The following is a 57,035-nucleotide window of genomic DNA, read 5'->3' on the forward strand; positions in this document are numbered from 1 at the left end:
ACTTCGTCGGGCCGCTCCTGCTGGATCCAGTGACCGGCACCCTCGATAATGAGCTTCTGCTTCAGGTTCGGCAGCACGCGCTCCATGTCGGCGACGCGTTTGGCGCCGATCAGTCCGGTGATCACGGAATCGTTCGAGCCGGCGATGAACAGCGACGGCTGGCGGATCTGCGCGTCCTGCCAGGGCGCGGTCAGCTCCCAGTTGCGGTCGAGATTGCGATACCAGTTCAGCCCGCCACGAAAGCCGGACACGGCGTAGCCCGCCGCGAACTCCGCGATGTCGGCCTCGGTGAGCCAATTCGGCAGCGGCTTCCCGGACGGCAGGTTGCCTAGGAATCCTTTGACCTCGTCGACGAACATCGAATTGGGGTCGGACACGCCGCGCCCGAGGATCTGGCGCATGGTGTCGGCGATATCGCGCTCGAATTCGGCCTCCGCCACGCCGGGCGGCTGGAAATACTGCCAATAGAAGTTGGTGATGCCACTCTGGCGCAGGGTCTCAAGCGGGCGCCCCCGTCCCCGGAACGGGGGCGGAACGCTGAGGCCGGCGACCTTGCTGAAGATGTCCGGCCGAAACAACGCCGCATGCCAGGCCACCGGTGCACCCCAGTCGTGGCCGACGATCATGGCCTGCTTCTCGCCCAGGGCGGCGACCAGCGCGACCATGTCGCCGACGGTATCGAAGATCGTATAGGCATCGATATCGGCCGGCGCGCTGGTCCGGCCGAAGCCGCGCATGTCAGGGGCGGCGACGCGAAAGCCGGCAGCAGCCAGAGCCTCGATCTGGTGCCGCCAGGAGTAGGACAGTTCCGGCCAGCCGTGGCAGAGCACGACGAGCGGACCTTGTCCCGCCTCGCGCACAAACATGTCGATACCGTTGGCGGAAATGGTGTGGGAGGACTGCATCGCGTTTCCGCCTCGTTTGCCGGTTGTGGGTGAGGTGAGCCGGTTCCAACGATAAGCAGGTTCACCGCGAGCGGCAATCCGGCCGACGTGCACAGGCGCGAAAACCTCAGTTGTTTGCGGTACTTCCAATTGTTAGAACGCAGTCTTTCAGGATATCGCCGATGGCAACCGAGACCGCAGTTCCCCGCACCTTCGCCGCTCGAGGCTGGCGCGCCCTGGTGGCCGCGCTCCTCGCGCTCGGCATCGGCTGCGGCGGCGTGGTCTATGCCGCCAACAACAGCGTGCAGGGCGCCAAGAAGGAGGAAGGCGGTTTCGATGGCGATGCGCCGACCGCGATCCTGATCGAGGCCTCCAGCGGCAGCGTCCTGTTTGAAAAGAACGCCGACGAACTGCGCGCGCCGTCCAGCATGATGAAGCTGATGACCGCCGAGGTCGTGTTCAACGCCCTCGAGAAGGGGGATATCAAGCTCACCGATGAGTACCGGATCAGCGAATATGCCTGGCGGCATGGTGGAGCGCCGTCGGGCACCTCCACGATGTTCGCCGCGATCAACAGCAAGGTCTCCGTCGACGACCTCCTGCACGGGGCGATCATCCAGAGCGGCAACGACGCCTGTATCGCGCTGGCCGAAGGCATTGCCGGCAACGAGCACATCTTCGCCGCCGACTTCATGACCAAGCGGGCCCGCGAGCTCGGCCTGACCAAGTCGACCTTCGCCAATTCCAACGGGCTGCCCGATCCCGGCAACAAGATGACGGTGCGCGAGCTCGCGATGCTGGCGCGTCACATCATCCTGACCTATCCCGACAGGTACAAGCTGTTCGGCGAGAAGGAATTCACCTGGAACAAGATTCGCCAGCAGAACCGCAATCCGCTGCTCAACGCGTTGCCCGGTGCCGACGGCCTGAAGACCGGCTACACCAAGGAGGGCGGCTACGGCATGGTCGGATCGGCGGTGCAGAACGACACCCGGCTGATCGTGGTGGTGAACGGTCTTGAGGATTCGGAAGACCGCGCCACCGAGGCCAAGAAGATGCTCGAATGGGGTTTCCGTAACTTCGAGACGCGGACATTGATCGCGGCCAACCAGACCGTCGGCTACGCGCGGGTGTTCGGCGGCGCCACCCGATCGGTCAAGCTCACCAGCCCCGACCCGATCAAGGTGATGGTCTCGAAGAACGGCAATGACAAGCTGATGGCCCGCATCATCTATAGCGGTCCGGTCAAGGCGCCGATCGAAGCCGGCCAAAAGATCGGCGTCGTCAGAGTGTGGCGTGGCAGCAATGTCGCGATGGAAGCACCGCTCTTTGCCGCGGATGCGGTTGGTACGGGATCGACCATGCGCCGTGCGTTCGATGGCGCCCAGGAGCTCGTCATCGGCATGTTCCGCGCCGGCGTCGAGAAGCTTTGACATGGCTGAAGTCGCGCTCGAACGGCCCAGCTTGCGCGGTCGCTTCATCACCTTTGAGGGTGGTGAAGGGTCCGGAAAATCGACCCAGATCCGCAGGCTCGCCGAACGACTCGATGCCGCCAAGCTGCGCGCCATCGTCACCCGCGAACCCGGTGGCTCGCCGGGGGCGGAGATCATCCGCCACCTCGTGCTGTCGGGCATGGGCAAGCTGCTTGGGCCGGATGCCGAGACGCTGCTGTTCGCGGCAGCTCGCGACGACCATGTCCGCACCGTGATCCTGCCGGCGCTGAACCAGGGCGTCTGGGTGCTGTGCGACCGCTTCTTCGATTCAACGCGCGTCTATCAGGGCCAGCTCGGACAGGTGCTGCCCGGCCTCGTCAATGCCATGCAGCGCGTCACCATCGGCGATCTCAAGCCCGATCTGACCTTCATCCTCGACGTGCCGGTCGAGATCGGCCTGCAACGCGCCGCCGTCCGCCGCGGCAACGCCGTGGCCGACCGTTTCGAAGCTGAGGATGTTCAGTTCCACCAAAATCTGCGTGAGGCGTATCGGCAGATCGCGGCGGAGGATCCGCAGCGCTGCGTCTTGATCGATGCCACGGGCGATCCTGATACGGTCGCGGCAAAGATATGGACCGCACTGCGCGAGCGTTTGTTCGCGTCGGCAACGGCAGCCGGTCCAGCATGAGCGCGCGCAAGACCGAGCAGGAGATCGCGGTCCGGCATCCGCGCGAGACGTCCGACTTGTTCGGGCATCGCGAGGCCGAGGCCGCATTGCTCGCCGCCTATCGCAGCGGACGGATTCCGCACGCCTGGATGATCGGCGGCGCGCAGGGCATCGGCAAGGCGACGCTGGCCTACCGCATGGCACGGTTCGTCCTGGCGTTCCGCAATCCGACGGCCTCCCAGGTACAGCAGGCGCCGTCGCTGCGCCTCGATCCGGCGGACCCGGTGGCTCGCCAGGTCGCCGCCGGCGCGCATGGTGGACTCCTGGTGCTGGAGCGGGGCCTCAACGACCGCGGCGTGATGCGGACGGTGATCACGGTCGACGAGACGCGCGAGACGATTTCGTTCTTCGGGTCGACCGCCGCGGTCGATGGCTGGCGTGTCTGCATCGTCGACACTGTCGACGAGCTCAACCCCAACGCCGCGAACGCGCTGCTCAAGGTCCTCGAGGAGCCGCCGCAGCAATCGCTGTTCTTATTGGTCAGCCACGCGCCGTCACGGGTGCTGCCAACCATCCTGTCCCGGTGCCGCAAATTGCTGCTGCGGCCGCTCGATGCGGGTGACGTTGTGCGTGCCGCGGCGGCGGCAACGGATATTGCCGCTGACGATCCCGCCCTGGTCGAGGCTGCCGCGGCCTCGGAGGGGAGTGTGGGGAGGGCGCTGTCGCTGCTTGGCGGCGACGCGCTCAAGCTACAGCAGCGCACGGCAGCGCTGCTGGCGACGCTTCCTAGGGTTGATCCGCGCGAATTGCATGCGCTTGGAGAGGCACTCGGCACCAGCGACCGCGTGGCGCTCGCCGCCTTCATCGACGGGATTGATCGTTGGATGAGCGATCGCATGCGCACCGGCGATGCCAACGCCAACCTGCCGCGCCTTGCACGGCTCGCGGAGGTATGGGAAAAGGTCGTCCGCGCCGCGCGCGACACCGAGGCCTATAATTTGGAGCGCAAGCCGCTGGTTTTCTCGGTGTTTTCGATGCTTGCGGACGCAACCCGATAGACGCTTCGTCTGACAACACTCCCAACAATTTGCTTCGACTGACAAAGGATTCCGTGGTGGCGACCGCAAAGAAGAAATCGTCCAAAAAGAAAGCCAAGAAGGCGACGTCGGCTTCGCCCGCCCGTTCGACCAGGAAGCAGGGCGCTGCAAAGTCGCGCGTCGCCAAGACGAGCGCGCGCGTCGGGAAGAAAGCGAAGAAAGCGACCAAGAAAGTCGTCAAGAAGTCGGGCGCGAAGAAGGGGGTCAAAAAGACAGCCAGGAAGCCTGCCAAGAAAGTCGCCAAAAGAGCGGCCAAGGAAGCCGTGAGGAAAACCGCGAAGGCGTTGCCGAAGCGGCAGGCTGCAAAGGCCGCCGCGCCGGCGCCTGCAAAGCCAGCCACGTCGAAGGCTCCGGCGCCCAGGCAGACACCGAAGGCGGCGCCGGCACAGAAGCAACCCAAGCGGCCGGCGGCTGCTCCCGTGTCCGCTCCCGCGTCGGCGCCGGCCACGGATCGCGGCAATATCTACTACATCACGACGGCGATCGCGTATCCGAACGGCCAGCCGCATATCGGCCACGCCTATGAGGCGATCGCGACCGACGCGCTTGCGCGCTTCCAGCGGCTCGACGGCAAGGATGTGTTCTTCCTTACCGGCACCGATGAGCACGGCCTGAAGATGATCCAGACCGCGCAGAACGAGGGGATGACGCCATTCGATCTCGCGACCCGTAACGCTGAGCGCTTCAAGCAAATGGACGAGCGGCTCAACGTCTCGTTCGATCGCTTCATCCGCACCTCCGAACCCGCGCACCACAAGTCGGTGCAGGCGATCTGGCGCCGCATGCAGGAGAATGGCGACATCTATATCGACACCTATGCCGGCTGGTATTCGGTGCGTGATGAGGCCTATTACGCCGAGGAGGAGACTGTGGTCGGCGAGGACGATGTCCGCCGCGGTCCGCAGGGCACGCCGGTCGAATGGGTCGAGGAGAAGAGCTATTTCTTCCGCCTTTCCGCCTATCAGGACAAGCTGTTGCAGCTCTATGAGAGCCAGCCCGATTTCATCGGCCCGGACTCGCGGCGCAACGAGGTGATGAGCTTCGTGCGGGGCGGGCTGAAGGATCTCTCGATCTCACGCACCACCTTCGACTGGGGTGTCAAGGTCCCCGATGATCCCGAGCACGTGATGTATGTCTGGGTCGATGCGCTGACCAACTACATCACCGGCGTCGGCTATCCCGATGAAGCGGATGCGCACTGGCGCTATTGGCCGGCCGACGTGCACGTCATCGGCAAGGACATCATCCGCTTCCATGCCGTCTACTGGCCGGCCTTCCTGATGTCGGCGGGCATACCCCTGCAGAAGCGCGTGTATGCGCACGGCTTCCTGTTCAGCAGAGGCGAGAAGATGTCGAAGTCGGTCGGCAACGTGGTCGACCCCTTCAATCTTGCCGAGCAATATGGCGTCGACCAGGTGCGTTATTTCTTCCTGCGCGAAGTGCCGTTCGGCCAGGACGGCAATTACAACCACGAGGCCATCGTGGCGCGTATCAATGCCGACCTTGCCAACGACTTCGGCAACCTGGCCCAGCGCTCACTGTCGATGATCGCCAAGCAGCTCGGTGGCGTGCTGCCGGAGCCCGGCGCGTTCAGCGAGAATGACAAGGCGATCCTGGCGCAGGCCGACGCCATGTTGGAGGCGTCGCGGACCGCCATGGCAACGCAGCAGATCCATCAATGGCTCAACACGGTCTGGGCGGTGGTTGCCGAAGCCAACCGCTATTTTGCCGGTGAGGCCCCATGGGCGCTGGCAAAGACCGATCCTGCCAGGCAGAAGACGGTGCTCTACGTCACCGCCGAAGTCGTGCGTCAGATCGCGATCATGGCGCAGGCGGTGATGCCGGCGTCGTGTGCGAAGATGCTCGACAGTCTCGGCATCGCTGCGGATGCCCGCAGCTTTGCGGCGCTGGCCGAGCGGATCAAGCCGGGTACGATCCTGCCGGCGCCAGTCGGCGTGTTTCCGCGCTACGTGGAACCGAAGACCGAGTGAGCGGTTCGCAACGTCATGCTGGTCGACAGTCACTGCCACCTGGACTTTCCTGATTTCGCCGATGACCTCGACGGAATCGTCGGTCGCGCCGAGGCGGCCGGCATCGGCCGCCTGGTCACGATCTCGACCCGGGTGAGGCGGCTCGGCGGGCTGCTGGCGATCGCCGAGCGCTTTCCCAATGTCTACTGCTCCGTCGGCACCCATCCGCATCATGCCGATGAGGAGGACGGCATTTCTGCAAGCGGGCTCGTCGAGCTCACCAAGCATCCGAAGGTCGTAGCGCTCGGCGAGGCCGGGCTCGATTACTTCTACGAGCACGGTTCGCGTGAGGCGCAGGAGCGCGGATTCCGCGCTCATATCGCCGCGGCGCGCGCGACGGGTCTGCCGCTCGTCATCCACACCCGCGAGGCCGACGAAGATTGCGGTCGCATCCTTGAGGATGAAGTAGCGAAGGGGCCGTTCAAGGCCGTCCTGCACTGCTATACCGGCGGGCGCGAGCTGGCGATGAAGGCGATCGCACTTGGGCTGTCGATTTCGTTCACGGGCATCCTGACCTTCAAGAAGTCGGACGCGCTGCGCGCCTTGGCCGCTGAACTGCCGGCCGACCGCATCATGGTGGAGACCGACGCGCCCTATCTCGCGCCGGGCAAATTTCGCGGCAAGCGCAATGAACCGTCCTACGTTGTCGAGGTCGCGAAGGTGTTGGCGGACACCCGCGGCGTCTCGCTGGAGCAGATCTCGCAGCAGACCACCGAAAATTTCTTCCGGCTGTTTTCCAAGGTGCCGGCGCCGAAGGAGGCCGCATGACCGTGACGTTGACGATCCTCGGCTGCGGCTCTTCGGCCGGCGTGCCGCGACCCGCGTTGGGTTGGGGCGCCTGCGATCCCAACAATCCGAGAAACCGCCGTCGCCGCTGCTCACTGCTGGTCGAACGCGAGGGGGCGCACGGCGTCACGCGGATCGTGGTCGACACGTCGCCCGACCTGCGCGAGCAGTTGATCGACGCCAATGTCGACCATATCGACGCGGTGTTCCTGACGCACGAGCACGCCGACCAGACGCACGGGATCGACGATCTCCGTTCCGTCGTGCTGCACCAGCGCCGGCGCATTCCGGTCTATTTCAACCAGTCGACCGCCAAGGATATGATGGCGCGGTTCTCGTACTGCTTCATCTCCCCGGAAGGCAGCGATTATCCGCCGATCCTGACGCGCCATGCGATCGAGGCCGGCGAAAGCCATACCACCGAAGGGAAGGGCGGCCCGGTGAAGCTCGATGCCTTCCTGGTGCATCATGGCAAGATTCCCGCGCTCGGGTTTCGTGTCGCCAATGCCGCCTACACGCCCGATCTCCACGACATTCCCGAGGAGAGCTGGCCGGCGCTGCAAAACCTCGACCTCTGGATCGTCGATGGCCTGCGCTATGCACCCCATCCCAGCCATTTCAGTGTCAGTGACGCGCTGTCGTGGATCGAGCGCTTCAAGCCGAAACGCGCCGTCATCACCAACATGCATTCCGACCTCGACTACGAGGTGCTGCGGCAGTCGCTGCCGTCCAACGTGATCCCGGCCTATGACGGCATGCGGTTGGAGCTGCAAAGGGCAGGCTGATCGCTCAGGCGCCATTGCGAGGAGCTTGCGACCAAATTGCAGAGGCAATTTTGCGCTGGAGCGACGAAGCGATCCATCGATCCGTGAGCGCGGAGGCAATGGGTTGCTTTGGAGATGCGCGCGACCCGTCGGCGCACAATGACACTTAGGCCGAGATCGCCTTGGCGGACCCGACCTCGTTGCGCAGCAGGAATTTCTGGATCTTGCCGGTCGAGGTCTTCGGGATCACGCCGAACACCACTGACTTGGGTGTCTTGAAGCCGGACATATGCTCGCGGCAATAGGCGATGATCTCGGCCTCGGTCGCCTTCGCGCCCGTCTTCAGCTCGATGAAAGCGCACGGCACTTCGCCCCACTTTGCGTCGGGCTTGGCTACGACGGCCGCGAACAGCACGGCCGGATGCTTGTAGAGGATGTCCTCGACCTCGACGGAGGAGACGTTCTCGCCGCCGGAGATGATGATGTCCTTGGAGCGGTCCTTGATGATCACGTAGCCGTGCTCGTCTAGCACACCGAGATCGCCGGTGTGAAACCATCCGCCGGCAAAGGCTTCCTGGGTCGCCTTCTCATTCTTCAGATAACCCTTCATCACGATGTTGCCGCGAAACATGACCTCGCCAATGGTCTGGCCGTCGCGCGGCACCTCGCGCATCGTTTCGGGATCGAGCACCGTGACGCCTTCCTGCAGCGGATACGACACGCCCTGGCGCCGCTTCAGTTGCGCACGTTGGTCGGCTGAAAGCCCATCCCAGCCCGGCTGCTCGGCGCAGACGGAGGCGGGGCCATAGACCTCGGTTAGACCGTAGACATGGGTCAGCCTGATGCCGATGCGCTCGGCGCCTTCGAGCACGGCAACCGGCGGCGCCGCGCCTGCGATCAGTCCGATGACCGGCCTTGCCTTGCCGTCCGCAGGCGCGTTCGGCGCGTTGATCAGCGTGTTGTAGACGATCGGCGCGCCGCACATGTGGGTAACGCCGTGCTCGGCGATCAATTCGAATATCTTTGCCGGATCGACCTTGCGCAGGCAGACATTGACGCCAGCCGTGGCCGCGACCGTCCAGGGGAAGCACCAGCCGTTGCAGTGAAACATCGGCAACGTCCAGAGATAGACCGGATGCTGGCCCAGATTGCCGGCCAGGATATTGCTGACGGCGTTCAGATAGGCGCCGCGGTGATGGGTGACCACGCCCTTGGGATTGCCCGTGGTGCCTGAGGTGTAGCTCAGCGCGATCGCGTCCCATTCATCGGCCGGCAGCCGCTCCCCAAAAGCGGGGTCGCCTGCCGCGACCGCTGCCTCGTACTCGATCTCGCCGATCTGCTTGCCACCAACGAAGGCCGCGTCGTCGACGTCGATCACGAACGGCTTGGGGCCCTTCATCTGCGACAGGGCTTCGGCGATCACATCGGAGAATTCGGGATCGACGAGAATGATCCTGGCGCCGCCATGGTCGAGCTGGAACGCGATCGACGGCGCGTCCAGGCGGATGTTCAGCGCGTTCAGCACCGCGCCGGTCATCGGCACGGCAAAATGCAGCTCGTTCATCGCCGGGATGTTCGGCAGCATGGCCGCGACGGTGTCGCCATATCCGATGCCCTGTCCGGCCAGATAGGACGCGAACCGCCTGCAGCGCTCGTGGGTCTGCTTCCAGGTGAAGCTGCGACCTTCATAGACCGTGCTGACATGGTCGGGATAGACAGCGGCCGAGCGTGCCAGGAAGCTCAGCGGCGTCAGCGGCACGTAATTGGCCGGCGTCTTGTCCAATCCGATTGAGTATTGGTTTTGAGCTCCATTCATGGCTCTATCCAATCGCAAGGTACTTACAGGAAGCCGATCGAAATCCATGGGAAGATGGCGACGATGATCAGACCGATCAACAGCGCCAGCATATAACCCCAGATCGGCCGGATGCCCTCGGCCGGATCGACGCGCCCGATGGCGCAGGCGGCATAATAGCCGACGCCGAACGGTGGCGCGAACAATCCGATACCCATCGCCAGGATGATGATCATGGCGTAGTGCACCTCGTGGACGCCGACGGCGTGGGCGATCGGGAACAATAGTGGCCCAAACAGCACGATCGCCGGAATGCCCTCGAGCACGCTGCCGAGGATCACGAAAGCCAGGATCGAAACCGCGATGAAGGTCGCCGAGCCCCCGGGCAAGCCGGTCATCGATGCTGCCAGCGCCCGCGAAAAGCCGGACTGCGTCAGGCCCCAGGCCATGCCGGTGGCGGCGCCGATGATGAACAGGATCGCCCCCGACAGGCACGCCGTCTCGACCAGCATCGGCAACAGCCGGCGCCAGTTGAACTGACGGTAGATCAGAAGGCCGATCACGAAGGCATAGACGATGCCGATGGTCGACACTTCGGTCGCAGTCGCGATCCCTTCAACCACCGCGTAGCGGATCACGAAGGGCAGGGCCAATGCGGGCAGGGCGAACACGAAGGCGCGCCCGATTTCGCTCGGCTTGGCGCGCTGCACGTGGCTGAGGTCCTCGCCGCGGTAGCGCCACCACACCAGCGCCGAGAGCGTGATCGCGAGCACGACGCCCGGCAGCAGGCCGCCGGTGAACAGCGCCGATATTGAGACACCGGTCACCGAGCCGATGGTGATCAGCACGAGGCTCGGCGGAATGGTTTCGGTCTGCGCGCCGGTAGCGGCGAGCAGGGCGACGAGATCGCCGGGCTTGGCGCCGCGTTGCTTCATTTCCGGAAACAACACCGGCGCCACCGCCGCCATGTCGGCGGCCTTCGATCCGGAAATGCCCGAAACCAGGTACATGGCGCCGACCAGCACATAGTGCAGGCCGCCGCGCACGTGCCCGAGCAGGCTCGCCAGGAACGCGACCATGGCCCGCGCCATGCCGGTCATCTCGATCAGGAGGCCTAGGAAGACGAACAGCGGCACGGCGAGCAGGATCAGATGGCTCATGCCCTCGTCCATCCGGCCGACCAGCACCATCAGCGGGGTCCGCGTCGTCAGCGCCAGATAGCCTAAGACCGCCATGCCGAAGGCAAAGCCGATCGGCACACCGGCAAAGACGCAGAAGCCGACCACGCCGACGAAGAAGATGATGAGGTTGAGATTGCCCAGTGGCCGCAACACGGGCTGTGCGAGCCAGAACACGGCAATCAGCGCGGCAACCGTGACCACGGCCAGCAGCAGGGCTTTGACGTCACCGACGCGCGCCAGCCGCAGCAGCGCGAACAGTGCCATCAGGCCGGTGCCGATCGGCAGCGCCGCCGCGCGCCAGGTGTTGGAAATCTGCAGCGCGGGTGTGGTGATGAAGCTTTCCTCATAGGCATACTCGTACGCCGGCCGCACGATCAGGATCAGGAAAGCCAGCGCCGCGCAGGTCGCAACGACGTCGAGATAGGCGCGCATGGCCGGCTTGGCATTGGCCACCATCACGGTCATGCGCATATGCTCGCCGCGGCGCAGTGCCACCGCCGAGCCGAGCATCGCAAGCCACAGGAACAGGATTGACGCCAGCTCATCCGACCAGATCAGCGGCGCGTGCAGCACGTAGCGCGCGATCACGCCCGCGAACAGGATGATGACCTCGGCGACGACCAGGATCGCCGCCGGGATCTCCACCAGAAGGCCGAGAGCAGTATCGATGGAACCGAGGACGGAGCGGCGGCGAGGGGACTGCGACGCCGCCTCGCCGGCCACGGCCGGCGTCATCTCGACATGAGCCATGGCGAGCCTCCCGTTCTATTGATCAGGACAGTTTGCCGACCGACTTCTCGAGCAGCTCCCAGGCCTTCTCGCCATACTTGCCCTTCCATTCGGCGTAGAAGCCGGCGGCGCGCAGCTTGTCGCGGAATGGCGCCACGGTGGGCTGATTGAAGACGAGTCCCTTGCCGGCGAGCTCCTTCTGGACCGACGCATTGAGCTTCTCGGTGTCTTCGCGCTCCTTGACCGCCGCGGCATTGACATGCTTGGCGACGACGGTGCGGATATCGTCCGGCAGCGCCTGCCAGGCGCGGCGGTTCATCAGGAACCAGAAGCCGTCCCACATATGGTTGGTCAGCGAGCAGTATTTCTGCACCTCGTACAGTTTCGCTGCCGAGATCAGCGCCAGCGGATTTTCCTGGCCCTCGACGATCTTGGTCTGCAGCGCCGAATAGACCTCGCTGAAATTGATTGAGGCGGGCGATGCATCGAACGCCTTGAACATTGACGTCCACAGCGGCGACACCGGTACGCGGATCTTGAAGCCCTTCAGATCATCCGGGCCGTTGATCGGCTTGGTCGACGACGTGGTCTGGCGGAAGCCGTTGTCCCAGATCTTCTCCATGACCTCGAGCCCGGCCTTGTTGATCTCGCCGCGCACATAGGCGCCGAGATCGCCGTCCATGGCCTTCCAGACCGTCGGATAATCAGGGAATGCGAAGCCGATGCCGTTGATCGAGGCCGCCGGCACCAGGGTTGCCAGGATCAGGCCGGACAGCGTGAAGAACTCGACGCCGCCGGACCGCACCTGGCTCAGCATGTCAGTATCGGAACCGAGCTGGCTGTTCGGAAACACCTGCAGGTCGAACCGGCCGTTGGTCTCGGTCTTGATCGCCGCGGCCATCTCCCGGGCGCGTGCTACGAACGGATGCGATTCCGGCAGGTTATTGGCGAACTTGTAGCTGAACTCGGCCGCCTGGGCGCGCGCAACGTACGGGGCGCCAATTCCGCCCAGAACGGCGGAAGCGGCGGAGACCTTCAGCAGCGTGCGTCGTGAAAAGCTCATCGGTTTCTCCCTCGGAGAGGCTTGTTGTTGTTCTGAGATGCCATCCTATACGGACCTGATGCCGCGGGGTCACCAGCGATCTCGGCTCAGGCCGCGCTTATTGCAGCGTCCGTACGCCGCGGCAATATCGGCTTTCAGACGAGAGGATCATCACGGCGACTCGACCTGCGGCCCGCGATGGATGCGATGAGCTTGGCACTCGGCACGGCGTGATCACCGTCACGGTTCGGCGGAGGTGCGATCCAGTGCGAGGAAATCCCGCTAAATATCTGATCTAATTGTAGATATAAATATTCCATAATATACCTTATGCGAATTGCAGGTGGGCATGCATCCCGGTCGCACGTAGCCAATACTCCGGTCGGTTCGACCTTGCCTGCTCTGCCGCGCAAGCCCGATCCAACAGGCCCTTACGGCAATCGCCTCCGCGCTCAAATCGGGATCGATCGAAACGGAACCGCGCCATTGTCCCGGCGTTGTGCGCAGGCCATGCGAGGGCTTTCGCCATGAGGTTTGAGCTCGGTCAAATCGCAACGTCTGGCGGCCTCGGCCGAGGTTCCAACTTCCTGTTCAAACTTCTCGCCCATGCGGCCATAGCAGCTATGGTGGCACCGGCCGCAGTCGCATCTGACGCTGCTCATCATTCACCGGTGGTCCAGGAGCAGCCCTCCGCCGGAAATGACCGATCGGATCCAGGTCAGCAACCGCAACTGGATCGCGGGCCGGCCCCGACCTCTCCAGCCGAGCCGCCAACCCTTTGTCAGGCACTCGCCGCGGCGGCGAGGACCAGTGATCTGCCGGTCGATTTCTTCACCCGCCTCATCTGGCAGGAAAGTCGCTTCAAGCCGGACGCGATAAGTCCGAAAGGTGCACAGGGCATAGCTCAATTCATGCCGACAACGGCAAGATTGAGTGGGCTTGAAAATCCCTTCGATCCGCTGGAAGCAATAACGAAATCCGGTGACCTGTTGCGCAACCTGCGCAATGAATTTGGCAATCTTGGCCTTGCCGCAGCCGCCTACAACGCGGGACCTGCCCGGGTCCACGAATGGCTCGGCCACCACCGGCCGCTTCCGCTGGAGACGCGCTCCTACGTGCGAATTATTACCGGACATGATGTCGACGAATGGGCCGAAGGACACTCCGGTCCAGCCAATATGCCGTCCATCGTGGGGCTGCCGTGCGATACAGCCGGGGTGATATTGCTTGAACCCAAGCCGGACCCCAAACCATGGGGTGTGGAGGTTGTCGGGGCGCCGACACCAGCGAAGGCCCTTGACCGTTACCGCGAATGGCAGCCGAAATACGCCGCGATCATCGGCGACCGCGAGCCTCAGGTGGTCATACGCGGAATCTTGGGCCAGATGGGCGCAGCGCGCGTACGGGTTGGTGAGGACACTCAGTCCGGGGCCAAGCGGTTGTGTGAGGCGCTGCGAGCGGCCGGGGCCTACTGTGACGCGCTGCGCAACTGAGTTGGGCCGCATCCCGAGCGCATGATCCGGCACGATGCATCCGGATACGCGCTTGGAAGCATGGTCGCCTCAGGCAAGCGCAGGTTTGACCATGTCCGCCGCCAGGCGAACTGCCGCCTGGCTCGCGCTGACTGACGCGATCCCTCGCCCCGCAATGTCGTAGGCCGTGCCGTGCGCGGGAGTGCAGATTGGAAACGGAAAACCGCCGAGCAAGGTCACGCCGCGGTCGAAGCCCATCAGCTTCATCGCGATCTGGCCCTGGTCGTGATACATCGTCAGCACCGCATCGAAGGCGCCGCCCTTGGCGCGCAGAAACACCGTGTCGGCGGGAAATGGCCCCTCGGCAGCAATGCCCTCCTCGCGGCCGGCCGCGATGGCGGGCGCGATGACGTCGATCTCCTCGCGGCCAAAATTGCCGCCGTCGCCGGCGTGCGGATTGAGTCCCGCGACCGCAATGCGCGGCCTGGCGAACCCGGCGTTGCGCATGCAGATATCGGTCAGCCTGAGCGCGCGATGGATGCGTTCGGCGGAGAGCCGCCCGGCCACGTCCTTGAGCGGGATATGCGAGGTGACCCGCGCGTTCCAGAGCTCGCCGAGCACGTTGAACTCGCTTGCCGGCGTCTTGAGCCCGGCCACCTCGGCGGAGAACGCGATCTCGTCGTCGTAGTCGGCGCGGGCTAGGCGCATCGCCTGCTTGTTGAATGGCGTGAAGCAGACGGCGTCGACACGCCCGTCCCGGCCGAACTCCAGCGCATGCCGGTAGTTCGTCAGCGCGAATTTGCCGCTGGCAAGGCTTGCAGTCCCTTGCTCGATTTCGGCCGGATCAAGATGGCGGAGGTCGACGAAGAGCACCTCGCCCCTCGCCGCACGAAAGTCGGCGCCCTGCTCCACCGTCGTCAGCTCCGGCGTAACGCCGGCGACGCGCGCGCCCTCATCGAAGATGCGGCGGTCACCGATGATAACCAGCCGAGTGCGGGCACGGAGGTCATCCAGCGCCACGAGCTTCGCCGTCAGCTCCGGGCTGATGCCGGCGGGATCTCCCATTGCCAACGCAACGAGGGGCTTTGCAGTCATATGATCACCTTCTCCTGGCTGGTCGTCTCGGCGATGGGCTTGCGCCAGACGCGGGCGAGCTGAAGCGCGAGCGGAAGCAGCAGCAGCGCGATGCCGGCGACGATCAGGCACGTCACCAGCCGGTTTGCAAAGAAGATCCCGAGCGATCCCTTGGACATCAGCATCGATTGCCGGAATGCATCCTCGGCCTTGTCGCCGATGACGATCGCGAGCACGAGCGGTGCCAGCGGATAGAACAGCTTCTTGAAGAGATAGCCGAGGATGCCGAAGCCGAGCATCATGACCACGTCGAGATAGGAGTTCGACACCGAATACGCACCGACGACGCAGATGATCACGATTAGCGGCGCGATCACGACGAAGGGAATCCGCATCAGCGCGGCAAAGACCGGAACGGTCAGCAGCACCAGCGCGACCGCCACGATATTGCCGACATACATCGAGGCAATCAGGCCCCAGACGAAATCCTTCTGATCGACGAACAGCATCGGCCCGGGATTGAGGCCCCAGATCATCAGGCCGCCCATCATGACGGCCGCGGTGGCCGAGCCGGGAATGCCGAGCGAGAGCATTGGCAGCAGCGCGCTGGTCCCGGCGGCATGATCGGCCGTCTCCGGCGAGATGATGCCTTCGACCTCGCCGGTGCCGAAATGCCGGCCACGCCGCGAGAAGCGGCGGGCGATGCCGTAGCTCATGAACGACGCCGCGGTCGGACCGCCCGGCGTAATCCCCATCCAGCATCCGATCGCAGCACTGCGCAGCAACGCCACGCCGTGTCGAGGCAGCCGGGCGACCGCGCGAAACACCTCACGCCAATCGATCTTCGACGAAACGGCGCGGGCATGAAACTCCTCCTCGACCGCAACCAGCAGCTCGCCGATGCCGAACAGTCCCATCACCGCGACAACGAAGCTCACGCCCTTGACCAGTTCGTCAATGCCCATGGTGAGGCGCACGCTGCCGGACACGGTGTCAATCCCGATCGCGGCGATCGCAAACCCGATCGCGAGTGCCACGACGGTCTTGATTGGTGCCGCGCCGCCCATGCCGACGAAGCTCGCGAAAGCGAGGAAGTACACCGCGAAATATTCCGGCGGCCCGAAGGCGAGCGCGACCTGCGCCACCCACGAGGCGAGGAAAGTGATCAGAATGACGCCGACCAGCGCGCCGAACGCCGCCGAGCCGAACGCGGTGGCAAGCGCCGTCGTCGGGCGGCCGTCGCGCGCCATCGGGTAGCCATCAAAGGTCGTTGCAACCGACGACGGCTCTCCCGGAATGTTGAACAGGATCGACGTCACGGAGCCGCCGAACAGCGCGCCCCAATACATGCTGGAGAGCAGGATGATCGCCGAAACCGGCTGCATGCCGAACGTCAGCGGCAGGAGCAGCGACACGCCGTTCGGCGCGCCCAGCCCCGGTAGCACGCCGACCAGAATGCCGAGCAGCACACCGGCCGCCATCAGGACCAAATGCGGCACGGTAACTGCGATGGTAAAGCCGTGCAGGAGTTCCTGGAGATTGTCCATCGGTCCTCTCCTTCAGAACCCGAGCGCCGCGGCGAGCGCGCCGTGCGGCAGCGTCACCTGAAACATGCGCTCGAACACGACGTAGAGTGCGAGCGCCGTCGCGATCGCCGTGGCCAGCGCCACAGGTACGGATTGATGCCGAGGGACCGCAAGTACCGCGAACACATACAGGGCCGAGGCGAGATACATCCCGAGCAATGGGATCGCGGCAACGAAAATCGCGGCCGGCACGAACAGCCCGGCAAGCCGGCGCAGCTCGAGCGGCGTGATGGCGATGGGAACGCTTGCGGGCGTCGCCGCCGGCAGGACACCGCGCACCAGGTTGTAGAGGCTCCCGAGCACGATGATGATGCCGGTCAGGAACGGAAACGTACCGGCGTCCACGCCCGCAGTCGACCAGCCGATGCCGTTGTCGAAGCTGGAGACGACGACTACCACACCGAAACCACCGGTGAGGACGGCAGTCGCAAGCTCAAGAGCGCGGCGCGATATCATCAAGGGCTCCTGGTGGCGCGAGACAACAGGACATCATGGCGCGTGGACGTCCGACTACTTGACGAGCCAGCCCTGCTCGCTCGCGACCTGCTTGACGTGCTCGATGTCCTGCTTGATGAACTTGTCGAGGTCGGGCCCGGTTAGGAAGGTGTCGACCTGGGAGGTTTTCTCGATGTAGTCCTTCCATTCCGGCGTGGCCTGCACCTTCTTCATGAGGTCGATGTAGAACGCAGTCTGATCGGGCGTGACCTTGCCCGGCAGCCACACCGTACGCGGCTGCTCATATTGCTTGATGTCGAGCCCCTGCTCGACACAGGTCGGCACGTCGCTCCAGCCTTCTGTCGCCGTGACCTTGGCACCCTGTGGCAGCCGCTTGGGGCTGAAAGCGCAGAGCGGCCGCTGCGTGCCGCCGCGCCACTGCCCGAGGCTCTCGCTCGGATTGTTGACATGGGAATCGATGTGCCCGCCGGCGAGCTGTACGGCAGCCTCCGCGCCGCTCTTGAAGGGGATGTAGGTCAGCTTGACGTGACCGACCTTCTCGATCATGCGGGTCAGCACTTCGTCGGTATCCTTCGACTGCGCACCGCCCATTTTGAAGTCGCCCGATGCAGCCGCTTTCAGGTAGTCCCCTGCCGTCTTGTAGGGCGCGTCCTGCTTGACCCAGAGCAGGAACTCGTCCTGCGCCATCGCCGCGATCGGGGTGAGATCGGTATAGTTGAAAGCGACCTTGGAGACGAGCGGCTGCTGCCAGGCATTCGACGTGCCGAAGATCACCTTGTAGGGGTCGCCCGCGGATGCCTTGCCGTAGACATAGCCTTCCGCACCGCTGCCGCCGCCCTTGTTGACGACGACGATCGGCTGATCGGTCAGCTTGTACTTGGTGACGATGTTCTGCACCGCGCGGGCGAGATTGTCGGTCCCGCCGCCCGGCCCGGCAGTGGCCACGAATTCAATCGGCTTTTGCGGTTGCCAGGCGGCACGCGCCGGCATCGTGCCGGCGAGCGCGGTTGCAGCCGCGGCAAGCAGAAGTGTTGATGTCCGACGCATGATCTCCTCCGGCTGATCTTTTCTGTTGTTCTGATCGGTCGTATCGATGTCCGCTAGGCGACGCGCTGCTTCCCCTTCCCGGACGCCGAAACGATTGCGCCTTCTTTCTCGAGCGCTTCGATTTGCTCTGTATCGAACCCATGCTCGGCCAGCACCGCGCGCGTGTGCTCGCCATAGATCGGAGCGCCTGACTGCACCTTGCCCGGCGTCTCCGAGAATTTGACAGGAAGACCGATCGTCTTCACAGGTCCAAGCGTGGAATGCTCGACCTCGACGACCATCTCGCGCGCCAGCGTCTGCGGATCGCTCAGAGCTTGCAGCATGTCGTGCACGGGTCCACACGGCACGCCCTTCTCGTCGAGCGCCGCGAGCCAATGCGATCGCGGCCTGGCGCGGAAGCGTTCGCTCAAGACAGCCTCGAGCTCCTTCAGATTCGCCATCCGGTCGGCGCCGGTCACGAAGCGCGGATCGGCGGCGAGCTCGGTGGCGCCGAGCGCTTCCAGCATCAGCAGCCAGTGCTTCTTGTTGGCGCCGCCGACCACGAGCCAGCCGTCGGAGGCCTCAAAGGCCTGATACGGCGCGTTAAGCGGATGCGCCGAGCCCATTGCGCGCGGCGCGGTGCCCGCGGCAAGTGCGATGGTCGATTGCCAGTAGGTCTGCACCAGGGCCGCTTCATAAAGCGACGTCTCGACCCATTGCCCCTCGCCGGTCTTCAGGCGGTGGGTATAGGCGGCCAGAATTCCCATGCTCGCGAGCAGCCCCGCGGTGATGTCGGACAATGGCGGCCCGCATTTCACCGGCGGCCCGTCAGGACGCTCGCCGGTAAAGCTCATGATGCCGCTCATCGCCTGCGCCACCAGATCGAATCCCCTGCGATGCTTGTACGGGCCGGTGCGGCCAAAGCCCGACAGCGAGCAATAGATCAGCGCAGGATATTCCTTGTGCAGCGCTTCATAGCCGAAGCCCAGGCGCTCCATCGCGCCAGGCGCGAAATTCTCGACCAACACGTCGGCGCTCGCGATCAGCCGCCGCAGCACCTGCTTGCCGCCATCGGTCTTCAAGTCGAGCACGATGCCGCGCTTGTTGCGGTTCATCATCAGGAAGGAAGCCGCCTCGTCGCCAATCTTCGGCGGCACCGAGTGGCGTGTGTCATCACCGTTCGGCCATTTCTCGATCTTGATGACATCCGCGCCCATGTCGGCGAGCATCAGCGTGCAGGTCGGGCCCGCCATTACATGGGTGAGATCGATGACCTTGAGGCCGGCAAGCGGTCCCGAACGGCGAGAGGTGGATTGCGATTGATCGCTTGGCATCGGCGCCTGCCCTATTGACCGCGCCACTGCGGCGCGCGCTTGTTGAGGAAAGCATCGAGCCCTTCGCGAAAATCCTGGCTCGTGTAGCACATCAGGATGAGGTCTTCGCCCTCATCCCGCGTCAGCCGCTTTTGCAGGCGGGCCACCGCCTGCTTGGTCGCGTTCAGTGTCAGCGGGGCGTGACCGGCCAGCAGCCGGGCGACTTCTTGCGCACGCTGGTCGAGCGCCGCAACATCGTCGACGACCTCGCCCAGCAGTCCCAGGCTTGCGGCCTCGGTGGCATCGATAAGCCGTGCAGTGAAGATCAGATCCTTGACGCGCGCGGCGCCAATGAGCGCGGTGAGACGGCTGATATTGGACATCGACAAGCAGTTGCCGAGCGTCCGGGCGATGGGAAATCCGATTTTGGTACTTTTCGTGCCGATCCGCAGGTCGCAGGCTGCGGCAATGCCTGCGCCTCCGCCGGTGCAAAACCCGTTGATCGCCGCGATTGTCGGGACCCGGCACTGCTCGAGCGTGGTCAGCACGCGATCAATCCGGTTCTCGTAGTCGAGTGCGTCCTGCGGCGCCTTGAATTCGCGGAACTGCTTGATGTCAGTTCCCGAGGCGAAGGCCTTGTCGCCGGCGCCGCGCAGCACAAGGACCTTTATCGAATGATCGCCATTGGCTTGCTCGCAAATCGCGGCGAGCCGCTCATACATGGCGAAGGTGAAGGCATTGCGCGCCTGCGGTCGGTTGAAAGTAATCCACCCGACACCGCCCTGGTGCTCGAAAACCAGGTCTTCGCTCGCTGCGACCTCTAGGTCCATTTCCTCGCGTCCCGTCGTTTTTTCCTTTTTGAATGCAAAATTCGAAATATTCAAGCTATAATTCCCGACACCTATCCGAAAAGTTCTGATTTGCATGCAAAAGGGCTTGGCCATGCTTCACGAGGAGGTTGTCGGACGCATTCGCGCCATCCTGCTGGACGGCGAAATCCCTCCGGGCGCGCGGATCCCCGAGCGCGAATTGTGCGATCGGCTGGAGATTTCGCGCACGCCGCTGCGCGAAGCGCTCAAGGTGCTCGCCGCCGAAGGCCTCGTGCAGTTGCTGCCCCATCGCGGCTCACGCGCGGCAAAACTGACGGACCGGGACATGCGCGACCTGTTCGAGGTCTGCCAGGGGCTCGAGGCGCTCGCCGGCGAATTGGCCTGCGAACGCATCACGGACGGCGAGATCGACGCGATAGCGGCGACGCATGCGGCCATGGTGCAGCATTACCACGAGGGAGACTTGATCCAGTACTACCGGGGCAATCGCGCGATTCACGAAGCCATCGTCACCGCGGCCGGAAATCCCGTACTCACGGGTCTCTATGCTTCGGTGACGGCGCGCATTCGGCGCGCGCGCTATGTTACGCCGATGACGCCGCAGCGCTGGGCGCGCGCGGTCCAGGAGCACGAAGCAATTCTCAACGCGCTCCAGCGCCGTGACGGCGTTGGCCTCTCCCATGTCCTGCGCGCCCATCTCCGCCACAAGCGCGAGGAGGTCCTGCAAGCAGGATTCGCGGACACGGACGGAATCGATCTCCCCCGCCAAATCGCGTGAGACGCCTTGCAAGACCCTTTGCGCGTGCTCGTGCCCGCCGCGGTCGCCTAACCCTCTCTGGCGTTCCTGGTTCCTAACGGAAGTTTAGTGCTCGGGGTCCGAACAATCTGCCGGTCCGGCGCGTTTTGCCATTGTTCCTTGGATCCTCACGCGGTTGAGCAGATTGTAATGATCCGTTCGGCGATCGTCAGAACAGTTTCTGTCTGCGCCCAATTTCACTGGGCCGTGATCGCCGCCGGAGTGGTGTTGATGGTGGCAGCGGCCATCTTCGACGTGACGCGCTTTTCGATCAACACTGACGTCGAACGATTGATCGCGCAGGACTTGCCTTGGCACGCGCGACAAATCGCCTTCATGCGGGCGTTTCCGCAGAAGGGCATCTCGGCGGTCATAACCGCGTCCACGCCGGAGAATTCCGAGCAAGCGACAAACGCGCTTGCACAGGCTTTGAAACAGAACGCCGGCCTCTTTCCGCGAGTCGCGCAGCCCGACAGTGGAGATTTCTTCGGCCGCAACCAGCTTCTGTTAGGCTCGACGTCTGACGTCAGGCAGACCATCGCTGGCCTGACCCAAGCGGAGCCGCTCCTGAGCCAGCTCTCGCGGGATCCGAGCCTGCGCGGCGTCATGAACGTGCTGTCGTTTGCGGCAGATCAAGTGCGGCACGGACAGCTCACGCTCGAGCAGTTGAAATGGCCCCTCACGCTGGCTGCCGAAACCCTCAATGACGTGTTGTCCGGCAAACCGGCCAGCTTCTCCTGGAAGGAACTGTTGCAGGGGCATCACTCATCCCTGGAGGAGCGGCGGCATTTCCTCGAGATCGAGCCCCATCTTGATTTTACCAAGTTGCAGCCGGGATCGGCTGCCGACCGGGGCATTCACGACGCCGCGGCGCAACTGGACCTCAAGCAGAAGTTTGGCGCCGTCGTCAAACTGACTGGCCAAGTCCCCATGGACGATCAGCAGTTTTCGGTCATACGAGACAGCGCGTTGCGCGACACGCTCACCGCCGCGGTGGGTGTCCTGATCGCCCTGTGGTTGGCGCTGCGATCATGGAAGATCATTGCCGCCGTCTTCTTCAGCCTGCTAGTGGGACTTGCGACAACCGCAGCGCTCGGGCTCGCGATGGTCGGCTCGTTCAACCTGATCTCGATCGCATTCTTCGTGCTCTTTGTGGGGCTTGGCGTCGACTTCGGCATTCAGTTCAGCGTGCGATATCGCGCCGAGCGGCACGAGCTCGGCAAGTTGCAACCGGCGCTGGAGAGCGCGGCGAGGAAGGTCGGCACCCCCCTCGCCCTGGCCGCGGCGGCGACGGCCGTCGGCTTCTTCGCATTCCTGCCCACCAGCTATAGCGGTCTCTCCGAACTCGGATTGATCGCGGGCTGCGGCATGCTGATCGCGTTTGCGTGCAGCATCACGCTGGTGCCGGCGATGCTGGCTCTGCTCAATCCACCGGGCGAAGCCGCGCATGTCGGTTTCACGTCGCTTGGACCGCTGGATGATTTCCTTCAGCGTCACCGCATCGCCGTTGTGGTGGCAACCATCGGCGTGGTCGTCGCGGCTTCTCCGCTGTTGTTGCACCTGCCGTTCGACTTCAATCCCGTCAACCTGCAGAGCCCGAATTCTCCGGCTGTCGTAACCTATCGAGAATTGCAGAGTGATCCGGAAACCAGCGGCAGCGATGCCGAGGTATTGGCGCCGTCGATCGAGCAAGCCACGGCAACAGCGACGCGGCTCAATGCGCTCCCGCAGGTGTCTCGCACCGTCACGGTGAACAATTATGTTCCCAGCGATCAAGATGCCAAGATCGCAGAATTGAGATCGGCGTCGGGTAGACTTCGCCCCGCGCTCGCGCCGAGAAATCACACCGCTCCAACCGACGAGCAGACCGTAGCTTCGGTAAGGAACGCGGCAAAGACACTGTCGGAAGCCGCCGGAAGCCAACAAGGCGCCGCCGCGGATGCTGCCAGGAATGTGACGACCCTGCTGACGCGTCTCGCCGAGACGGACGCCGGCACGCGCCAGAAGGCCGAAGCAGCCGTGGTGTCACCGCTGCTCTTTGATCTCGAGCAATTGCGCCAAAGCATGTCCCCTCAGCCCATAAGCATCAAGACGTTGCCGCCCGACCTGCTCCGCGACTGGGTGCTGCCTGATGGTAGGGCGCGTGTCGAGGCGCTTCCCAAGGGGGACCCAAACGACAGCCACGTTTTGCAGGAATTTGCCGCAGCTGTTCTCAACGCTGCACCGACGGCCGCGGGAGCAGCCATCACCTATTACGAAGGTGGCCGCACCATCACGGCCGCCTTCATCGAAGCGGGGGCATTTGCGCTGGTCGCAATTTCAGTCCTGCTCTTTGTCACTCTGAGACGGTTCACGGACGTCCTGCTGACTATCGTTCCGCTGCTGCTGGCCGGTGCAGTCACGCTCGAGATCTGCGTGCTCGGCGGGCTCGCCTTGAACTTTGCCAACATCATCGCCCTCCCCCTGTTGCTGGGAGTCGGCGTCGCATTCAAGATTTACTACATCATGGCTTGGCGCGCCGGGAAGACCGGCCTGTTGCAGTCGGCCCTGACGCGGGCCGTCGTATTCAGCGCCATGACAAACGCCATCGCATTTGGCAGCATGTGGGCGTCGAACTATCCCGGCATGTCCAGCATGGGAAAATTGATGGGACTGGCGCTGCTCTGCACCATGGCTGCCGCGGTGCTGTTCCAGCCGGTTCTCATGGGCCCGCCGCGGCAGGTCAGCGAATTCGAAGAGACCCGCCAGAACCTCGATCAGGCCGCGGAGTGATCGTGTCTTAGCCGAGCCGCTGGACCACCGGGATCGACAGGAAAGCGCTCACCAGTACGTCGGCGCACGCGTGCGCGAGGACGTGCGCGTGCGCGAGACGAGTCCTTGCACTAGGTTGAAACGTACGAGCTGGCGATCGCAGGCATGCGTTCATGCCATACAGCCGTTCATGCCATGCAGCGAAACGTGCGAGCCGCGTTCCTGCCGGTGCTAGCCGGTGGGCAGCAAGCCCGCCCGTGGTGGCATCGAGCCGGGGAATGGTTTGGCAACCATCAGGGTTCCGCGCTCGTCAACCTCCAACGCGATCTTCTGCGCGAGCATCACGTCGCCCGCCACCAGGGACCCGATGGGCCGGAAGCACCACCCGACTACGACATGGCCCTTGTCGTCCAGCTCGTAGACGTTGGTCGCGGTTCCATAGCAAATGCGATAGCGCTTGCCGGACTCATTGCCGATGACGTCGAAGCGCTTGTATTTCTCGAACTCGGACCGTTGCTCCGGCGAGAGCCAGCGGGACAACAAGGTCATCCCGCGAGCCTCGATCTTCTCATAGGCGCGCCACCGCTCCCGTATCGCGACCGCCGTCGCATAGAGCGCTCCCGCCGCGCGCCGGAACGCCAATAACGCCTCGTGCGGATGAAGCCGCATTATCCGCCCACCAGCCGCGGATAGAACAAGGTCTCTTCCGCCGTCGGATCCAGTGAGCGCGCCAGCACTGAGTTCCCGCTCGGCCTCCGCGTCGCCGCCGTATAGCCGTCCGAAATCAGTTGCTTGAAGCGGGCCTCTGCCTCGGCCAGTTGCTCGCGGTCCCCGGGATCGAAGTAGTGACGGGTGTCGCCGGTGTGATCCATGACTAAAAGCGTTGCCATCGCGGTCTCCTTCTGCTGCCGTGACAATCGCAACCTGAACCTAAGGTTCCTGCCCGCCCGTGACCTTATGGGGGCATTCGCCCCCAACCGGCTGGATGGTCCTGCCGCACCAACGTTGATGTCCGTCAAGGCCGCCGAGGCCAGGGCCTGGGGTGCCGGGTCTCGCGCTGAGCGGGCTCAGGATACGAAGCCTGTCTTGCGCGCGCGAGCGATCCGTCATCGTCGGCTTAGAATACGCGCCGTCCACGACCAGAATTGGAGCTGACGCTTCCGGAAGGGCCGTCGTTTTCAGCGATCCTCTCCAATGATTGACCATCGCGCAGGAACCAGCGCTTGCCGCTGCCGTTGGAGACCCTGAACGAGAAGGCTGCAATGATGATCATTGCACGTCCCCTCTTGCATGAACGACCCGGAAGCTGAGTCTCGCCCACCTTTCATTCACTGCATTGTCCTTGGCTTCGCAAAACTTGAAGAAGGTCATCTGTGCGAAATGTGAGGTGGCTGCTGGCGATAGCGCAAGGGCCGGCACGTCAGCCGCTTGAGGTCACGACATGAGTTTCAATTTTCCGAGCCGAAGAAGCGTTTTGACAGGCACGGCCGCAATGGGTGCAGGTACGGTGATGCATATGGCGAGTGCGGAGGAGCCCGTGATTGGGCAAAAGGGAGCGACGATCATCGGTCCACGTAATCCGGAACGTGAGCATCAGAATCCCGATATCCTCCGTCCGCCAGCGACTGACCATGGGACCGTGCCGAACCTGCGGTTCTCATTCTCTGACGCGCACATGAAGATCCGCGACGGCGGCTGGTCTCGGGAGGTCACTCAGCGCGAGCTTCCGATCTCCACGACCATGGCTGGCGTCAATATGCGCCTGAAGTCCGGGGCGGTTCGTGAACTGCACTGGCACAAGCAGGCCGAATGGGCCTTCATGCTTGCCGGCCGTGCGAGGATTACCGCGGTCGACAACGACGGTCACAACTTCATTGCCGACGTTGGTGAGGGCGATCTGTGGTACTTCCCAGCGGGGATACCGCACTCGATTCAGGGACTGCGGAACGACGGATGCGAGTTTCTCCTGGCGTTCCCGGACGGAGAATTCTCGGAGGACAGCACCTTCGCGATCACCGATCTGTTCGCACACACCGACCGAGAGGCGTTGTCCAAGAACCTTGGATTCACGGAGCGAGATCTCGACCGAATTCCCGAGAAGGAATTGTTCATCTTTCAAAGCGAGGTCCCTCCTCCGCTCGAGCACAACGCCGTAGCAGACGAGCGTGGCCCCGTCCCCGAGACCATGGTGTTCAGATTGATGGAGCAGCCCCCAGACAATTCACCGGGCGGCCGTGTGCGGATCGCCGACACGCGTAATTTTCTCATTTCGACCGACGTCGCGGCAGCGCACGTTGAGATCGATCCGGGTCATATGCGCGAAATCCACTGGCATCCGAACGCCGACGAGTGGCAGTACTACATCTCCGGTGCCGCGCGCATGACTGTCTTCGCCGCCGAAGGCAACGCCCGAACTTTCGACTATCGGGCGGGCGACGTTGGCTACGTGCCGATGTCGATGAGCCACTTCATCGAGAATATCGGCAGCGAGCCTGTACGGTTCCTGGAGCTGTTCAAGGCTTCGCGATTCACGGACGTGTCGCTCGCGCAATGGATGGCTTTGACCCCTCCGGATCTGATTGCGGCTCATCTGAAGATTGAGCGCGATGTGCTCGACAAGCTGCGCAAGGAGAAGCAGCCGGTGGTTTGAGCCAGGGCGTGCCTCCCTTGAAAATCGCATCCCTGCTTCAGCGCGCGCGCCGATCGCGATGCGGCGCCGCTGCATGTTTCACTGAGGGAGCTTGCAATGACTGACGGGACCGGAATTCATCGACGTGACTTTGTGACCGCCGCAACGGGTGGTCTGGTTCTTGCCGGCATGGGGTCCGGTCCCGCCCATGCTGCACCGGCGGAAACGACGTCATCGATCGCGCCGCAGCCGGCTCCTTCCTTTGGCGCGGATCAGACAACCGCCGATGTCCTGATCGAGACCCTCGTCGGATGGGGCGCAACGCATGTCTTCGGAGTGGTGGGCGACGGCATCAACTCAATCGTCGAGGCGGTCCGAAAACGTTCCAATCGCATACGCTACATTGGCGTTCGACACGAAGAAGCCGCCGCTTTCATGGCCTCTGGATTTGCAAAGCACTCCGGTCGGCTCGGCGTCTGCATCGGCACCACGGGCCCCGGCGCCATTCATCTGCTGAACGGCCTCTATGATGCGGCCTTCGATGGCGCCCCCGTCGTCGCTCTGACTGGTCTCACTTTCCACGATTTGACCGGCCTGTGTTATCAGCAAGGAGTGGACACGGTCAGGCTCATGCAGAACGTAGCGATCTACAACGAACAGGTCACCGGTCCCGAGCACGCCATCCTGGTCGGCAATCGCGCCTGTCGAGCGGCGCTTGGCGAACGAGGGGTCGCGCATCTGACGATCTCCAAGGACGTCCAGATGATGAAGCTCTCCGCGGACAAGCGATCGATGCGGAACCCCGGCGCACGGACGTCATCATCGTGGACCACCGCCCTCGCGACGGCACCCGATGATCAGTTGCGGGCCGCAGCAGACATCCTGAATTCCGGCCGGCGCGTAGCGGTCCTGGCTGGACAAGGAGCGTTGGATGCCCGGGTCGAAGTGACGGCGCTTGCGGACAAGCTCGGAGCTCCCGTCGCCAAGTCGCTCCTCGGCAGAGCCGTCCTGCCCGACGACTCGCCCTTCACCACCGGCGGCATCGGCGACCTTGGCACCGCGCCATCGTCCTGGGCGATGAAGAATTGTGACACCGTCCTGATCCTCGGCTCGACAATGCCCTGGGAGGAATACTATCCGACGCCCGGCCAGGCACGCGGCGTCCAGGTCGACCTGAAGGCCGATCGGATTGGCTTGCGATACCCAGTGGAGGTCGGTCTCGTCGCCGACGTCAAGTCGACGTTGAGCGCTCTGCTGCCGCTCGTCGAGACCAAGACGGATCGCTCGTTTCTCACAGAAGCACAACGTCGAATGCGCGACTGGAACGCGCTGCTGGATCAGGTGGTGAACACACCGCGTTCACCGCTTCGCCCGCAAATGGTCGTGGGCGCAGTCAGCGACCTAGTTGCGGATGATGCGGTGATCTCCCTCGATTGCGGCGCCAACACGCACTTTGCCGCGCGCTGTCTGCGACTGCGACCAAACCAGCATCTGACCGGCACCGGGATGCTCGCCAGTATGGCCCCCGGATTGCCATTCGCGATAGCGGCCCAGCTCGCTTTCCCAAGGAGACAATCGGTTGCTGTCGTCGGCGACGGTGGATTTGCCATGCTGATGGCGGAGCTTTCCACCGCCGTCGCCCATGACCTGCCTGTCAAGATCGTTCTGCTGAAAAACAACAGCCTGGCCGAAGTCAAATTCGAGCAACAGGACATCGGCAATCCGAGCTTTGGATGTGAACTGTCGCCGATCGATTTCGTTGCGTTCGCCAAGGGCTGCGGAGCCGACGCGTTCAATTGCGAAAGGCCGGACGAGGTTCGTCCAGCTATTCGGGCCGCACTTGCATCCCCCCGAGCCGCCCTCGTTGAAGCCGTCGTTGATGCCGAAGAACGGCCCACGAAGCCAGAGGGTCTGAGGGCATGACGGGCGGCCGGAACCGTGGTTGAGGATCAAATTCAACATCCCGGCGGATGATTGCACTGTCGCAGCCCGGCGAGCCACCGCCCCCATGGCCGCCCATTGCGATATTCGGAGGAGCATTTTCGTTCCCTGGACGTTGGTATCGACGCCAATCACCTGCGAAACCAGACATGGAGAGCGACCATGCCGGAACGACGAACCATACAGAAGGCGAAGCGGGACCGACGCTCGGGCAAATCAGCAACCACGCAGGCGGGCGAGTTCGTACGTGAAGAAATTCGCGATGTCCGCCGTGGCAAGCATGGAGCGAGATCGACGCAACAGGCGATCGCGATCGGTTTGTCAAAAGCGAGGCGTGCGGGAGTTCCCCTTCGACCACCCCGGAAAGGCAAGGCGAAAGCGAAAACGCGCAGAAGCGCCGAGTACGCGTATGAGGCAGGTCAAGGCAAACGAAAAACGACCCGCCGGCCGCGCGTGTCGCGTGCCGTATCCCGGACCCTCAAGGGAGAACCCCGAGGCACGGCCTCACGCTCGGCACTGTCGAAACAAGCTCGACGGTCCGCGTCGCGCCGTTCAGCGTCGGCTCGCTCGGCGGCAGCTCGCAAGGCGGCCAAGACCAAGGGATCGACGCGGCGCTCCGCAGCCGCAAAAAAGGCGGCCCGAACCAGGGCACGTCGCAAATAGTCCCGGCCGTTACCGATGCCCAGAAGACGATCATGGAAAGGCAAAGCCTATCCATCCGAACCGAGACAGTCGCCGGATGCGAAGAGAACCTATGAACGCTATCTCGATCTAGCTCGTAGCAAGGCATTAAGCGGCGACCTTGTCGCGGCTGAGAATTACCTTCAGCATGCCGAGCACTATCTGCGGCTGATGCGCGAGCGGCGGCCCGTCGAAAACTCGGGCAAGCATTAGGCGCAGCCGCGGCCAAGGCGCCGCTTGCTGCAGATGCCACTCATCTGGTGTCACCATCAGGGCTGGCTGGTTCCCCAAAAGTTCGCCTCGCCCCGAGCACGAGGAACAGTGCCAACATTGAGGCGTTTTCTCAGTGGGGCGTGGATTAAACGGAGACGAGATATGAGAAACCTGACATTGGCGATGCTCGCCGGCGCCGGCGCCCTCATAGCCTCCGGCACCTACGCGGCAGCGGACGAGTTCCTGATCAGGGACAACGCTCCTCTGCTCCAGCAGGCTCGGCTGGTCTGTAACGACGCCGGGCGATGCTGGCACACCCGGGGTGATCGCGTGATACGCGGTGAGGGCTACTACTATGGGCCGCGGCGTTATTATGACGACGATTACGGCTACTATCACCGGCCTGGCATCGGTGTTCAGGGGCCAGGATTTAGCTTCGGCATTGGCCCGGGCTACTAAGATCCACTGAACGCCTCGCTTTGCGCAAAGTCCGCCGCAACCCGCCGTTGTTTGGCGGGCTTTGCGTTTTGGCTGCAGGCCTAGCTCGCAGATTCCAGGGATGTGCTCGGCCTGAGCATATCGAAGGCCTCGCTTTCCTCGTCCGATCTCATCCCACTCGCCCCGCGCGTGACGAAATGCCGCCAAATAGCGATGGTTTAGTCGGCAGCGTCGCTCCGCATCGGGTTCGCAATGAGATCGTTCGCGTCATTTCGACGGCCCTTTTTATGCCTTGTGTCGCTGGCGATGCTTGCGTTCGGATGCGGCCGGCTTCACGCCCAGGGCGCCGCGCCTCCTGACAAGGAGTTGGTCGTGGCGACCAAGGAGGCGCCACCGTTCGCGATGAAGCAGTCGGACGGGAGCTGGAGCGGTATCAGCATCGCGCTCTGGAAAAGGATCGCCGATCAGGCTCATTTGCGTTTTCGGCTGGTCGAGACCCAGAGCGTGCCGGACCTGCTGGATGGCGTTGCCAACGGCAGCTTCGACGTCGGTGTCGCGGCGATTACAGTGACCGCCGCGCGTGCTCACAGGGTCGATTTCACCCAGCCCTTTTACAGTACCGGTCTCGGCATTGCGGTGCCGGTCAGCGAGAACCCCTGGGTCTCGATCGGACGAGCGCTTCTTTCTTTCGGCTTCTTCCAGGCCGTCGCGGTGCTGCTTGGTTTCGCCATGGCAGTCGGCTTCCTGATATGGGTGTTCGAGCGCCGCAAGACCGAACACTTCGGCGGTGGCGTCAAGGGACTCGGCTCCAGCTTCTGGTGGTCGACCATCGCCATGACGCAGGCCGGGGCCGCGCAGAATGCTCCGACGACCCTCCCCGGACGGATCGTCGCGATGGGGTGGATGATCGCATCCGTGATCGCGATCGCAGTGTTCACTGCCGGTATCACCTCCACCCTGACGCGCAGAGGGCTCGAAGGCTCCGTTCACGGCTTCAACGACCTGCGGTCCGTGCGCGTCGGAGCGGTCGCGAATTCCGCGACGACTGATTACTTCGCCCGTCAGCGGCTTTCCTTTCGAACGTTTCCGGACATCCAAAGCGGCCTGTCCGCGTTGGGGCACGGCACGATCGATGCCTTCGTCCATGACAAGCCGCTGCTGACCTGGATGGTTCGGAACGACTTCTCGGCCTCGGTTCGTGTCGTCGACACCAGCTTCAGCAGCGAGAGCTATGCGATCGCGCTGCCGAAAGGCAGCCCCCTGCGGCCGATGCTCGATCTCGCCGTGCTCGATCAGATCGAGAGCGACTGGTGGCAGCAAACGCTGTTCGAGACCCTTGGAAATGCTCGGTCCCGCTGACGTTTCCTTGCAACGCACGGCGTCAGCTCGATGGATCGGCGCCAACTGTCCCTCCGCCTGATTTATACTTCGGTAAACATATCGTGGGAGGGTCGGTCAGCAAGTTGCGTTGGAGTTCACCCGTGATCGATTTTGACGAGCTGCGTAGTCTCGCGGCAGACGTTCGCATCTTCATCGAAGCCTCCGATGACAAGGCCGGCGCGCTCAAGGCCGTGGTCAATGCCTACGACGTGGTGCTGGGTATCTTTCCTTCGGCCGCTGGAATGGATCTCCACGTGGTCAAGGGAACTGAGGTCCTGGACCATATCGCCCAGACGCAAGTCTCCGGCGATTTCACGCACACCGCCATTGCATTCCAGAATCGGGAACAGGCGATCGCTCTGCAGCAGGCGATGGCGGCTTAGCCACGATCTGCATTCTTCCTCGAAGCTGCATGCTGCGCTGTTGGCTGCCGCAGCGCCCCCGGCACGCGCCGCCGCGATCCGGCCATCGGGCCCGAGGCCCTTCTCGATCGTCACAGGCACGCGCCAATACCTCCCTGCTCGCGGCGTTTTGTGAAATGCCGGCCAATCGTTCGCCTCGACATCGCATAGCCTCTTCGCCTATCCTGCCGGCATGAGCGATCATGAGCACCATCACCACGATCACGACCACTCCGAGCTGTCAGAGACCGAGCTGCGCGTGCGCGCGCTGGAATCGATCCTGAGCGAGAAGGGTTATCTCGAGCCGGCCGCGCTCGATGCCATTGTGCAGGCTTACGAGACGAAGATCGGCCCGCATAACGGAGCCCGGGTCGTCGCCAAGGCCTGGACCGATCCCGCCTTCAAGAAGGCGCTGCTCGAAGACGCCACCAAGGCTGTCGGCACCCTCGGCCATGTCAGCCGGGTCGGCGACCATCTCGTCGCGGTCGAGAACACACCGGGTCGCCACAACATGGTCGTTTGCACGCTCTGCTCCTGCTATCCATGGGAGATGCTTGGCCTGCCGCCGGTCTGGTACAAGGCCGCGCCCTATCGCTCCCGCGCGGTCAAGGATCCGCGCGGCGTCCTCGCCGACTTCGGCGTCAGCCTGCCGAAGGAGACCGAGATCCGTGTCTGGGATTCGACTGCAGAAACTCGCTTCCTGGTGCTGCCGATGCGGCCCGAGGGCACCGAAGGCTGGAGCGAAGAGCAACTCGCCGAGCTCGTGACGCGCGATTCCATGATCGGCACCGGATTTCCGAAGCAGCCGGGTGCCCCGTCATGAACGGCGTCCACGACATGGGCGGCATGGACGGGTTCGGCAAGGTCGAACCCGAGCCGAACGAGCCGATGTTCCATCATGAATGGGAATCGCGGGTGCTGGCGATGGTCCGCGCGATGGGCGCGGCCGGAGCGTTCAACATCGACGCATCCCGTTTCTACCGCGAGACCTTGCCGCCCCACGTTTATCTGTCGAGCTCCTATTACAAGAAATGGCTGCTCGGGCTTGAGGCCCTGCTGCTCGACAAGGGCTTTATCGGCAAGAACGACATCGCGGCCGGCCATGCCGTGACGCCGGCGAGCCCCCTCAAGCGCGGCAAGTTCTCGGTGGCCGACGTCGAGCGCGTGATGGTGCGCGGCAAGTTCGGCCGCGATGCGCCTGCGCCTTCGAAATTCAAGGCCGGCGATCGGGTGCGGGCGAAGAACATCCACCCTGCTACGCACACCCGGTTGCCACGTTACGTGCGCGGTCATGTCGGCGTCGTCGAGCGCGATCACGGCTGTCACGTGTTCCCCGACACCGCTGCAAATGACGCCGGCGAGAACCCGCAATGGCTATATACGGTCGTGTTCGACGGACGTGAGCTCTGGGGACCGGACTCCGACCCGACCATCAAGGTCTCGATCGATGCGTTCGAGCCATATCTGGAGCCGGTGTGATGGATGCGTCCGCGGCGGCTCGCGCGACCGGCGCCATTTCCAGCATTCCCCGCGACGACGCCGGCCCGGTGTTCCGCGCGCCCTGGGAGGCCCAGGCCTTCGCCATGGCGCTGATGCTGCACGACCGGGGCGTGTTCACCTGGACCGAATGGGCGGCCGCCCTCGCCGACCAGATCAAGCGCGCGCAGGCCGCGGGTGATCCCGACACCGGCGAGACCTACTACCTGCATTGGCTGGCCACGCTTGAGCACCTGGTGGCCGCGAAAGGCGTGACGACGTCGGAAACGCTGCATCGCTACCGCAACGCCTGGGATCGCGCCGCGGACCGCACCCCGCACGGCAAGCCGATCGAGCTCGCCCCGGCGGATTTCGCGTAGCGCGGAGGCGGTTGGCGCGACGTTTTGCCCGACACGCGGCCGTCTGTCGTCCCGGCGAAGGGCAGCCGATATTGCGCGGCCGGCGTCGTGACCGGGACTCGTCGTTCGTCGTCCTGCGAAAGCCAGGACCCACTGCCACCGCATTTGGTGATGAACGGGATCGTGGCCCCAGCGCCGCGCAGCGACTGACATTTGGGGTAATGGGTCCTGGCTTTCGCCAGGACGACGCTGATGATAGTTCTCGTTCGATCTCTCTCGCCGTCATTGCGAGGAGCCAACGGGTCGCGCGAACGCGCGCCCGATGACAGGCTCCGCGACGCAAGCCATCTCTCCGCTGTCGTCTCCGCGCATGCGGGGGATCTGGTACGCTGCGGCCTCTCGGATCAATCACTGCGGCCTCTGGGATACTGGATCGCCCGCCTTCTGTTTAGTCTGGACAGATCACTGACAGGTGTTCGGAGACATAGCTGACACATCAAGAATGGCTGGATTGGTCCGATTCGGGAGGCCGTCCATGCCGTGGAGCGAGGTGTCAGTCATGGATCAGCGACGCGAGTTCGTGCGTCTTGCGATGCAGGAAGGAGCGAACCGGCGGGAGCTATGCCGCCGGTTCGGGATCAGCCCTGACGTCGGCTACAAATGGCTGAGGCGCTGGCAGGCCGGAGATCGGGAGTTGGCGGATCAGTCGCGCCGTCCGAAGAGGATGCCCAAGCGCAGCGCCGCTGTGGTGGAAGCGGAAGTTGTCGCCGTCCGCGACAAGCATCCGGCTTGGGGAGCACGCAAGATCGCCCATTGCCTCAAGCGTGGCGGGCAGGCTGTGCCTGTCCCGTCCACCGTGCATCGGATCCTGTGTCGGAACGACAGAATCAAGCCGAGCGAGAATGCGCCGCCCAACCCTGGACATCGGTTCGAGAAGGAAGCTCCCAATCAATTGTGGCAGATGGACTTCAAAGGCCACATACCGCTCGCCAACGGGATGCGTTGCCATCCGCTGACGGTGGTCGACGATCACTCGCGCTATGTCCCGTGCCTGAAGGCATGTGCGAACGAGCAGCGACCCATGGTGCAGGAGCATCTGACGGCCACGTTCCGCCGCTATGGGCTGCCCGACGCCTTCTATATCGATAATGGCTCACCTTGGGGCGACACATCCGGCGTGCGCTGGACCGGATTGAAGGTGTGGCTGCTCAAGCTCGGCATCCGGGTGGTGCATGCCAGACCGTGTCACCCGCAGGGCCGCGGCAAGAACGAGCGCTTCCATCGCACCCTCAACGCGGAAGTGTTTGCCATGCATCTCTTCCGCACCTTGCCGGAGGTCCAACGCGCGCTCGACGCCTGGCGCATGATCTACAATCTGGAGCGGCCTCACGAGGGGCTCGCTATGCAGGTGCCCGCCGATCGCTTTCGGCCGAGTTCACGCGCGATGCCGGCGCGTCTTCCGCAGGTGCAATACGACGTCGGCGAGACGGTTCGGACCGTCTCGTCGACCCGAAGCTACATCTCCTTCAAGGGACGGTTCTGGAAAGTTCCGCAGGCCTTCTTCGGCGAGCGTCTTGCTATCCGGCCGCTCGATCGCGACGGCCACTACGGAATCTTCTTCGCCAGTTGGCAAATCGCATCAATCGACTTGACCGATGGCCAACCTGTCAGTGATGTGTCCGAACAGGTGTCAGCCATGTCTTCGGGCTAAACACTTCGCGGGCGATGACAGTCATTGAGGTATGGCATCGCGTTCTCGCGACATGAGGCTACGATCTGCGCACTGCGTATTCCCGCCATCCCTTCGCCCGCAGCTTGCAGGCCGGGCATTCGCCGCAGCCGTAACCCCAATCGTGCTGCGCGCCGCGTTCGCCGAGATAGCAGGTGTGGGAGTGCTCGCGGATCAGGTTGACCAGCCCTGCCCCGCCGAGCTCGTCTGCAAGCTGCCAGGTCGCCGCCTTGTCGAGCCACATCAGCGGCGTGTGCAGGTCGAAGTTCTTTGCCATGCCGAGGTTGAGCGCTGATTGCACCGCCTTGATGGTCTCATCGCGGCAATCCGGATAGCCGGAGTAATCGGTCTCGCACATGCCGCCGACGATGTGGCGGATGCCGCGCCGATAGGCGAGCGCTGCCGCGAAGGTGAGGAACACCAGGTTGCGGCCCGGCACGAAGGTGTTGGGCAGCCCGTCGGCGCCCATTGCGATGGCGACGTCGCGGGTCAGCGCGGTGTCGGATATGTCCGATAGCGTCGGGATCGCGAGCGTGTGGCTGTCGCCGAGCTTGGCGGCCCAGTCGGGACGCAGCGTCCGGATGCCATCCAGCAGGCGGTCGCGGCAGTCGAGTTCGATGGCGTGACGCTGGCCGTAGGTGAAGCCGAGCATCTCGACGCGGGCGAAGCGCGACAGGGCCCAGGCCAGGCAGGTCGTGGAATCCTGGCCGCCCGAAAACAGCACCAGTGCGGTATCTGAATTGATCTGATCGCTCATGGAACGGGCTCTACCACTCCTCGGCCGCCCGGCCAATCCGTGGACAGTTCCGTGATTTCGCCGCGTTTTGCTGGGATCGGCAGCGTCGATTTGGCATAAAGCCTGACCCCCCTCCATTCCGGTGCCGCATGACCCCTTCCCGCGACATTTCCCGCCTGATCGAAATCATGGCCGCGCTGCGCACGCCAGTGACCGGCTGCCCGTGGGATCTCGAGCAGAATTTCGCGACCATTGCGCCCTACACGATCGAGGAAGCCTATGAGGTGGCCGACGCGATCACGCGTGGCGATTTCGATGACCTTCGCGACGAGCTCGGCGATCTCCTGTTGCAGGTCGTTTATCACGCCCGCATGGCTGAGGAGCAGAATGCCTTTGCCTTCGGCGACGTGGTCGAGGCGATCACGAAAAAAATGATCCGCCGTCACCCGCATGTGTTTGCCGACAAGGACGGCAACATTCAGCCCGCCGGGGTCAAGAGCGCGTGGGAGCGGATCAAGGCCGAAGAGAAGGCCGAGCGCGCCGCGCGCCGGCAGTCCGAGGAAACCGCGCATAGCTCGCTGCTTGCAAGCGTCAAGGCTGGCCTCCCTGCGCTGACGCGCGCGATGGAGCTGCAGTGCAAGGCCTCGACCGTCGGCTTCGACTGGAACGATCCGCGCGCCGTGCTCGCCAAGATCCGCGAGGAAGCCGACGAGATCGAGGCCGCGCTCGATCGCGACGACAAGCAAGAACTTGCGGAAGAGACCGGCGACCTGATGTTTGCGGTCGTCAACCTCGCCCGCCACGTCGGCGCCGACCCGGAAACCGCGTTGCGCGGCACGAACGCCAAGTTCGAGCGGCGGTTCGCCTATATCGAGAAGGCGCTTGCTGCGAAGGGCCGCTCGCTCGAGGACGCCACTCTTGAGGAGATGGATGGGCTGTGGAACGAGGCCAAGCGCGAGCAGCAAGTGATCCCATCGTCCCGCTCGAGCAAGCCTGGAGAGCGCTGAGCCGGCAGCCCGCCCCGCTTGGTACTGTGAGCTCGAAATGAAGCAACCAGATTCACGGCCGAGCCAATTAGGCCCGACTTGCCTCAGTCTTTCCGGTGTCATCGGTTACTTTCGGTTGTTATCTCGCGGCCCGATATAAATCTTCATCAAAGCGACGCCCTGCTGTCATTTACGGATCGCTAAATCCTTCTCCTCGATCCAAAACAAGAGGAGGGATGCATGGGGATGCCAAAGCGCGGATGGACGACGGCAATCGGAGTGGCGCTTTCTTGGCAAGCGCTCGTGGCGGCGACGGCTTTCGCTGACGACGATAGCGCGCATCACCATGGCCGCCGCATTGAGCACGTGCTGTTGCTGAGCATCGACGGCTTCCACGGCTTCGACCTCACCAATTGCATCGCCAGCAAATTGTGCCCGAACCTGGCAAAGCTTGCCCAGCACGGCACGACCTACGCCAATGCATCCACCACCAAGCCGTCGGATTCGTTTCCCGGCATGCTGGCGCAAGTGACCGGCGGCACGCCGAAATCAAACGGCGTGTATTACGACGACAGCTACGATCGCACGCTGTTCGCGCCGGCCAGTGCCTCGTCTGCGCCCTGCGCGCAAGGTCCGGGCGCGGAGACCAATAATGCCGAGAATCTCGACAAGAACCAGCATTCGATCGACGGCGGCGTGCCGGCGAGCCTGACCGGGTCCAGCAGCGCGGTCGCGATTGATCCCAACAATTTGCCGGGTCAGCTCGCACAGAAGCGTTGCGCGCCGGTGTGGCCGCACAATTTCGTGCGCACCAACACCATTTTCCAGGTGCTTCATCACCATCACCTAAAGACCGCGTGGTCCGACAAGCATCCGGCCTACGATCTCCTCAACGGCAATGATCCGGATTCCCAGCCGGCTGACGGGCCCGGCACCAATATCGATGAGTTCTTCGCGCCCGAGATCAATTCCGACCTCAGCAATGCCAACGTGCAGTTGATCAACGCGCTGGGGCTGCATTCGACGGCGCCGGCGCCGGTCACCGATCCCAATTGTCCCGGTCCGAACTGCGGCAGCGACTTCACCTCGACGATCGGCGGCGTTGAGTACTACGACGGCATCAAGGTCTCGGCCATCCTCAATGAGCTCAACGGGTTCAATCATATGGGGACGATCGAGGTGGGCACGCCGGCAATCCTCGGCATGAACTTTCAGGCCGTCAGCGTTGGCCAGAAGCTGAAGATCGGCGGCTACACGGACGCGATCGGCACGCCAAGCGACAATCTCGCCAACGCGATCCGCTTCGTCGACAGCTCCATCGGGCAGATGATGAACACGCTGCAGAACCGCGGTCTCGCGGAACGCACCCTCGTCATCGTCAGCGCCAAGCACGGGCAGTCTCCGGTCGACCGCACCAAGCGGGCTGCACTCGACGACGCCGCGGTCATCGCTGCTCCGATCGGATCGAACTTCGCCTTTGACATCGCCGATGACGGCGTCCTGATCTGGCTCAAGGACAACAGCGGCAACAAGACCGTGGAAGCGGTCAACGCGCTGAAAAACTTTGCCGGGGACACCGGCATTGCGAGCTTCCTCTATGGCGATGCGCTGGCCGACATGTTCCAGAACCCGGCCAAGGACTCCCGTGCACCCGACATTATCGGTATCACGCGCGTCGGCGTGATCTATACCGGCGGCTCGAAAATCGCCGAACATGGCGGTTTCAATCCCGACGACGTCCATGTCGCGCTCCTGGTATCGAAGCCCGACCTGCCCCGCTCAGTGGTGAACGAGCCGGTTGCCACCGCGCAGATCGCGCCCACGATTCTGAAAGTGTTGGGGCTCGATCCCGAAGAGCTCGAGGCCGTACGCAAGGAGCACACGAAATCGCTGCCGGGAATTGAGTAGATGATGGCTGGTCCAGGGTCTGGGAACCTGCCCTGCCCTTGGTATCAACCGCCAGTCATTGCGGCATCCGGAGCGCGGTGAGATCAGGAAGGATCCTGGTCGCGCTCCGGGTTCTTGTTTGCATAGGCGCGATGGACCGTGAGGCCTGGCGGCATCTCCGGCATCACGTGCCCGGCGGCACCGCATCAAACCGGCTGACCACGATATCGCGCTTGCTCTCGTCGACCCGCACCGTCATGTCGAAACGTTCGCCGTGCAGCTCCTTGTTGAGCACTTCGGCGTTGCGATGTAGCCAGCTAATGCCGGCGCCGTCGGAGGCGTCGATCGACAGGCTCAGAGTCATCCGCTTGGACGCAAGCCGGCCTTCGATCGCGGACAGCAGCTCATCGATCCCCTCGCCCGAGGTCGCCGAGACCAGGAAGCAAGGCCGCTCCAGCGGCCGGCGCGCCGCGATGTTGCGCAGGTTCTCGCGCTCATCGGGATCAAAACGATCGATCTTGTTCCAGACCTCGATGATGCGTTGGCCGCCGTCGGCGTCCGGGTCGATGCCGAGCTGGCGCAGCACCGCCTCAACGTCCCGTTCCTGGGCTTCGGCATCTTCGTGGGAGATGTCGCGCACATGCAGGATGATATCGGCCTCCAGCACCTCCTCCAGCGTCGCCCGGAATGCGGCCACGAGCTGGGTCGGCAGGTTGGAGATGAAGCCGACGGTGTCTGACAGCATCGCCTTGCCGCCATGCGGCAGGTTGAGCGCGCGCAGCGTCGGATCGAGGGTCGCAAACAGCATATCGGCCGCCTGCACGTCCGATCGCGTCAGGCGATTGAAGAGGGTCGATTTGCCGGCATTGGTGTAGCCGACCAGCGCCACCACGCGGTACGGCACGCGCTGGCGGCCGGCACGATGCAGCCGCCGCGTTGCCTGCACCTTCTTCAATTCGCCCTCGAGCTTGGTGATGCGCTCGCTGATCAGGCGGCGGTCGGCCTCGATCTGGGTTTCGCCGGGGCCCCCCATGAACCCGAAGCCGCCGCGCTGGCGCTCGAGGTGGGTCCAGGACCGCACCAGGCGGCTGCGCTGGTAATTGAGATGGGCGAGCTCGACCTGCAACGCGCCTTCCTTGGTCTTGGCGCGGCGGCCGAAGATTTCCAGGATCAGGCCGGTACGATCGAGCACCTTGGTGCTCCACGCCTTCTCGAGGTTACGCTGCTGGATCGGCGACAGCGCGCAATCCATCACCACGAGTTCGGTCGCATGGCTCGCGACAAGGCCGGAGATCTCCTCGACCTTGCCCTTGCCGAGATAGGTCGCCGGACGGATCTGGCTGATCGGAGCGACCACCTTTTCCACGACGACGAGATCGATGGCGCGCGCCAAGCCGGCCGCTTCCTCGATCCGTGCATCGTAGTTGCGGACAGACGAATCCGCTCGCGCGTCGCCATCGCCGCGGCGCGCACGCAGGTAAGGGCCGATGACGATCACCCGCCCAGTACTGCCGTCCCCCGCCGACCGTGGGCGGTCGGCGCCCCCTTCACGATTGAAGGGTTCCAATCAGTTCACTCTCAAGCCGGTGCGTCCTCACCGCCTTCGAACAACTGGATCGGAGCGCCGGGCATGATGGTCGAGATCGCGTGCTTGTAGACCAGCTGCGAATGACCGTCGCGCCGCAACAGCAGGCAGAAATTGTCGAACCATGTGACAATCCCCTGCAGCTTCACTCCGTTGACCAGAAATATCGTCAGTGGTGTTTTGGTTTTACGAACGTGATTAAGGAAGGTGTCTTGTAGATTTTGTGCGCGGTCTGCCGCCATTGTTTTTATCCCGCAAGCTTGTGCTTCTTTTTATTGAACCGGTTGTTGCTCTCTGACGGAGCCTCCCCGGCCACTCACCTGCCCTGAGATCCCCCTCCGGCAGGCATAGCGGTAGGATTAGAGGCCACGCGCGCTTTTTAGGCAAGTCGGTTCACGCGCCACTCCGTAGGAACACGGTGGCAATTCTAAGAAAGCGCGGGAAAAGAGGCAAATATTCACAAGTAACTGGATAGGTCAAACCGAGAAACTAAGGGGCATACCCTTGAAATCTCCCGGCAACGCCCGGACTTGCCCGCGGAGGTCCGGCGCAACGTGGTCGCCCAGGCAGGACGCTTCTTCGCCTGGCCCGGCCGTGCTGGGGATCAGCCGACCCCCAGAGCCTTCAGCTTGCGGTGCAGCGCGGACCGCTCCATGCCGACAAACTCCGCGGTGCGCGAGATGTTCCCGGAGAAGCGGCTGATCTGGGCGATCAGATAGTCTCGCTCGAACACTTCTCGGGCCTCCCGCAGCGGCAGGCCCATAATGTGCTCGCCATTGTTGGAGGTCGGCATCGCCGGCACCATCGAGCCGACATCCTGCGGCAGCATGTCGGCGGTGATGATCGCCTCCGGTCCGCCGCCGGCGAGAATCATCACGCGCTCGACGTTGTTGCGAAGCTGCCGGACGTTACCCGGCCAGACATGCGATTGCAGCACCGCCATTGCGTCCTGCCCGATCTGCCGCTTCGGCAGGCCGGTGGCAGCCGAGATCTGGTCCATGAAGTAATCGATCAATTCAGGGATGTCCTCGCGCCGCTCGGACAGCGGGGGGACGCGGATCGGCACCACGGACAGCCGGTGGTAAAGGTCTTCGCGGAAGCGACCGGCCGCGATCTCTTCCTCCAGATTGCGCGCCGTGGACGAGATGATTCGGACGTCGACGTGGACCTTGCCGGTGCCGCCCTGGCGCTGAAAGGTCTGGTCGACGAGCACGCGCAGGATCTTGTTCTGGGTCTCGCGCGGCATATCGGCGATTTCGTCGATGAACAGCGTGCCGCCGTGGGCCTCTTCGAGCGCGCCGGGCTTGCGCTGCTGCTCGCCGTTCGTCGATCCCTCGATGCCGAACAGCTCGACCTCCATCCGTTCCGGCGTGATCGCGGCCGCATTGATGACCACGAACGGCCCCTCCGCGCGCCCCGACGCGTGGTGCAGCGTGCGCGCGGCAAGCTCCTTGCCCGAGCCTGCAGGTCCGACGATCAGGATGCGGCTGTTGGCCTTGGCGGCGCGGTCGATGGTCTGGCGGAGCTGGTTCATGCAAGCCGAGCGGCCAGTCAGGATGCTCGCCGCCGGCGCGAGCTGCTTGAGCTCCTTCACCTCCCGCCGGAGCCGCGAGGTCTCCAATGCCCGCGTCGCGACCAGGATCAGCCGGTCCGATTTGAAGGGCTTTTCGATGAAGTCATAGGCGCCGCGCTTGATCGCCGCGACCGCGGTTTCAATGTTGCCGTGGCCGGAGATCATCACGACAGGCAGATCGGCATTGTCCTTCTTGATCTGCTCGAGCAATTGCAGGCCGTCGAGCTTGGAGCCCTGCAGCCAGATGTCGAGGAAGACCAGATGCGGCCGGCGATTGGCGATCTCGGCGAGCGCCGAATCGCTGTCGCGCGCGGTGCGCGTGGAAAAGCCCTCGTCGTCCAGGATGCCCGCAACGAGGTCGCGAATATCAGCTTCGTCATCGACAATCAGAATGTCGCTAGCCATGAGTTACACCTGCCTTGTCAGTCGCCCGTCGCGGCTTTGATTTTTGGTTCATTGTTGGTCGTTTCTGCCGGGGGGCTGGTCGCCTCTCCCGGCGGTTTTTTTTCAGCGTCCGGCCCGCCCGATCCCGCCCTCACGTCCGGTCCAGGCTCCTTGCTGTCGGGCTTGGCCGCCTGGCCCGACACGGCGAAACGCAGGCGCATCCAGGCACCGCGCTGGCCCTCGCGGAAATCTGAGGCGTCCTTGAGCTCGATGCGGCCGCCATGGTCCTCCAGCACGCGGCCGACGATTGCGAGCCCGAGACCGGTGCCCTTGGCGCGGGTCGTGACATAGGGCTCCAGCAGGCGCGCGCGGGCGACCTTCGGCAGCCCGATGCCGTTGTCGACGACATCGATGATGATGTCGTCGTCCTCGCGCTGGGCGACGACGTCGATCCGGCCCTTGCCGAGCTCCTCGGGCGGCACCTGCTCGATCGCTTCGGTCGCGTTCTTGATGATGTTGGTCAGCGCCTGCGAGATCAGCCGACGGTCGAACTGCGCGGGCAGCGGGTCCTGCTTGATGTCGGCCTCGATGTCCAGATCGGGATGCGCGACCCGCATCAGGAATACCGCCTGACGCACCACGTCGGCGACGTCCTCGCCTTCCATCACCGGCTTGGGCATCCGCGCAAAGCGCGAGAACTCGTCGACCATGCGCCTGATGTCGTCGACCTGGCGGACGATGGTGTCGGTGCACTGATCGAAGATCGACTTGTCCTTCGGCTCGGTGATGGTCTTGCCGAACTTGCGGCGGATGCGCTCGGCGGAGAGCTGGATCGGGGTCAGTGGATTCTTGATCTCATGGGCGATGCGGCGAGCAACGTCGCCCCAGGCCGAGGTGCGCTGCGCCGACACCAGCTCGGTGATGTCGTCGAGCGTAATGATGTAGCTGTCGCGCGCCTGGCTGGTCTTTTCGGCCGAGATCCGCACCGATAGATTCCGCTCGTGACCGTCGCGGTTGATGGTGATCTGGCCCTGCACGAGACGCTGGGTGCCCTCGCGCGCGGTCTTCATCATGTCGTCGAGCTCGGGCAACACATCGGACAGCGGATGGTCCAGCGTTTCGGACTCGGCGTGCCCGATGAGCTTCTCGGCCGAACGGTTGAGGATGCCGATGCTGCCGGATGCATCGACGCCGATGATGCCGGCGCTCGCCGAGGACAGCACCGCCTCGATGAAGCGGCGGCGGCTGTCGATCAGCTCGCTGGCATTGACCAGCTCGTCGCGCTGGGTGCGCAGCTCCTGCGTCATGTTGTTGAAGGTCTGGCCGAGCTGGGCGAGATCGCCCTCGGATTTGACCACCGGCACCTGCACATGCAGATCGCCAGTCGAGACTTGGTTCGCCGCACTCATGATATTGCGGATCGGCTCAACCAGCCAGTTGGCGAAATTAAGTCCGATCAGCACCGAGGCCATCAAAATGGTCAGCGCGATCACCGCGAACATCAGCGCGAACGTGACCTGGATGCCGAGCCGGCGCGATTCGGTCTGGGCATATTCGGCGACGCTGGCCTGGGTCTGCTTCAACTGGCTGATGACACGCGGATCGAGCAGCCGCGCGACGAACAGAAACGTGTCGGTGAAGCCGCGCAGGCGCACCACCGCCGCTACGTAATTCTCCTCGGGAAAGACCGATATTTCCGGCTTGTTCTCGGTGACGCTGTCGAGCAATTCCTTCGGCGGCGTCAGGAAGGATTGCGATATTCCGGTGTCGGCGTTGGCGAGGATGTTACCGTCCTTGTCGAGCAGCATCGCCCCGGTCAGGTTGCGGCCGGCCGCGCCCACGGTCAGGAATTCCTGAAAGGTCCGCCGGTCCTGGTCGTAGAGCGGCCGCGCATTGGACAGATCGTTGGCCATCGACAGGATGTCGCCGTTGATGAGCTGCGCATGCTCGTAGGTGTAGGCGCGGGCGACGCTGAGCGAGTTCTGGATCGCTTCCCGCGTCGGCCCCGAAAACAGCCGATCGAGACCGCGGTCGAGGGTGACGTTGGCGATGATGGCGACCAGGACCGCCGGCAGCACCGCGATCACCGAGAACAGGCTCACGATCTGGACATGCAACCGGGCCGCCGCCCTGCCCCGCCGCCGGGCCTGGAGCACCTTCCAGACCTCGGGGATGATGATCCCGACGAGCAGCAGGATGATGGCCGTGTTGATCAGCAGGAACGAGTAGACGACCCGCTTGGTCGGCTCGATCGGGGTCAGGCCGCTCAGCACCACGAAGGTCAGGAATGCTGACAGCAGGGCCGTGACCGCCGCAAACGGCGCCAGCCAGCGCCGAAGGGGAAAGCCCCTCGGCTCGGTTCGGGACGCGTCTAACGTTGAAGGCGTGGTTTCTTCGCTGGTCATACCGGCAAGTGAGCTGAATGCTCTCGTCCGCTGAAGTTACGGACTGATGCAATCATATCACATTGTTGCCGAATTACGACATTTCCGCGGCGTCGGCTCGAGGGTGTCCACAGACCGGCTGCGGTGGACTCGGGATTGGCGGCGACCGGAGGCCGCCGCCGTCCTATTGCGCCCTTTGCCCAGGGGACCGCGTGATTAGGCCCCGCTCCGATAGACCTGAATATCCAGGTCGCGGATCTTCTTGCGCAGGGTATTGCGGTTCAACCCCAGCAGGTCGGCCGCCCGAATCTGGTTCCCGCGGGTGGCTGCCAGTGCTGCGGTCAGGAGCGGCACCTCGATTTCCTTGAGAATGCGATGATAGAGGCCCGGCGGCGGTACCCCGTTCGGGAAACCTGAGAAGTGCGACGACAGGTAGGCCTCGACGGCGCCGCCGAGATTGTCGACGCCGACGGTGGCGTTGCCCCCCGATGCGACGGCCGGCGGCGCCAGTTCGCCGTCGATGACCGACGAGGTAATGACGTCCTGCGGATAAAGCGCGGCGAGCCGCCGGGCGAGGTTTTCCAGTTCGCGGACGTTGCCCGGCCAACGGTGCTGCTTGAGCCGCTCCAGTGCCTGGGTGTCGAGCTTCTTCGGCGGTAGGCCATCCTTTTCGGCAAGCGCGAAGAAGTGCCTGATCAGATCGGGCAGGTCCTCGATGCGCTCGCGCAGCGGCGGCAGCCGCAGCGGCACGACATTGAGGCGGAAGAACAGATCCTCCCGGAACAGGCCCTGCTGGATCAGGATGCGCAAATCCTTGTTTGAGGCGGCGACGATGCGCACATCGGTCTTGATCGGGGTGCGGCCGCCGACGGTGGTGTATTCGCCCTGCTGCAGGACGCGCAGCAGGCGCGTCTGCGCCTCCATCGGCATGTCGCCGATTTCGTCGAGGAACAGGGTGCCGCCTTCGGCCTGCTCGAAGCGGCCGGAGGCGCGGGTGTTGGCGCCGGTGAACGCCCCGCGCTCGTGGCCGAACAATTCGGACTCGATGAGGTCGCGCGGGATCGCCGCCATGTTGACCGCGACGAACGGGCCGTTGCGGCGCCGGCCATAGTCATGCAGCGCGCGGGCAACGAGCTCCTTGCCGGTGCCGGACTCGCCGGAGATCATCACCGTGAGGTCGGTCTGCATCAGCCGCGCCAGCACGCGGTAGATTTCCTGCATCGCCGGTGAGCGGCCGACCAGCGGGATCGACTCGAACTCGGAATCGTCGGCGGCGCTGGCCACCCGCTCCTTCGGCTCGGCGAGCGCGCGGCCGACGATCGTGATCAGCTCCTTCAGGTCGAACGGCTTCGGCAGATACTCGTAGGCGCCGCGCTCCGAGGCGCGGATCGCCGTCATGAAGGTGTTCTGCGCGCTCATCACGATGACCGGCAGGTTCGGCCGCATCTTCTTGATCCGCGGCAACAGATCGAACGCGTTCTCGTCGGGCATCACCACGTCGGTGATGACGAGATCGCCCTCGCCCTGGCTGACCCATCGCCACAGCGTGGCGGCATTGCCGGTCAGGCGTACCTCGTAGCCGGCGCGCGAGAGCGCCTGGTTCAGGACGGTCCGGATGGCGGTGTCGTCGTCAGCGACAAGTATGCTACCTGCGGGCATTGGTGTTCCTCATCGTGCATCCTGAGAGGCAGGCGACGGCGTACCCGGAACGTCGTCGCGGTTGCTTTGGTCGTGTTGCTTGGCAGCGCTGTACACCGGCATCAGCACGCGGAATGTGGTCTTCCGCGGCTGCGACTCGCATTCGATGATGCCGCCGTGATCGCCGATGATCTTGGCAACCAGTGCGAGCCCGAGCCCGCTCCCGGTCTGCTTGGTGGTGACGAAGGGATCGAACAGGTTCGGCAGCAGATCTTCCGGCACGCCGCTCCCGTTGTCCTTCACGCAGAATTCGAGCGGCAGCGAGACCCGCGATTTCTTGCCGGGCACCGACAACCGCACGCCCGGACGGAACGCCGTGGTGAGTTGGATCTCCGCATCGGCGCCGAGATCGGCGACCGCTTCGGCGGCGTTCTTCACCAGATTGAGGAATACCTGGATCAACTGGTCCTGATTGGCCAGCACCGGCGGCAACGACGGATCGTAGTCCTCGATGAAGCGGACGTTGCGGGCAAAGCCGGACTGCGCCAGCCGCTTCACATGGTCGAGCACCGAATGGATGTTGACCGGGCCGCGCGCCACCGGCCGCTCGTCGCCGAACACTTCCATGCGGTCGACCAGCGTGACGATGCGATCCGCCTCGTCGCAGATCAGCCGCGTCAGCAGCCGATCCTCGGAGGACGCCTGCTGCTCCAGGAGCTGCGCGGCGCCGCGGATTCCCGACAGCGGATTTTTGATCTCGTGAGCCAGCATCGCGGCGAGCGCGATCACCGAGCGCGCAGCGCTGCGATGCGTGAGCTGGCGGTCCATCTTGTCGGCGATGGTGCGCTCCTGCAGCATCACCACGATGTGGCCGGGTCGTTCAGTCAGCGGCGCGACGTGCAGATCGACCTGGCGATCGCCGCCGATGCGCGGTGTCCCCAGATCGACCTTGTATTCATTGACCGGCGAACCGCTCGCCCGCACCTGCTCGATCAGCGCGAGCAGCGGGCTGCCAAACGGCACCAGCTCCTTCAGCGACTGCCGGCGCAGAAATTGCGCCGAGATCTCGAAGAAGGCTTCGGCGGCGATGTTGGCGTCGACGATGCGGCCGTCCGGCGCGACCAGCAGCACCGGATTGGGCAACGCATTGAGGATCGCTTCCCCGTCGGTAGGCACGGGCCGGCGCTGTTCCATGGCCGACGTCATGCGGCGGCACTCCAGGCAAAATCGTCGTAGGCGTCCTCGAGCGACCGATGCACGCTGGACGGCTCGTCCGAGGTGAGTATCTTCTGCCGCCAGGTCTTCAACGTTGCGGCCGGCGCGCGGCTGCAGGCGGCGGCGGTCTCGAGCGCCCAGCCAAGATGCTTGCGGGCGTGCCTGAATCCGATGCGCACGCCGTAGTGGCTGCAAACTTCGTCATAGAGCGCACGGACGTGCTTGAGCTGTTCGCTGAGCGATGGTGCGGCTTCGGCGATGCCGGTCTCCAGCCGGCGGCCGATCTGGCCCGGCAGCCAGGGCTGGCCCTGCGCGCCGCGGCCAATCATGACGGCGTCGGCACCCGACAGTTCGAGCGCGGTGACGGCCTTGTCGAACGAGGTGATGTCGCCGTTGACCACGACCGGGATCGTGACGGCATCCTTGACCGCACGCACCGCACTCCAGTCAGCGTCGCCCTTGTAGAACTGGCAACGGGTTCGGCCATGCACGGTGATCATCCGCACGCCGGCGGCCTCGGCACGGCGCGCCAGTTCCGGCGCGTTGAGCGAGCGCTCGTCCCAGCCGAGCCGCATCTTCAGCGTCACTGGCACCTTGACCGCCGAGATTGTCGCCTCGACCAACGCGACCGCGTGATCGAGATTGCGCATCAGCGCCGAGCCGGATTGGCCACCGGTCACATGCCGGGCCGGGCACCCCATGTTGATATCGATGACGTCGGCGCCAGCGCTCTCGGCGATCCGGGCACCCTCCGCCATCCAATGACTCTCGCAGCCGGCGAGTTGGACAACGTGCGGCCCGATCCCGGCTGCCTCGCAGCGCAGCTTCGACATCGGCTTGCCATTCACCAGGTCGTCGCTGGCGGTCATCTCCGACACCACCAGCCCGGCGCCAAGAGCCGCCGTGAGTCGCCTGAAGGGGGCGTCGGTGACGCCGGACATCGGCGCGAGGAGAACCCGGTTGGCGACAGCAATGTCACCTATCTTCAATGGGTTACGAGAAACACTTTGCACGCCGGTCACGGCCGTCTCGTCGGTTCGTCGACCACGCCATTGCAGCCGATTTCATGTATTGTGCGCACAAATCTTGTGCAGTCAAGCTTCATGCCTACACTTTAGACAATTCTACCATTCGCGCAAGTGCACTGCAACAAAATCTGCTTTTCCCACAGCAAACCGGAAATGCTCTGTCCTTGCGCACTGGTCGTGCTAAGGGCTGTGCGCGGCGATCCCGTCGCCCATCTCCTCATCCCCGATTCGTCTGTCACTGGTTCAAAAATGCCGAAGCGCGCGCGTACCGCAGCCATCCTTGTCGCAGCCGGGCGCGGACTGCGCGCCGGTGCCGGCGGGCCCAAGCAATACCGCACGATCGGCGGACAAACCGTGATCTACCGCGCGATGGAGGCTTTCTCCGGGCATCCGGATGTGCTCGCCGTCCAGCCCGTGGTGAATCCCGACGATGCCGCGCTTTTCCAGGAGGCGGTTGCCGGCTTGCGTCATCGGACAGCCGTCCCCGGTGGGGCGACCCGTCAGGCCTCCGTGCATGCGGGGCTCGAGGCACTCGCCGACCAGAGACTGGATATCGTCCTGATCCACGACGCCGCGCGTCCCTTCGTCACGCCAGCCGTGATCTCGCGCGCGATCGCGGCCGCGGGCCGCACGGGCGCCGCGATCCCCGTGGTTCCCGTTACCGACACAATCAAACTCACCGGCGATACCGGCGACGTCGAAGCGACTCCGGAGCGTGCACGCTTGCGGATCGCGCAGACGCCACAGGCCTTTCGTTTCGACGTGATATTGGAGGCGCATCGTCGCGCGGCGCGCGAGGGCCGCAGCGATTTCACCGACGACGCGGCGCTTGCGGAATGGGCGGGATTGACGGTTGCGACTTTTGAAGGTGATCCTGCCAACATGAAACTCACGACGCCTGAGGACTTCGTCCGCGAGGAAGCGCGGTTGGCGAGCCAGCTTGGCGATATCAGGACCGGCACCGGTTATGATGTGCACGCCTTCGGCGACGGCGACCACGTCATGATCTGCGGCGTGCGCGTCCCGCACAGTAGGGGCTTCCTCGCCCATTCCGATGGCGACGTCGGGCTGCACGCGCTGGTCGACGCTATACTCGGTGCGCTGGCCGACGGCGACATCGGCTCACACTTCCCGCCGAGCGACGCCAAGTGGAAAGGCGCCTCCTCCGACCAGTTCTTGAAATATGCCGTCGAGCGCGTCACCGCGCGCGGCGGACGCATCGCCAATCTCGAGGTGACGTTGATCTGTGAGCGGCCGAAGATCGGCCCGCTGCGCGATACGATGCGCGCGAAGATCGCCGAGATTTCCGGCGTCCATATCTCGCGCGTCGCGGTCAAGGCAACCACGAGTGAGCGGCTCGGCTTCACCGGCCGCGAGGAAGGCATTGCAGCGACCGCGAGTGCCACCATCCGCCTGCCCTGGGACGACAAAGGTTGGAGCGCATAACATGGGCGGCAGCGACGCTCGTGCCCTCTCCCGCTCGCTGCTCGACCTGTGCCGGATGCGCAAGCTGACCATCGCGACCGCCGAATCCTGCACCGGCGGGCTGGTTGCCGGCGCGCTCACCGACATCCCCGGCTCCTCCGACGTGATCGACCGCGGCTTCGTCACCTATTCGAATGAGGCCAAACGCATGATGCTCGGCGTCAAGGCTGCGACGCTCGAAACGTTCGGTGCGGTCAGCAAGGAAACCGCGACCGCGATGGCGATCGGCGCGCTGGAAAAGGCTGGCGTCGATCTCGCAGTCTCCATCACCGGCATCGCGGGCCCGGGCGGCGCGACACCGGGCAAGCCCGTGGGGCTGGTTCATTTCGCCGTCGCCGCGCGCGACGGCCGCATCATCCACCGCGAACAACGATTTGGTGCGATCGGCCGTACGGCGGTGCGCCAGCGTTCGGTGGTCGAAGCCTTGCGCATGTTGATGGAATTGGCGCGGCCCCCGCAGGCCGCCAAGCCCCGCCGCGAGGCCGTGAGCCGGTTGCGGCCACGAGTCGCCCGCTCACCGCGTAGTCACGCCGCCAAGCGCCGCCGGTTACCGCGTGGATAGCTGGGTGTGACGATCCATGCGCGGCGATTCCTTTCGTTTCGTCGTGCCTCAACTGCGACCCAGTGACGCTTGCTCCAGGGGAACGCGGCGCGTTATCGGCTGTTATCGCACGCCCACCTTCGTCCATGATTCCTAGCCCCAACAAGGAGACAATAATGAAGCTGCGAACCATGCTTGTGACCGCGACAACGGCGGCTATGACGCTTTCAGTCGCACCCTCGTCCGCCGCGCCACTCGCGCTCGCGACGTTGCAAGATCAGCCGGCGTCGGTCCAGCAGGTGCAGTATCGTCACTGGCATGGAGGTCCCCGCTACGGCTATCGCGGCGGATATTACGGCTATCGGGGCGGATATTACGGGGACCGCGGAAACGGCGCGGCGATCATCGGCGGCCTTGCAGCCGGCGCGATCATCGGCGGCGCGATAGCCGCGAGCCAGGCGAAAGCCAACAACGACGCCTATTGCTCGCAGCGCTTCCGCTCCTACGATCCGGCGTCGGGCACCTATCTCTCCAACTACGGCACACGGCGCCCCTGTCCGTAGCCAACAGTCGATCTCACGAGACGGCTCCGGAATGCCCGGCCTAGCGCCGGGCATTCACGTTGCGGGGACCGAGAAACGAAGCAGAACGAGACGGCCCTAGGTCGAAAGCTGGGGCTTTCCATAGATCTGGTCCGCCCGCTTCTCGAACGCCGCTGCGAAGCGTGAAAATGCGGCATCGAACATCGAGCCCATCAGCATCGCCAGCATCCGGCTCTTGAACTCGTAGGACAGGAAGAAACCGACATCGCAATCGGTTTCGGACCTTGGCTCGAAGGTCCAACGATTCTCCAGATTGCTGAACGGGCCGCGCAAATATTCGACCAGAATCTTCCGGTTGGGCGGGTCGAGGGTCACTTTGCTCGTGAAGGATTCCCGCACCAGCTTGAACGACACGGTCATGTCGGCGATCACGACCTCGGTGCCATCGTCATTCGGTGTGCGCTGGCGCACCTTCAGCGACTGGCACAGCGGCACGAATTCCGGATAGCGCTCGACGTCGGCAACCAGATCGAACATTTGCTGCGCGGCGTGGTGCACCCGCCGCTTGCTGGAGAATCGCGGCATCAGTGAATACTCGTGCGCTTTCGCTTCAATGCGAGGTCTTGCAGATAGTCATCCGCCTGCTCACGGTCCGTGAAGCACACCAGCGTTTGATCGGGCCGCAACCCCTGAAAATATGCGACAAGCTTCGGCCGTTGCTGCTGCCGATAGGTCCAGACGTAGCGAAAGAATTCAAGGTCGATCTTCTCCGGACAGCCGTCCGCCATCTCGGGGCGTACCTTGCCATAGCTTGCCGCGATCCGCTTGAAGATTCCGAACATGCAGGCCGACCGCGGCAGATCGAACCAGATGACCGTATCCGAAAGTTGCCGCCGCAGTTCGCCTGCGCCGCTCGTCATATAGTTCCCATCCATGATCCAACGCGGTTGCTTCGCGGCCTCGACCATGCGGCTCTGGAATTCCTCCTTTCCGGATTCGACCCAGCCCGGCTTCCAGAACAACGCATCGATCGATACCGTCGGAATGCCGGTGATGTCCGATAGCCGACGCGCGAAAGTCGACTTGCCGGACCCCGACGATCCCATCACCAGAACACGTTGCATTGGTCCAGTCCGAGGCTGGAGCACGATCTGAACCGGTCGGCGCCGGCCCTTCCAATAGATCGTGCTCGATGAAACGATGGAACGCGGCGACGATGTCTCCGCCGTCTATAGCGCGATGGGATCGAATTGAAGCGTCATCGCGCTTTCGCTCTTTGCTTGAGCATGATCCTTTCGGAAAGCCGCTTCGCACCTTTCCCAATCACACTGTCGTATTTCTAGCGGCCACGGGCCAGACGCGCCGCCTGCAGTTTCGCAAAATCCTCGCCGGCGTGATGCGACGAGCGAGTCAGCGGGCTCGCCGACACCATCAGGAATCCCTTGGTGTAGGCGACACGCTCATAGCCTGCGAATTCGTCCGGCGTCACATAGCGCATCACGGCGTGGTGCTTGCGGGTCGGCTGCAGATATTGGCCGATGGTCAGGAAGTCGACGTCGGCGGAACGCAGATCATCCATCACCTGCAACACTTCGTGCCGCTCCTCGCCGAGCCCGACCATGATGCCAGACTTGGTGAAAATGGTCGGATCCATTTCCTTGACCCGTTGCAGCAGCCGGATCGAATGGAAATAGCGTGCGCCCGGACGGACGGTCAGGTAGCGCGACGGCACCGTTTCCAGATTGTGATTGAATACATCGGGCTTTGCCGCGACCACGCGCTCCAGCGCGCCATCCTTGCGCAGGAAGTCGGGCGTCAAAATCTCGATTGTGGTGGTGGGGCAGCGTGCGCGGATCGCACGGATGGTTTGCGCGAAGTGCTCGGCACCGCCATCGGCGAGATCGTCGCGGTCAACCGAGGTCACAACAACATGGGTGAGGCCAAGCTTGGAGGTTGCCTCGGCAACGTAGTCGGGTTCGTGGGCCTCGAGCGCGACGGGCATGCCGGTCTTGACGTTGCAGAATGCGCACGCCCGCGTGCAGGTATCCCCCATGATCATGAAAGTGGCGTGCTTCTTGTCCCAGCACTCGCCGATATTCGGGCAGCCAGCCTCCTCACAGACGGTGACGAGGCCGTTCTCCTTCACGATCCGGCGCGTATCGGCATAGCCACGCGTGTTCGGCGCGCGGACGCGGATCCAGTCCGGCTTCGGAGGCGACGCGGCGTCCGGCCGGTTCACCTTTTCGGGGTGCCGCGGGCGGACCTGCGTGGTTGAAATAGTGTCGACAATGGTGACCATAGGTGCCTGCAAGTCGCGAGGAGGCTTAGCTAATCCGTGTTGGCTCGGCTCGCAACCCGGCCCGTGCGACCCTAGCAGACCGCGCAATATATTGGCAGTCTTTCGGCCCGTTCCGCCCCGATTCCTCCTGAAAATGGCTCAAAAACCCCAATCGACCAAAGCGCCGGCGACGCGCCTCGGCAAGCCGCTGAAACGCTCCTTCTTCGACCGCAGCGTCCATGAGGTCGCACCCGACCTGATCGGCACCACGTTCCTTGTCGACGGCGTCGGCGGCATCATTGTCGAGGTCGAGGCCTATCATCACACCGATCCCGCCGCACACTCCTACCGGGGACCGACCCCACGCAATCAGGTGATGTTCGGTCCACCGGGCTTCTCGTATGTCTACCGCTCCTACGGCATCCACTGGTGCGTGAATTTCGTCTGCGAGGAGGCCGGCTCTGCCAGCGCCGTGCTGATCCGCGCGATCGAGCCGACGCACGGGATCGCGGCGATGCGCCGCCGACGCGGTTTGGATGACGTTCGCACCTTGTGCTCCGGGCCCGGCAAGCTCTGTGAGGCGCTTGGCATCACCATCGCGCACAGTGAATTACCGCTCGACCGGGCTCCGATCGCGCTCCATGCCCGCACCGGCACGCCGGAGATCGTCTCAGGCGTGCGAATCGGGATCACCAAGGCAGTCGACCTGCCCTGGCGCTACGGGGTGAAGGGATCGAAGTTCCTCAGCAAGCGGTTTTGAGCGCCACGGCGTTGCCCGCTACGACGCCTTCTTCAGGCGTTCGAGCGCTTCGAGGATCTTGGCCTTGCGCTCGAGTGCAGCCTCGCGCTTTCCCTTCTCCTCCTCGACGAGTTCTTCCGGCGCGTTGGCGACGAACTTCTCGTTGGAGAGTTTGGCGTCGACACGTTTGATGTCGGCGTCGGCCTTGCCGAGCTCCTTTTGCAGACGCGCCTGCTCGGCGACCAGATCGATGACGCCCTTGAGCGGCAGCGCCACCACGTCGCCGCGGACGAGAAGCTGCACCGCGCCTTCCGGTGGACAATCGGCGAACGAGATATCGGAGAGCCGCGCCAGGCGCTTGATAGTATCGTTCCAGCGCTGCGCGCGATCGCGCGTCTCGTCTGAGGCTCCCGATATCACCAGCGGTGTCAGCGTCGACGGCGGGATGTTCATCTCTGCCTTCACCGAGCGCATCGCGGTGACGAGGTCGACCACCCAGCCGATCTCGGCCTCCGCCGCGGGATCGCTGAAATCGTCGGCGTCGAGTGCCGCAATGACCGGCGGAATGACCTCGCCATTCGGCCCGGTCATTGCCATCACAGCCAGATCTTCGCCGCTCAGCGCCGTCGCCTTGCGCGGCCATGTTTCGAGCACCAGCAGGCCATCACGCTTGGCCGTCACGGCCCACAGCTCCTCGGTGATGAAGGGCATGAACGGATGCAGCAGCTTCAGGATCTCGTCGCGCGTCCAGGCGATCATGGCGCGCGTCTCGGCCTTTGCCGCGCCCTCCTCGCCCATGAGCACCGGCTTGGCCAATTCGAGATACCAATCGCAGAACACATTCCATACGAAGCGGTAGATCGCCCCCGCCGCATCGTTGAAGCGATAGCCCTGGATCGCCTCGGTCACCTCGCGGGTGACGCGCGAGGTCTCGTGCGCGATCCAGCGGTTCAGGGTTTCCCTGGCGCCCTTCGCATCGAAGCCGTCCGGCTTCACGCACTCGTTCATCTCGGCGAAGCGACAGGCGTTCCAGAACTTGGTCGCGAAGTTGCGGTTGGTCTCGACCAGATGCGGCGACAGGCGAATGTCGTGGCCCTGGGCAGCCTCGCGCGTCAGCGCAAAGCGCAGCGCGTCGGCGCCGTATTCGTCGATCACACCGAGCGGATCGATGACGTTGCCCTTCGACTTCGACATCTTGGCGCCCTTCTCGTCGCGGACGAGACGGTGGATGTAAACAGTCGAGAACGGCGCCTCCTTCATGAAGTGAAGCCCCATCATCATCATCCGCGCGACCCAGAAGAAGATGATGTCGAACCCCGTGACCAGCGCGCTGGTCGGGTAGTAGCGCTTCACCTCCGCCGTGTCGTCCGGCCAGCCCAGCGTCGAGAACGGCCATAGTGCCGACGAGAACCAGGTGTCGAGCACGTCTTCGTCGCGGGTGATGAAGCCCTCACGCTTGGCGGGGTCGAGCGCCATTTCGCGGCCCTGCTCCGGCGTAATGACCTCCTGCTCGACATAGTAGCCGAGCGCGTTGCCGACAGCCTCTTCCTCGGTCTCGGCGACGAACGCCTTGCCGTCGGGTCCATACCACGCTGGAATCTGATGGCCCCACCAGAGCTGGCGCGAGATGCACCAGGGCTGAATGTTCTCCATCCACTCGAAATAAGTCTTCTCCCAGTTCTTCGGCACGAAAGTGGTTTCGCCCGAACGCACCGCCGCCATCGCCGGCTGCGCCATCGTCTTGGCATCGACATACCACTGGTCGGTCAGATAAGGCTCGATCACGACGCCGGAGCGGTCGCCGTGCGGCACCATGTGGGTGTTCGGCTCGATCCGCTCCAGGAAGCCAAACTCGTCCAGCCGGGTCACGATCTTCTTGCGCGCGGCGAAGCGCTCGATCTGATGAAACTCCTCCGCGAAATCCGAGGCGCCCTCCGGCAGGCCGCGCAGATAGTCCTCGTTGCCGACCAAGTTGAGGCAGCCCTCCTGATCGAGCACGCTGATCTGCGGCAGGCCGTGGCGCTTGCCGATCTCGAAGTCGTTGAAGTCGTGCGCCGGCGTCACCTTGACAGCGCCCGAGCCTTTCTCCGGATCGGAATAGTCGTCGGCGACGATCGGAATCTTGCGACCGACCAGCGGCAGAATGACGTGCTCGCCGACCAAATCGGTGTAGCGCTCATCGTCCGGATGCACCGCGACCGCGGAGTCGCCGAGCATGGTTTCGGGACGCGTGGTTGCGACCACGATGAACGACTTGGGATCATCAGGGCTAAATGCCCGGCCTTCGATCGGATAGCGCAGGTACCAAAGGCTGCCCTTGACCTCGACCTGCTGCACTTCGAGATCGGAGATCGCGGTCAGCAGCTTGGGGTCCCAATTGACCAAGCGCTTGTCCTTGTAGATCAGCCCCTGGCGGTGCAATTCGACGAACACCTTGACGACGGCACGCGACAGCCCCTCGTCCATCGTGAAGCGCTCGCGCGACCAGTCGCAGGAGGCGCCCAGGCGTTTGAGCTGGTTGACGATGGTGCCGCCGCTCTCGGCTTTCCACTGCCACACCCGTTCGAGGAATTTGGCGCGGCCCATCTCGCGCCGGCCCGGCTCCTGGCGTTCCATCAATTGCCGCTCGACCACCATCTGGGTCGCGATGCCGGCATGGTCGGTTCCGGGCTGCCACAGCACGTCGCGGCCACGCATCCGCTCGAAACGGCACAGGATGTCCTGTAGCGTGTTGTTGAGCGCGTGCCCCATGTGCAGCGAGCCGGTCACGTTCGGCGGCGGGATCACGATGGTGAACGGCGTGGCGTCCTTGCGTTCGGGCCGTCCGGCTTTGAACGCACCGCTCTCCTCCCAAATCCGGGACATCCGGCGCTCGATATCGGCGGGCTGGTAGTTTTTCTCGATCATGACAATGCGATTTCGACCATGGAAACGGCTAGAAAGCCGCCCCAACGCACCAAGTCAACCGGACCTGCGCGCAGAAACGACGATTAGGCCAACTTTGGGTGGCTGAATGAGGTCCGCAAGGCCCGCGGCCCGAGCCTACCGTCCGCGGGATACCCGCTCGATTTCGGC

The 57,035-nt window shown here is 63.8% G+C and carries 52 protein-coding genes (2 of these 52 cut by a window edge); 25 read left to right on the forward strand and 27 right to left on the reverse strand.

Annotated elements, in window-relative coordinates; translation table 11 throughout:
• Nucleotides 1-905: the 5' portion of an alpha/beta fold hydrolase gene (locus P6U30_RS19115; RefSeq protein WP_407164473.1), read on the reverse strand. Its footprint begins 31 nt before the window's first position; the window shows 905 of its 936 coding nt (coding positions 1-905); the start codon lies at nt 903-905; the stop codon falls past the left edge of the window.
• A 161-nt stretch (nt 906-1,066) separates the two neighbouring features.
• On the opposite strand from P6U30_RS19115, the gene P6U30_RS19120 reads away from it, so the two are divergent.
• Genes P6U30_RS19120 through P6U30_RS19145 form a run of 6 tightly spaced genes read left to right on the forward strand, consistent with a single transcriptional unit; the run spans nt 1,067 to nt 7,682 of the window.
• Nucleotides 1,067-2,317 (forward strand): D-alanyl-D-alanine carboxypeptidase family protein, encoded by a 1,251-nt coding sequence (locus P6U30_RS19120; protein WP_407164474.1) that lies wholly within the window; start codon nt 1,067-1,069, stop codon nt 2,315-2,317.
• A 1-nt stretch (nt 2,318) separates the two neighbouring features.
• Nucleotides 2,319-3,005 (forward strand): dTMP kinase, encoded by a 687-nt coding sequence (gene tmk / locus P6U30_RS19125; protein WP_407164476.1) that lies wholly within the window; start codon nt 2,319-2,321, stop codon nt 3,003-3,005.
• Complete coding sequence (locus P6U30_RS19130) at nt 3,002-4,042, forward strand: DNA polymerase III subunit delta' (protein ID WP_407164478.1); 1,041 nt, start codon at nt 3,002-3,004, stop codon at nt 4,040-4,042. The genes tmk and P6U30_RS19130 overlap by 4 nt, the downstream gene beginning before the upstream one ends.
• 56 nt (nt 4,043-4,098) lie before the next feature.
• Nucleotides 4,099-6,072, forward strand: coding sequence for a methionine--tRNA ligase (gene metG, locus P6U30_RS19135; protein ID WP_407164479.1), 1,974 nt, complete (start codon nt 4,099-4,101; stop codon nt 6,070-6,072).
• A 15-nt stretch (nt 6,073-6,087) separates the two neighbouring features.
• On the forward strand, nt 6,088-6,879 hold the full coding sequence (locus P6U30_RS19140; protein ID WP_407164481.1) for a TatD family hydrolase: 792 nt from the start codon (nt 6,088-6,090) through the stop codon (nt 6,877-6,879).
• Nucleotides 6,876-7,682 carry an MBL fold metallo-hydrolase gene (locus tag P6U30_RS19145; RefSeq protein ID WP_407164483.1) on the forward strand — a complete coding sequence of 269 codons (807 nt, stop codon included), beginning with the start codon at nt 6,876-6,878 and terminating at the stop codon, nt 7,680-7,682. The genes P6U30_RS19140 and P6U30_RS19145 overlap by 4 nt, the downstream gene beginning before the upstream one ends.
• Before the next feature lie 145 nt (nt 7,683-7,827).
• On the opposite strand, the gene P6U30_RS19150 is transcribed toward P6U30_RS19145, so the two are convergent.
• From P6U30_RS19150 to P6U30_RS19160, 3 genes are read right to left on the reverse strand one after another with little or no spacing between them, the layout of a single operon-like run.
• Complete coding sequence (locus P6U30_RS19150; protein ID WP_407164485.1) at nt 7,828-9,477, reverse strand: acyl-CoA synthetase; 1,650 nt, start codon at nt 9,475-9,477, stop codon at nt 7,828-7,830.
• 23 nt (nt 9,478-9,500) lie between these two features.
• Entirely contained in the window at nt 9,501-11,387 is a 1,887-nt protein-coding gene (locus P6U30_RS19155; protein ID WP_407164487.1) for a TRAP transporter large permease subunit, read from the reverse strand.
• A 22-nt stretch (nt 11,388-11,409) separates the two neighbouring features.
• Complete coding sequence (locus P6U30_RS19160) at nt 11,410-12,429, reverse strand: TRAP transporter substrate-binding protein (protein ID WP_407164489.1); 1,020 nt, start codon at nt 12,427-12,429, stop codon at nt 11,410-11,412.
• Between the two features lie 506 nt (nt 12,430-12,935).
• On the opposite strand from P6U30_RS19160, the gene P6U30_RS19165 reads away from it, so the two are divergent.
• Nucleotides 12,936-13,901, forward strand: coding sequence for a lytic transglycosylase domain-containing protein (locus P6U30_RS19165; protein WP_407164491.1), 966 nt, complete (start codon nt 12,936-12,938; stop codon nt 13,899-13,901).
• 69 nt (nt 13,902-13,970) lie between these two features.
• On the opposite strand, the gene P6U30_RS19170 is transcribed toward P6U30_RS19165, so the two are convergent.
• The 6 genes from P6U30_RS19170 to P6U30_RS19195 are packed head-to-tail and all read right to left on the reverse strand — an operon-like array spanning nt 13,971 to nt 20,165.
• The gene (locus P6U30_RS19170) at nt 13,971-14,975 is read right to left on the reverse strand and encodes a 4-hydroxythreonine-4-phosphate dehydrogenase PdxA (protein ID WP_407164493.1); all 1,005 of its coding nucleotides are present in this window, start codon (nt 14,973-14,975) and stop codon (nt 13,971-13,973) included.
• Complete coding sequence (locus P6U30_RS19175; protein WP_407164495.1) at nt 14,972-16,501, reverse strand: tripartite tricarboxylate transporter permease; 1,530 nt, start codon at nt 16,499-16,501, stop codon at nt 14,972-14,974. Before P6U30_RS19175 ends, P6U30_RS19170 begins: the two co-directional genes overlap by 4 nt.
• A 12-nt stretch (nt 16,502-16,513) precedes the next feature.
• Complete coding sequence (locus tag P6U30_RS19180) at nt 16,514-16,996, reverse strand: tripartite tricarboxylate transporter TctB family protein (RefSeq protein WP_407164497.1); 483 nt, start codon at nt 16,994-16,996, stop codon at nt 16,514-16,516.
• 54 nt (nt 16,997-17,050) lie between these two features.
• Nucleotides 17,051-18,043, reverse strand: a complete 993-nt coding sequence (locus P6U30_RS19185; RefSeq protein ID WP_407164499.1) for a Bug family tripartite tricarboxylate transporter substrate binding protein — start codon at nt 18,041-18,043, stop codon at nt 17,051-17,053.
• Nucleotides 18,044-18,096: 53 nt separating this feature from the next.
• Nucleotides 18,097-19,356 (reverse strand): CaiB/BaiF CoA transferase family protein, encoded by a 1,260-nt coding sequence (locus P6U30_RS19190; RefSeq protein ID WP_407164500.1) that lies wholly within the window; start codon nt 19,354-19,356, stop codon nt 18,097-18,099.
• An 11-nt stretch (nt 19,357-19,367) separates the two neighbouring features.
• Nucleotides 19,368-20,165, reverse strand: a complete 798-nt coding sequence (locus tag P6U30_RS19195; protein WP_407170487.1) for an enoyl-CoA hydratase/isomerase family protein — start codon at nt 20,163-20,165, stop codon at nt 19,368-19,370.
• 112 nt (nt 20,166-20,277) lie between these two features.
• Here P6U30_RS19195 and P6U30_RS19200 point away from each other — a divergent pair, with 112 nt between their 5' ends.
• Complete coding sequence (locus tag P6U30_RS19200) at nt 20,278-20,943, forward strand: GntR family transcriptional regulator (RefSeq protein ID WP_407170488.1); 666 nt, start codon at nt 20,278-20,280, stop codon at nt 20,941-20,943.
• A gap of 168 nt (nt 20,944-21,111) precedes the next feature.
• Nucleotides 21,112-23,733, forward strand: coding sequence for an MMPL family transporter (locus P6U30_RS19205; RefSeq protein ID WP_407164502.1), 2,622 nt, complete (start codon nt 21,112-21,114; stop codon nt 23,731-23,733).
• A gap of 210 nt (nt 23,734-23,943) precedes the next feature.
• Here P6U30_RS19205 and P6U30_RS19210 read toward each other — a convergent pair whose 3' ends face one another.
• The 3 genes from P6U30_RS19210 to P6U30_RS19220 form a co-directional block, all read right to left on the reverse strand.
• Complete coding sequence (locus P6U30_RS19210; protein ID WP_407164504.1) at nt 23,944-24,381, reverse strand: hypothetical protein; 438 nt, start codon at nt 24,379-24,381, stop codon at nt 23,944-23,946.
• Entirely contained in the window at nt 24,381-24,602 is a 222-nt protein-coding gene (locus P6U30_RS19215) for a hypothetical protein (protein WP_407164505.1), read from the reverse strand. The genes P6U30_RS19210 and P6U30_RS19215 overlap by 1 nt, the downstream gene beginning before the upstream one ends.
• Nucleotides 24,603-24,829: 227 nt before the next feature.
• The gene (locus P6U30_RS19220; RefSeq protein ID WP_407164507.1) at nt 24,830-24,985 is read right to left on the reverse strand and encodes a hypothetical protein; all 156 of its coding nucleotides are present in this window, start codon (nt 24,983-24,985) and stop codon (nt 24,830-24,832) included.
• Nucleotides 24,986-25,153: 168 nt separating this feature from the next.
• Between P6U30_RS19220 and P6U30_RS19225 the strand changes: the two genes are divergently transcribed.
• From P6U30_RS19225 to P6U30_RS19270, 10 genes are all read left to right on the forward strand, one after another.
• Nucleotides 25,154-26,362, forward strand: coding sequence for an oxalate decarboxylase family bicupin (locus P6U30_RS19225; protein WP_407164508.1), 1,209 nt, complete (start codon nt 25,154-25,156; stop codon nt 26,360-26,362).
• A gap of 96 nt (nt 26,363-26,458) precedes the next feature.
• Entirely contained in the window at nt 26,459-28,264 is a 1,806-nt protein-coding gene (locus P6U30_RS19230; protein ID WP_407164510.1) for a thiamine pyrophosphate-dependent enzyme, read from the forward strand.
• 696 nt (nt 28,265-28,960) lie between these two features.
• Entirely contained in the window at nt 28,961-29,176 is a 216-nt protein-coding gene (locus P6U30_RS19235) for a DUF4167 domain-containing protein (protein ID WP_407164511.1), read from the forward strand.
• A gap of 162 nt (nt 29,177-29,338) precedes the next feature.
• A complete protein-coding gene (locus tag P6U30_RS19240; protein ID WP_407164512.1) occupies nt 29,339-29,635 on the forward strand; it encodes a hypothetical protein in 297 nt (98 codons plus the stop codon).
• A gap of 351 nt (nt 29,636-29,986) precedes the next feature.
• A complete protein-coding gene (locus P6U30_RS19245; protein WP_407164514.1) occupies nt 29,987-30,973 on the forward strand; it encodes a transporter substrate-binding domain-containing protein in 987 nt (328 codons plus the stop codon).
• Between the two features lie 122 nt (nt 30,974-31,095).
• Nucleotides 31,096-31,377, forward strand: coding sequence for a hypothetical protein (locus tag P6U30_RS19250; RefSeq protein WP_407164516.1), 282 nt, complete (start codon nt 31,096-31,098; stop codon nt 31,375-31,377).
• Nucleotides 31,378-31,588: 211 nt separating this feature from the next.
• Entirely contained in the window at nt 31,589-32,218 is a 630-nt protein-coding gene (nthA, locus tag P6U30_RS19255) for a nitrile hydratase subunit alpha (RefSeq protein WP_407146189.1), read from the forward strand.
• Nucleotides 32,215-32,874, forward strand: coding sequence for a nitrile hydratase subunit beta (gene nthB / locus P6U30_RS19260; RefSeq protein ID WP_407164517.1), 660 nt, complete (start codon nt 32,215-32,217; stop codon nt 32,872-32,874). The genes nthA and nthB overlap by 4 nt, the downstream gene beginning before the upstream one ends.
• On the forward strand, nt 32,874-33,251 hold the full coding sequence (locus P6U30_RS19265) for a nitrile hydratase accessory protein (protein WP_407164519.1): 378 nt from the start codon (nt 32,874-32,876) through the stop codon (nt 33,249-33,251). Before nthB ends, P6U30_RS19265 begins: the two co-directional genes overlap by 1 nt.
• Before the next feature lie 514 nt (nt 33,252-33,765).
• Nucleotides 33,766-34,941, forward strand: coding sequence for an IS481 family transposase (locus P6U30_RS19270; RefSeq protein ID WP_407164520.1), 1,176 nt, complete (start codon nt 33,766-33,768; stop codon nt 34,939-34,941).
• A 58-nt stretch (nt 34,942-34,999) separates the two neighbouring features.
• Here the strand turns inward: P6U30_RS19270 and queC are convergent, their stop codons facing one another.
• Nucleotides 35,000-35,716 carry a 7-cyano-7-deazaguanine synthase QueC gene (gene queC / locus P6U30_RS19275; RefSeq protein ID WP_407164521.1) on the reverse strand — a complete coding sequence of 239 codons (717 nt, stop codon included), beginning with the start codon at nt 35,714-35,716 and terminating at the stop codon, nt 35,000-35,002.
• 128 nt (nt 35,717-35,844) lie between these two features.
• Here queC and mazG point away from each other — a divergent pair, with 128 nt between their 5' ends.
• Nucleotides 35,845-36,702, forward strand: coding sequence for a nucleoside triphosphate pyrophosphohydrolase (mazG, locus tag P6U30_RS19280; protein WP_407164523.1), 858 nt, complete (start codon nt 35,845-35,847; stop codon nt 36,700-36,702).
• A 165-nt stretch (nt 36,703-36,867) separates the two neighbouring features.
• Here mazG and P6U30_RS19285 read toward each other — a convergent pair whose 3' ends face one another.
• Complete coding sequence (locus P6U30_RS19285; RefSeq protein WP_407170672.1) at nt 36,868-37,077, reverse strand: hypothetical protein; 210 nt, start codon at nt 37,075-37,077, stop codon at nt 36,868-36,870.
• Between P6U30_RS19285 and P6U30_RS19290 the strand changes: the two genes are divergently transcribed.
• The gene (locus P6U30_RS19290) at nt 37,048-38,589 is read left to right on the forward strand and encodes an alkaline phosphatase family protein (protein ID WP_407170489.1); all 1,542 of its coding nucleotides are present in this window, start codon (nt 37,048-37,050) and stop codon (nt 38,587-38,589) included. The genes P6U30_RS19285 and P6U30_RS19290 overlap by 30 nt on opposite strands.
• Before the next feature lie 163 nt (nt 38,590-38,752).
• Here the strand turns inward: P6U30_RS19290 and hflX are convergent, their stop codons facing one another.
• From hflX to dusB, 7 genes are all read right to left on the reverse strand, one after another.
• Nucleotides 38,753-40,135, reverse strand: coding sequence for a GTPase HflX (gene hflX / locus P6U30_RS19295; protein WP_407164524.1), 1,383 nt, complete (start codon nt 40,133-40,135; stop codon nt 38,753-38,755).
• A gap of 11 nt (nt 40,136-40,146) precedes the next feature.
• Nucleotides 40,147-40,395, reverse strand: a complete 249-nt coding sequence (hfq, locus tag P6U30_RS19300; RefSeq protein WP_006020546.1) for an RNA chaperone Hfq — start codon at nt 40,393-40,395, stop codon at nt 40,147-40,149.
• A 362-nt stretch (nt 40,396-40,757) separates the two neighbouring features.
• Nucleotides 40,758-42,131 carry a sigma-54-dependent transcriptional regulator gene (locus P6U30_RS19305; RefSeq protein WP_407146196.1) on the reverse strand — a complete coding sequence of 458 codons (1,374 nt, stop codon included), beginning with the start codon at nt 42,129-42,131 and terminating at the stop codon, nt 40,758-40,760.
• A 17-nt stretch (nt 42,132-42,148) separates the two neighbouring features.
• Complete coding sequence (locus P6U30_RS19310; RefSeq protein WP_407164525.1) at nt 42,149-44,515, reverse strand: ATP-binding protein; 2,367 nt, start codon at nt 44,513-44,515, stop codon at nt 42,149-42,151.
• A gap of 195 nt (nt 44,516-44,710) precedes the next feature.
• Nucleotides 44,711-46,153 (reverse strand): nitrogen regulation protein NR(I), encoded by a 1,443-nt coding sequence (gene ntrC, locus P6U30_RS19315; RefSeq protein ID WP_407164527.1) that lies wholly within the window; start codon nt 46,151-46,153, stop codon nt 44,711-44,713.
• 9 nt (nt 46,154-46,162) lie between these two features.
• Nucleotides 46,163-47,338, reverse strand: a complete 1,176-nt coding sequence (locus P6U30_RS19320; protein WP_407164529.1) for a two-component system sensor histidine kinase NtrB — start codon at nt 47,336-47,338, stop codon at nt 46,163-46,165.
• On the reverse strand, nt 47,335-48,336 hold the full coding sequence (gene dusB / locus P6U30_RS19325) for a tRNA dihydrouridine synthase DusB (protein ID WP_407170490.1): 1,002 nt from the start codon (nt 48,334-48,336) through the stop codon (nt 47,335-47,337). The genes P6U30_RS19320 and dusB overlap by 4 nt, the downstream gene beginning before the upstream one ends.
• Before the next feature lie 288 nt (nt 48,337-48,624).
• On the opposite strand from dusB, the gene P6U30_RS19330 reads away from it, so the two are divergent.
• The 3 genes from P6U30_RS19330 to P6U30_RS19340 all read left to right on the forward strand — a co-directional run bounded on the left by P6U30_RS19330 (nt 48,625) and on the right by P6U30_RS19340 (nt 50,964).
• Nucleotides 48,625-49,821, forward strand: coding sequence for a bifunctional 2-C-methyl-D-erythritol 4-phosphate cytidylyltransferase/2-C-methyl-D-erythritol 2,4-cyclodiphosphate synthase (locus P6U30_RS19330; protein WP_407164531.1), 1,197 nt, complete (start codon nt 48,625-48,627; stop codon nt 49,819-49,821).
• A 1-nt stretch (nt 49,822) separates the two neighbouring features.
• Nucleotides 49,823-50,422 (forward strand): CinA family protein, encoded by a 600-nt coding sequence (locus P6U30_RS19335; protein WP_407164533.1) that lies wholly within the window; start codon nt 49,823-49,825, stop codon nt 50,420-50,422.
• Nucleotides 50,423-50,577: 155 nt separating this feature from the next.
• On the forward strand, nt 50,578-50,964 hold the full coding sequence (locus P6U30_RS19340; RefSeq protein WP_407164535.1) for a BA14K family protein: 387 nt from the start codon (nt 50,578-50,580) through the stop codon (nt 50,962-50,964).
• A 96-nt stretch (nt 50,965-51,060) separates the two neighbouring features.
• On the opposite strand, the gene P6U30_RS19345 is transcribed toward P6U30_RS19340, so the two are convergent.
• The 3 genes from P6U30_RS19345 to lipA all read right to left on the reverse strand — a co-directional run bounded on the left by P6U30_RS19345 (nt 51,061) and on the right by lipA (nt 53,242).
• Nucleotides 51,061-51,528, reverse strand: coding sequence for a type II toxin-antitoxin system RatA family toxin (locus tag P6U30_RS19345; RefSeq protein WP_407146203.1), 468 nt, complete (start codon nt 51,526-51,528; stop codon nt 51,061-51,063).
• Nucleotides 51,528-52,067 (reverse strand): DNA topology modulation protein, encoded by a 540-nt coding sequence (locus P6U30_RS19350; RefSeq protein WP_407164537.1) that lies wholly within the window; start codon nt 52,065-52,067, stop codon nt 51,528-51,530. The genes P6U30_RS19345 and P6U30_RS19350 overlap by 1 nt, the downstream gene beginning before the upstream one ends.
• Before the next feature lie 215 nt (nt 52,068-52,282).
• Nucleotides 52,283-53,242, reverse strand: a complete 960-nt coding sequence (gene lipA / locus P6U30_RS19355) for a lipoyl synthase (RefSeq protein ID WP_407164539.1) — start codon at nt 53,240-53,242, stop codon at nt 52,283-52,285.
• Nucleotides 53,243-53,375: 133 nt separating this feature from the next.
• On the opposite strand from lipA, the gene P6U30_RS19360 reads away from it, so the two are divergent.
• The gene (locus P6U30_RS19360) at nt 53,376-53,981 is read left to right on the forward strand and encodes a DNA-3-methyladenine glycosylase (protein ID WP_407164541.1); all 606 of its coding nucleotides are present in this window, start codon (nt 53,376-53,378) and stop codon (nt 53,979-53,981) included.
• 18 nt (nt 53,982-53,999) lie between these two features.
• On the opposite strand, the gene P6U30_RS19365 is transcribed toward P6U30_RS19360, so the two are convergent.
• Together P6U30_RS19365 and P6U30_RS19370 are read right to left on the reverse strand one after the other, a co-directional pair.
• Nucleotides 54,000-56,867, reverse strand: a complete 2,868-nt coding sequence (locus tag P6U30_RS19365) for a valine--tRNA ligase (RefSeq protein WP_407164542.1) — start codon at nt 56,865-56,867, stop codon at nt 54,000-54,002.
• A gap of 135 nt (nt 56,868-57,002) precedes the next feature.
• On the reverse strand, nt 57,003-57,035 hold the 3' end of the coding sequence (locus tag P6U30_RS19370; RefSeq protein WP_407164544.1) for a PopZ family protein. 705 nt of this gene lie beyond the right edge of the window; 33 of the gene's 738 nt are visible here — the last part of the coding sequence; its start codon lies off the right edge, out of view; its stop codon occupies nt 57,003-57,005.

The sequence above is a fragment of the Bradyrhizobium sp. ORS 111 genome (genome assembly GCF_045571485.1).
In the GTDB taxonomy this organism is placed as follows: Bacteria; Pseudomonadota; Alphaproteobacteria; order Rhizobiales; family Xanthobacteraceae; genus Bradyrhizobium.

Excerpts from the sequence above, each read along its gene's own strand:
- P6U30_RS19120 (WP_407164474.1), top strand. The coding sequence starts at position 1,067 with ATGGCAACCGAGACCGCAGTTCCCCGCACCTTCGCCGCTCGAGGCTGG.
- tmk (WP_407164476.1), top strand. The coding sequence starts at position 2,319 with ATGGCTGAAGTCGCGCTCGAACGGCCCAGCTTGCGCGGTCGCTTCATC.
- P6U30_RS19130 (WP_407164478.1), top strand. The coding sequence starts at position 3,002 with ATGAGCGCGCGCAAGACCGAGCAGGAGATCGCGGTCCGGCATCCGCGC.
- P6U30_RS19140 (WP_407164481.1), top strand. The coding sequence starts at position 6,088 with ATGCTGGTCGACAGTCACTGCCACCTGGACTTTCCTGATTTCGCCGAT.
- P6U30_RS19145 (WP_407164483.1), top strand. The coding sequence starts at position 6,876 with ATGACCGTGACGTTGACGATCCTCGGCTGCGGCTCTTCGGCCGGCGTG.
- P6U30_RS19150 (WP_407164485.1), bottom strand. The coding sequence starts at position 9,477 with ATGAATGGAGCTCAAAACCAATACTCAATCGGATTGGACAAGACGCCG.
- P6U30_RS19155 (WP_407164487.1), bottom strand. The coding sequence starts at position 11,387 with ATGGCTCATGTCGAGATGACGCCGGCCGTGGCCGGCGAGGCGGCGTCG.
- P6U30_RS19160 (WP_407164489.1), bottom strand. The coding sequence starts at position 12,429 with ATGAGCTTTTCACGACGCACGCTGCTGAAGGTCTCCGCCGCTTCCGCC.
- P6U30_RS19165 (WP_407164491.1), top strand. The coding sequence starts at position 12,936 with ATGAGGTTTGAGCTCGGTCAAATCGCAACGTCTGGCGGCCTCGGCCGA.
- P6U30_RS19170 (WP_407164493.1), bottom strand. The coding sequence starts at position 14,975 with ATGACTGCAAAGCCCCTCGTTGCGTTGGCAATGGGAGATCCCGCCGGC.
- P6U30_RS19175 (WP_407164495.1), bottom strand. The coding sequence starts at position 16,501 with ATGGACAATCTCCAGGAACTCCTGCACGGCTTTACCATCGCAGTTACC.
- P6U30_RS19180 (WP_407164497.1), bottom strand. The coding sequence starts at position 16,996 with ATGATATCGCGCCGCGCTCTTGAGCTTGCGACTGCCGTCCTCACCGGT.
- P6U30_RS19185 (WP_407164499.1), bottom strand. The coding sequence starts at position 18,043 with ATGCGTCGGACATCAACACTTCTGCTTGCCGCGGCTGCAACCGCGCTC.
- P6U30_RS19190 (WP_407164500.1), bottom strand. The coding sequence starts at position 19,356 with ATGCCAAGCGATCAATCGCAATCCACCTCTCGCCGTTCGGGACCGCTT.
- P6U30_RS19195 (WP_407170487.1), bottom strand. The coding sequence starts at position 20,165 with ATGGACCTAGAGGTCGCAGCGAGCGAAGACCTGGTTTTCGAGCACCAG.
- P6U30_RS19200 (WP_407170488.1), top strand. The coding sequence starts at position 20,278 with ATGCTTCACGAGGAGGTTGTCGGACGCATTCGCGCCATCCTGCTGGAC.
- P6U30_RS19205 (WP_407164502.1), top strand. The coding sequence starts at position 21,112 with ATGATCCGTTCGGCGATCGTCAGAACAGTTTCTGTCTGCGCCCAATTT.
- P6U30_RS19210 (WP_407164504.1), bottom strand. The coding sequence starts at position 24,381 with ATGCGGCTTCATCCGCACGAGGCGTTATTGGCGTTCCGGCGCGCGGCG.
- P6U30_RS19215 (WP_407164505.1), bottom strand. The coding sequence starts at position 24,602 with ATGGCAACGCTTTTAGTCATGGATCACACCGGCGACACCCGTCACTAC.
- P6U30_RS19220 (WP_407164507.1), bottom strand. The coding sequence starts at position 24,985 with ATGATCATCATTGCAGCCTTCTCGTTCAGGGTCTCCAACGGCAGCGGC.
- P6U30_RS19225 (WP_407164508.1), top strand. The coding sequence starts at position 25,154 with ATGAGTTTCAATTTTCCGAGCCGAAGAAGCGTTTTGACAGGCACGGCC.
- P6U30_RS19230 (WP_407164510.1), top strand. The coding sequence starts at position 26,459 with ATGACTGACGGGACCGGAATTCATCGACGTGACTTTGTGACCGCCGCA.
- P6U30_RS19235 (WP_407164511.1), top strand. The coding sequence starts at position 28,961 with ATGCCCAGAAGACGATCATGGAAAGGCAAAGCCTATCCATCCGAACCG.
- P6U30_RS19240 (WP_407164512.1), top strand. The coding sequence starts at position 29,339 with ATGAGAAACCTGACATTGGCGATGCTCGCCGGCGCCGGCGCCCTCATA.
- nthA (WP_407146189.1), top strand. The coding sequence starts at position 31,589 with ATGAGCGATCATGAGCACCATCACCACGATCACGACCACTCCGAGCTG.
- nthB (WP_407164517.1), top strand. The coding sequence starts at position 32,215 with ATGAACGGCGTCCACGACATGGGCGGCATGGACGGGTTCGGCAAGGTC.
- P6U30_RS19265 (WP_407164519.1), top strand. The coding sequence starts at position 32,874 with ATGGATGCGTCCGCGGCGGCTCGCGCGACCGGCGCCATTTCCAGCATT.
- P6U30_RS19270 (WP_407164520.1), top strand. The coding sequence starts at position 33,766 with ATGCCGTGGAGCGAGGTGTCAGTCATGGATCAGCGACGCGAGTTCGTG.
- queC (WP_407164521.1), bottom strand. The coding sequence starts at position 35,716 with ATGAGCGATCAGATCAATTCAGATACCGCACTGGTGCTGTTTTCGGGC.
- mazG (WP_407164523.1), top strand. The coding sequence starts at position 35,845 with ATGACCCCTTCCCGCGACATTTCCCGCCTGATCGAAATCATGGCCGCG.
- hfq (WP_006020546.1), bottom strand. The coding sequence starts at position 40,395 with ATGGCGGCAGACCGCGCACAAAATCTACAAGACACCTTCCTTAATCAC.
- P6U30_RS19305 (WP_407146196.1), bottom strand. The coding sequence starts at position 42,131 with ATGGCTAGCGACATTCTGATTGTCGATGACGAAGCTGATATTCGCGAC.
- P6U30_RS19310 (WP_407164525.1), bottom strand. The coding sequence starts at position 44,515 with ATGACCAGCGAAGAAACCACGCCTTCAACGTTAGACGCGTCCCGAACC.
- ntrC (WP_407164527.1), bottom strand. The coding sequence starts at position 46,153 with ATGCCCGCAGGTAGCATACTTGTCGCTGACGACGACACCGCCATCCGG.
- P6U30_RS19320 (WP_407164529.1), bottom strand. The coding sequence starts at position 47,338 with ATGACGTCGGCCATGGAACAGCGCCGGCCCGTGCCTACCGACGGGGAA.
- P6U30_RS19330 (WP_407164531.1), top strand. The coding sequence starts at position 48,625 with ATGCCGAAGCGCGCGCGTACCGCAGCCATCCTTGTCGCAGCCGGGCGC.
- P6U30_RS19335 (WP_407164533.1), top strand. The coding sequence starts at position 49,823 with ATGGGCGGCAGCGACGCTCGTGCCCTCTCCCGCTCGCTGCTCGACCTG.
- P6U30_RS19340 (WP_407164535.1), top strand. The coding sequence starts at position 50,578 with ATGAAGCTGCGAACCATGCTTGTGACCGCGACAACGGCGGCTATGACG.
- P6U30_RS19345 (WP_407146203.1), bottom strand. The coding sequence starts at position 51,528 with ATGCCGCGATTCTCCAGCAAGCGGCGGGTGCACCACGCCGCGCAGCAA.
- P6U30_RS19350 (WP_407164537.1), bottom strand. The coding sequence starts at position 52,067 with ATGCAACGTGTTCTGGTGATGGGATCGTCGGGGTCCGGCAAGTCGACT.
- lipA (WP_407164539.1), bottom strand. The coding sequence starts at position 53,242 with ATGGTCACCATTGTCGACACTATTTCAACCACGCAGGTCCGCCCGCGG.
- P6U30_RS19360 (WP_407164541.1), top strand. The coding sequence starts at position 53,376 with ATGGCTCAAAAACCCCAATCGACCAAAGCGCCGGCGACGCGCCTCGGC.
- P6U30_RS19365 (WP_407164542.1), bottom strand. The coding sequence starts at position 56,867 with ATGATCGAGAAAAACTACCAGCCCGCCGATATCGAGCGCCGGATGTCC.